The sequence below is a fragment of the Dyadobacter soli genome, from assembly GCF_900101885.1.
Classification (GTDB): Bacteria; Bacteroidota; Bacteroidia; order Cytophagales; family Spirosomataceae; genus Dyadobacter; species Dyadobacter soli.
Map to the genome: position 1 here is coordinate 345417 of NZ_FNAN01000008.1, position 49487 is coordinate 394903.

At 48.9% G+C, this 49487-nt stretch carries 42 protein-coding genes and 1 pseudogene (1 of these 43 only partly in view); 24 read left to right on the forward strand and 19 right to left on the reverse strand.

Features of this window, described 5'->3' with window-relative positions; genetic code table 11:
• Together BLQ88_RS15090 and BLQ88_RS15095 are read left to right on the forward strand one after the other, a co-directional pair.
• Positions 1-767: the 3' portion of a LamG-like jellyroll fold domain-containing protein gene (locus BLQ88_RS15090; protein WP_176884997.1), read on the forward strand. It extends 517 nt beyond the left edge of the window; only the last 767 of its 1284 coding nucleotides appear in the window; its start codon lies beyond the left edge, outside the window; its stop codon occupies positions 765-767.
• Between the two features lie 111 nt (positions 768-878).
• The gene (locus BLQ88_RS15095; protein WP_090151437.1) at positions 879-1763 is read left to right on the forward strand and encodes an FkbM family methyltransferase; all 885 of its coding nucleotides are present in this window, start codon (positions 879-881) and stop codon (positions 1761-1763) included.
• An 18-nt stretch (positions 1764-1781) separates the two neighbouring features.
• On the opposite strand, the gene BLQ88_RS15100 is transcribed toward BLQ88_RS15095, so the two are convergent.
• The gene (locus BLQ88_RS15100; RefSeq protein ID WP_090151439.1) at positions 1782-3215 is read right to left on the reverse strand and encodes an MATE family efflux transporter; all 1434 of its coding nucleotides are present in this window, start codon (positions 3213-3215) and stop codon (positions 1782-1784) included.
• A gap of 84 nt (positions 3216-3299) precedes the next feature.
• Complete coding sequence (gene wecB, locus BLQ88_RS15105) at positions 3300-4400, reverse strand: non-hydrolyzing UDP-N-acetylglucosamine 2-epimerase (protein ID WP_090151442.1); 1101 nt, start codon at positions 4398-4400, stop codon at positions 3300-3302.
• Between the two features lie 141 nt (positions 4401-4541).
• On the opposite strand from wecB, the gene BLQ88_RS15110 reads away from it, so the two are divergent.
• Both BLQ88_RS15110 and BLQ88_RS15115 read left to right on the forward strand, forming a co-directional pair.
• A complete protein-coding gene (locus BLQ88_RS15110; protein WP_090151445.1) occupies positions 4542-5435 on the forward strand; it encodes a glycosyltransferase in 894 nt (297 codons plus the stop codon).
• Positions 5436-5447: 12 nt separating this feature from the next.
• A complete protein-coding gene (locus BLQ88_RS15115; protein WP_090151447.1) occupies positions 5448-6254 on the forward strand; it encodes an FkbM family methyltransferase in 807 nt (268 codons plus the stop codon).
• A gap of 3 nt (positions 6255-6257) precedes the next feature.
• Here BLQ88_RS15115 and BLQ88_RS15120 read toward each other — a convergent pair whose 3' ends face one another.
• Positions 6258-7523, reverse strand: a complete 1266-nt coding sequence (locus tag BLQ88_RS15120) for a nucleotide sugar dehydrogenase (RefSeq protein ID WP_090151449.1) — start codon at positions 7521-7523, stop codon at positions 6258-6260.
• A 217-nt stretch (positions 7524-7740) separates the two neighbouring features.
• Complete coding sequence (locus tag BLQ88_RS15125) at positions 7741-8649, reverse strand: class I SAM-dependent methyltransferase (protein ID WP_090151452.1); 909 nt, start codon at positions 8647-8649, stop codon at positions 7741-7743.
• A gap of 129 nt (positions 8650-8778) precedes the next feature.
• On the opposite strand from BLQ88_RS15125, the gene BLQ88_RS15130 reads away from it, so the two are divergent.
• Both BLQ88_RS15130 and BLQ88_RS15135 read left to right on the forward strand, forming a co-directional pair.
• A complete protein-coding gene (locus tag BLQ88_RS15130) occupies positions 8779-10023 on the forward strand; it encodes a glycosyltransferase family 4 protein (RefSeq protein ID WP_090151455.1) in 1245 nt (414 codons plus the stop codon).
• Positions 10016-10792, forward strand: coding sequence for a glycosyltransferase family 2 protein (locus BLQ88_RS15135; protein WP_090151459.1), 777 nt, complete (start codon positions 10016-10018; stop codon positions 10790-10792). Before BLQ88_RS15130 ends, BLQ88_RS15135 begins: the two co-directional genes overlap by 8 nt.
• Positions 10793-10807: 15 nt before the next feature.
• On the opposite strand, the gene BLQ88_RS15140 is transcribed toward BLQ88_RS15135, so the two are convergent.
• The 5 genes from BLQ88_RS15140 to BLQ88_RS15160 all read right to left on the reverse strand — a co-directional run bounded on the left by BLQ88_RS15140 (position 10808) and on the right by BLQ88_RS15160 (position 18797).
• Positions 10808-12115, reverse strand: coding sequence for a DUF4302 domain-containing protein (locus BLQ88_RS15140; protein WP_090151462.1), 1308 nt, complete (start codon positions 12113-12115; stop codon positions 10808-10810).
• Positions 12116-12121: 6 nt separating this feature from the next.
• Complete coding sequence (locus BLQ88_RS15145) at positions 12122-13051, reverse strand: zinc-binding metallopeptidase (protein ID WP_090151464.1); 930 nt, start codon at positions 13049-13051, stop codon at positions 12122-12124.
• Positions 13052-13066: 15 nt separating this feature from the next.
• Positions 13067-14539, reverse strand: a complete 1473-nt coding sequence (locus BLQ88_RS15150) for a RagB/SusD family nutrient uptake outer membrane protein (protein WP_090151594.1) — start codon at positions 14537-14539, stop codon at positions 13067-13069.
• 28 nt (positions 14540-14567) lie between these two features.
• Positions 14568-17927 carry a SusC/RagA family TonB-linked outer membrane protein gene (locus BLQ88_RS15155; protein ID WP_090151467.1) on the reverse strand — a complete coding sequence of 1120 codons (3360 nt, stop codon included), beginning with the start codon at positions 17925-17927 and terminating at the stop codon, positions 14568-14570.
• A 282-nt stretch (positions 17928-18209) separates the two neighbouring features.
• Positions 18210-18797: a precorrin-2 dehydrogenase/sirohydrochlorin ferrochelatase family protein gene (locus tag BLQ88_RS15160; protein ID WP_090151470.1), complete on the reverse strand. Its 588-nt coding sequence runs from the start codon at positions 18795-18797 to the stop codon at positions 18210-18212.
• Between the two features lie 108 nt (positions 18798-18905).
• On the opposite strand from BLQ88_RS15160, the gene BLQ88_RS15165 reads away from it, so the two are divergent.
• Positions 18906-20852, forward strand: coding sequence for an ABC-F family ATP-binding cassette domain-containing protein (locus tag BLQ88_RS15165; RefSeq protein WP_090151472.1), 1947 nt, complete (start codon positions 18906-18908; stop codon positions 20850-20852).
• Positions 20853-20889: 37 nt separating this feature from the next.
• Here BLQ88_RS15165 and BLQ88_RS15170 read toward each other — a convergent pair whose 3' ends face one another.
• On the reverse strand, positions 20890-21468 hold the full coding sequence (locus tag BLQ88_RS15170) for a Uma2 family endonuclease (RefSeq protein WP_090151476.1): 579 nt from the start codon (positions 21466-21468) through the stop codon (positions 20890-20892).
• A 97-nt stretch (positions 21469-21565) separates the two neighbouring features.
• Between BLQ88_RS15170 and BLQ88_RS15175 the strand changes: the two genes are divergently transcribed.
• On the forward strand, positions 21566-22846 hold the full coding sequence (locus BLQ88_RS15175) for a type IX secretion system plug protein (RefSeq protein ID WP_090151478.1): 1281 nt from the start codon (positions 21566-21568) through the stop codon (positions 22844-22846).
• A gap of 13 nt (positions 22847-22859) precedes the next feature.
• Positions 22860-23255 (forward strand): hypothetical protein, encoded by a 396-nt coding sequence (locus BLQ88_RS15180; RefSeq protein ID WP_090151480.1) that lies wholly within the window; start codon positions 22860-22862, stop codon positions 23253-23255.
• Positions 23256-23316: 61 nt separating this feature from the next.
• On the opposite strand, the gene ychF is transcribed toward BLQ88_RS15180, so the two are convergent.
• A complete protein-coding gene (ychF, locus tag BLQ88_RS15185; protein ID WP_090151596.1) occupies positions 23317-24417 on the reverse strand; it encodes a redox-regulated ATPase YchF in 1101 nt (366 codons plus the stop codon).
• A 161-nt stretch (positions 24418-24578) separates the two neighbouring features.
• The gene (locus BLQ88_RS15190) at positions 24579-24926 is read right to left on the reverse strand and encodes a DUF3276 family protein (RefSeq protein WP_019942161.1); all 348 of its coding nucleotides are present in this window, start codon (positions 24924-24926) and stop codon (positions 24579-24581) included.
• A gap of 240 nt (positions 24927-25166) precedes the next feature.
• Between BLQ88_RS15190 and BLQ88_RS15195 the strand changes: the two genes are divergently transcribed.
• Positions 25167-25616 (forward strand): septal ring lytic transglycosylase RlpA family protein, encoded by a 450-nt coding sequence (locus BLQ88_RS15195; protein WP_090151482.1) that lies wholly within the window; start codon positions 25167-25169, stop codon positions 25614-25616.
• 14 nt (positions 25617-25630) lie between these two features.
• Positions 25631-26545, forward strand: coding sequence for a DUF58 domain-containing protein (locus BLQ88_RS15200; protein ID WP_090151485.1), 915 nt, complete (start codon positions 25631-25633; stop codon positions 26543-26545).
• 16 nt (positions 26546-26561) lie between these two features.
• On the opposite strand, the gene radA is transcribed toward BLQ88_RS15200, so the two are convergent.
• Positions 26562-27935, reverse strand: a complete 1374-nt coding sequence (radA, locus tag BLQ88_RS15205) for a DNA repair protein RadA (RefSeq protein WP_090151488.1) — start codon at positions 27933-27935, stop codon at positions 26562-26564.
• Between the two features lie 165 nt (positions 27936-28100).
• Between radA and BLQ88_RS15210 the strand changes: the two genes are divergently transcribed.
• A complete protein-coding gene (locus BLQ88_RS15210) occupies positions 28101-28817 on the forward strand; it encodes a porin family protein (RefSeq protein ID WP_090151491.1) in 717 nt (238 codons plus the stop codon).
• A gap of 204 nt (positions 28818-29021) precedes the next feature.
• On the opposite strand, the gene BLQ88_RS15215 is transcribed toward BLQ88_RS15210, so the two are convergent.
• The gene (locus tag BLQ88_RS15215) at positions 29022-29339 is read right to left on the reverse strand and encodes a LytR/AlgR family response regulator transcription factor (RefSeq protein ID WP_090151494.1); all 318 of its coding nucleotides are present in this window, start codon (positions 29337-29339) and stop codon (positions 29022-29024) included.
• A gap of 430 nt (positions 29340-29769) precedes the next feature.
• On the opposite strand from BLQ88_RS15215, the gene pheS reads away from it, so the two are divergent.
• Positions 29770-30810 carry a phenylalanine--tRNA ligase subunit alpha gene (pheS, locus tag BLQ88_RS15220; protein ID WP_090151496.1) on the forward strand — a complete coding sequence of 347 codons (1041 nt, stop codon included), beginning with the start codon at positions 29770-29772 and terminating at the stop codon, positions 30808-30810.
• A 70-nt stretch (positions 30811-30880) separates the two neighbouring features.
• On the opposite strand, the gene BLQ88_RS15225 is transcribed toward pheS, so the two are convergent.
• Positions 30881-31612: an esterase family protein gene (locus tag BLQ88_RS15225; protein WP_090151499.1), complete on the reverse strand. Its 732-nt coding sequence runs from the start codon at positions 31610-31612 to the stop codon at positions 30881-30883.
• 115 nt (positions 31613-31727) lie between these two features.
• Positions 31728-33158, reverse strand: coding sequence for a circularly permuted type 2 ATP-grasp protein (locus BLQ88_RS15230; RefSeq protein WP_090151503.1), 1431 nt, complete (start codon positions 33156-33158; stop codon positions 31728-31730).
• A gap of 331 nt (positions 33159-33489) precedes the next feature.
• On the opposite strand from BLQ88_RS15230, the gene BLQ88_RS15235 reads away from it, so the two are divergent.
• From BLQ88_RS15235 to BLQ88_RS15245, 3 genes are all read left to right on the forward strand, one after another.
• Positions 33490-35037: a DUF5723 family protein gene (locus BLQ88_RS15235; RefSeq protein WP_090151506.1), complete on the forward strand. Its 1548-nt coding sequence runs from the start codon at positions 33490-33492 to the stop codon at positions 35035-35037.
• 65 nt (positions 35038-35102) lie between these two features.
• Positions 35103-35498 carry a peptide-methionine (R)-S-oxide reductase MsrB gene (gene msrB / locus BLQ88_RS15240; RefSeq protein ID WP_090151509.1) on the forward strand — a complete coding sequence of 132 codons (396 nt, stop codon included), beginning with the start codon at positions 35103-35105 and terminating at the stop codon, positions 35496-35498.
• Positions 35499-35579: 81 nt separating this feature from the next.
• Positions 35580-38132: a penicillin-binding protein 1A gene (locus tag BLQ88_RS15245; RefSeq protein WP_090151513.1), complete on the forward strand. Its 2553-nt coding sequence runs from the start codon at positions 35580-35582 to the stop codon at positions 38130-38132.
• 133 nt (positions 38133-38265) lie between these two features.
• On the opposite strand, the gene BLQ88_RS15250 is transcribed toward BLQ88_RS15245, so the two are convergent.
• A complete protein-coding gene (locus tag BLQ88_RS15250) occupies positions 38266-40041 on the reverse strand; it encodes an ABC transporter ATP-binding protein (RefSeq protein ID WP_090151516.1) in 1776 nt (591 codons plus the stop codon).
• Between the two features lie 147 nt (positions 40042-40188).
• Between BLQ88_RS15250 and BLQ88_RS15255 the strand changes: the two genes are divergently transcribed.
• The 8 genes from BLQ88_RS15255 to BLQ88_RS15295 all read left to right on the forward strand — a co-directional run bounded on the left by BLQ88_RS15255 (position 40189) and on the right by BLQ88_RS15295 (position 48156).
• Positions 40189-40743 (forward strand): DUF4126 domain-containing protein, encoded by a 555-nt coding sequence (locus BLQ88_RS15255; RefSeq protein WP_090151519.1) that lies wholly within the window; start codon positions 40189-40191, stop codon positions 40741-40743.
• Between the two features lie 3 nt (positions 40744-40746).
• Positions 40747-41685, forward strand: a complete 939-nt coding sequence (locus BLQ88_RS15260; protein ID WP_090151521.1) for a helix-turn-helix domain-containing protein — start codon at positions 40747-40749, stop codon at positions 41683-41685.
• A 92-nt stretch (positions 41686-41777) separates the two neighbouring features.
• Positions 41778-43160, forward strand: coding sequence for a glycosyl hydrolase (locus tag BLQ88_RS15265; RefSeq protein WP_090151526.1), 1383 nt, complete (start codon positions 41778-41780; stop codon positions 43158-43160).
• Positions 43161-43232: 72 nt separating this feature from the next.
• Positions 43233-44057: a sugar phosphate isomerase/epimerase family protein gene (locus BLQ88_RS15270; RefSeq protein WP_090151527.1), complete on the forward strand. Its 825-nt coding sequence runs from the start codon at positions 43233-43235 to the stop codon at positions 44055-44057.
• 149 nt (positions 44058-44206) lie between these two features.
• On the forward strand, positions 44207-45352 hold the full coding sequence (locus tag BLQ88_RS15275; protein ID WP_090151530.1) for a Gfo/Idh/MocA family protein: 1146 nt from the start codon (positions 44207-44209) through the stop codon (positions 45350-45352).
• Positions 45349-46119, forward strand: coding sequence for a 3-ketoacyl-ACP reductase (locus BLQ88_RS15280; protein ID WP_090151532.1), 771 nt, complete (start codon positions 45349-45351; stop codon positions 46117-46119). Before BLQ88_RS15275 ends, BLQ88_RS15280 begins: the two co-directional genes overlap by 4 nt.
• A gap of 121 nt (positions 46120-46240) precedes the next feature.
• Positions 46241-47488 (forward strand): MFS transporter, encoded by a 1248-nt coding sequence (locus BLQ88_RS15285; protein WP_090151534.1) that lies wholly within the window; start codon positions 46241-46243, stop codon positions 47486-47488.
• Positions 47489-47775: 287 nt separating this feature from the next.
• A complete protein-coding gene (locus BLQ88_RS15295) occupies positions 47776-48156 on the forward strand; it encodes a T9SS type A sorting domain-containing protein (protein WP_090151539.1) in 381 nt (126 codons plus the stop codon).
• Positions 48157-48307: 151 nt separating this feature from the next.
• On the opposite strand, the gene BLQ88_RS15300 is transcribed toward BLQ88_RS15295, so the two are convergent.
• Together BLQ88_RS15300 and BLQ88_RS37185 are read right to left on the reverse strand one after the other, a co-directional pair.
• A complete protein-coding gene (locus BLQ88_RS15300) occupies positions 48308-49129 on the reverse strand; it encodes a transposase (RefSeq protein WP_229212704.1) in 822 nt (273 codons plus the stop codon).
• A pseudogene (locus BLQ88_RS37185) lies at positions 49071-49487 on the reverse strand (IS5/IS1182 family transposase); the annotation flags it as partial. The gene BLQ88_RS15300 and the pseudogene BLQ88_RS37185, both read right to left, overlap by 59 nt.

Sequence of the window (49487 nt, forward strand, 5' to 3'; positions counted from 1 at the left end):
TTTATGTCAATGGACAAATGGTTTGCTCCAACAGCGCAAATGGCAAGAAGCCGTTCTACGGAACCAGCACGATTCGCGCCATGATCGGTGCGCGCAACAACTACGGGCAGGCATCCAGTGGTCGCATCGACGATATCCACCTCTACGACCGGCCTTTGACCAAAGATGAGATTGATGCACTGTACAAGGGTCCGAATATGCCGTCGGTTCCTGTGACGGGAGAGCTTACGGTAAGTAAAACCCAAATATGCGCCGGCGAAAGTGTGTCACTGAAAGTTGTATCCAGCAAGCCCGGCTCGGTTTTTAATTGGGAAGTGGATAACGTTGCGCAATCCGAATCTTCGTCGGCATTGTCGCTCAAAACGGAAGCAAGAACCTCCGACTATCAAATAAAAATCCGTGTAAACGTCAGTTTCGACCCAACCTGCTTCACCCAACCTCCTCCGTTTGAAGTGGACAAAACGTTAGAGATCAAAAGTTGTGCAAATCCTCCGGAAGAAACCTCCGGCCTGTGGGTACCAGACATTTTTACACCTAACCGGGACGGCAAAAACGACACGTGGAAAATCTACAACGCCGCGGGAACGGAAGGACTGCGCATTTTTATTTTTAACCGGTGGGGCGAGGTGATCTACTACTCGCAAGGCTACACCAAAGAGTGGGACGGCAGGTACAGAGATGAACTCGTGCCTTCCGGCAGCTACCCGTTCCGGATTCTGTCGGGCGAAAAACTAATCAAACAGGGCAGCCTGATGGTGGTTTACTAGCAACTCCCGATTAAATCCCGGGCATTTCCCGTACATTAGCGGCCAAATTTTTCCCGTCCGGGACTTCCCGCTGGGAGCTTCCAGTCTGGAATAAAAACCTCGAACAGCGTAATGAAGTTAAAGACGATCAAGACCATTCTGAGTCATCCTTTAAATCAGCAGAACAAACTCTCGGCCTTGATGACCTTCTTCAAAAGAGGGGTGGTCATTCGTTTGCATCATCATCCGATGGTGTATCCATTTCTTGAAAACACCTCGCTCGTGGTGGAAAAAGGCATGTCCAGTGCTGAACTTCAAATTTACACCGGGCTGTACGACCTGCATGAAATGCTGTTCCTCACGCATTACCTGCGCCCGGACGACACGTTTGTAGACGTGGGCGCGAATGTGGGCGTGTACACGATCCTGGCCGCGGGTGTGGCGGGTTCGAATGCGATTTCGTTTGAACCGATCCCTTCAACTTTCTCGAAACTGAAAAGGAATGTGACTTATAATCTGCTGGAAGGCCGCGTAGATCTTCGCAACCTGGGTGTGGGCGATAAGGAGGAAAAACTGGTTTTCACCAACAGCCTCGACGCGACCAACCACGTGATCAGCAGCGACGAGAAGCCCGCCGGTGCGACAATCGAGGTGCCCGTGGATACGCTGGATCATTTACTGGCAAACCGGACCCCAAATTTCATCAAGATCGATGTCGAAGGGTTTGAAGCGAATGTCATTAACGGAGCACCGGACACCCTGGCAAATCCCGAGCTGAAAGTAATAATTATGGAAACCAACGGGCTTTCCGACCAATATGAGTTTGGGCAAAATTACCTGCACAACAAACTGTTATCACTCGGCTTTACCCCGCATAGCTACGATCCATTTAAAAGAAATCTACAAAAGTTGGAAACAACGGGCGCGTCGAATACCATTTACCTTCGTGATCTGGAATTCGTTCAGCAGCGCATTAAAACAGCGAGGAGAATCCGCTTCCGCAACATGAATATTTAGTTTGCATTAATTTGCAACTTACTCGCCATTGATAAAAGGCACCCTCTTTTTCACGTTTTCAAATATTACCCTTATCTCCTGGGAAACATCCAGTTTGAGGACCAGGATTGCGAAAGCGATGCACAGGAATGCCGACCGGAGCACGATTGCGACCATGGCGGATAGCTTGGACACTGTAAATTCGGGTTCCAAAAGCGTTACGAGGTACAATGCAGCCAATGCCATTATTACTTTCACTGTGCCGAGTGAGAAAGGTTGAATGCCGAATTTGCGCCAGACGAGAAATAACCTTGAAAGTGAATAAAAGAATGTCGTGATCATGGTCGCTAATGCTGCTCCAATGAACCCGTACATAGGAATGAATAGGAGGTTCAATAAAAATCCGCAAACGGCCGACCCGATAATCAGGTAAGTAGCATATTTGAAATACCTGGAATAAAGAATGATCTCCGTATTGAGGCCGGTTCCGGTGTCGAATACTTTCACCAACGCCAGAAAGAGAACAACCAGTTTTCCTTCCCTGTAAGTTTCGCCTTTGGGAATGAGGTAAAAAATCTCGTCGATACTGCTCCAAATCAACAGGAAAATCAGCCCGCCGACAATCAATTGATTCAATGCCGATTTCGTATTGATCTGCCGGACATACTCGTAATCTTCCTTGCCGAGGGATGTCGATAGCAATGGAATGGATATTTGCGAAATGGCTTTTTTGGGTATTTCAATGACACCGGCAATGTAGGCGGCGATGATAAAAATCCCTGTCTGGATAAGTCCGCGCTCCCCCGCCAGCATGGAACGATCTATAAAAAGCATCAGGTTAACGCCGATTCCACCGAAAATCGTGAAACTGCCGTAGGCCATCATGCTACGGAACAATGGCCAGGTAAGTATTTGCGCATTGGGTTTGAACCAATACCATTTTCCCAGTTTACGGATATAAATGATCAATGTCACGAGCGCCAGCCCATATGAAGAGATCAACAGCCAAAGCATGATTTGGAAGCTGATCCATCCGAATCCGAACATCAGAATGACCATTACATTGGCAAGCCGCAAAAACACTTCCCGTATAAAATTGGGCACGGCAATCCGCGAATTATTCCGGCAGTAGGCTTCCAAAACCGCCATATAAAGCCAGAACAATGTAAAGGGAATGACGAGAATATGGTACTTGATCAGTAGCGGAGAATTTTCAGAATAATAATCCTGAATCCATCCGGAACATGAAAGGTATAGAATTGTGAACAGAATGCTCCCCACAAACGGAAGCCCCAGAAGGAAGGGCAGTATCCCATTATGTCCGGCCTGATCGTCCCGGAATTTGGCAAAGAATTTGTCTGCAATAAGCGGCGTACCCAAATGTGCAAAAGCCGCAAAAAGTAAACTGTTTTCAAAAAGCAGGCGGGTCAATGCCAGTTCTTCTACCGAAAGGAATTTGGTAGAAACATACATTTGATTAATAATCCCAATTCCAACTCCGATATAAGAGCCTACCCCGGCCTTTAAACTTTGTCGTAAAACAATTCCCACGTTAATCTATTTTAGATACTTCTTTTTAATGATTTGCACAATGCGGTCCGAAGCAAAGCCATCCCACAGAGCAGGTAAAGAAGTCGGTTTCTTCTCCCCGTTAATAACTTCACTTATAATATGCATTGCATTGGCGACATTCAAACCGCCCACCAGCCGATTGGTTCCTTCGCCGACCGTCGACGGGCGTTCCGTCGAGTTTCTGAATGTGATACAAGGCACGCCAAAAAAAGTAGTTTCCTCCTGCACGCCCCCGGAATCCGTAATCACCAGCTCCGCATTGGAAGTCAGATTAATAAATTCCAGATAACCCTGCGGCGGCAGCAAATGCAGCCCCTCGATAGTTTCCAGCCGGTGCCAGATGCCTTTGTCGATCAGATTCGATTTGGTCCTGGGATGAATAGGGAAAACCACTGGCCTGAGCTTGCAAACGGCCTCTATCAGCGCTACCAGCAGCATCAGATCTTCGGATGAATCCACATTCGACGGACGGTGCATTGTCATCACGATGTACGCGTTTTTTCTCAAACCCAGCTGTGTTGTCACAGAAAGCTCCGACGCTTTCTCCCGGCAATAAACCAGCGAATCGATCATGACATTACCGACGAAATGAATGTTATCCGGCCCGATACCCTCGCTTCGTAGATTACTAACCCCCAATTCCTCCGAAACAAAAAGCTCGCCGGACATTTGGTCGATCAGTATCCGGTTGATCTCCTCGGGCATACTTTTGTCGCCGCTGCGCAACCCGGCTTCCACGTGAACCAACGGCACACCTTCCTTCGCTGCCACCAATGCGCACGCCAGACTCGAATTCACATCGCCGACGACGATTACCATATCGGGAGATTCGCTTGCAAGTACGTTTTCGAAGGCGAGCATGATCCGGGCCGTCTGCGCGGTATGCGAGCCGCCATGTATGCTCAAAGAATAATCCGGATCGGGCAGCCCCAGTTGCGTCAGAAATACCCTGTACATGGCATCGTCGTGATGCTGCCCGGTGTGAACCAGCTTTACAGAAAACTCCGGACATTTTGCGAAGGCTCTGTACAGGGCCGCTACCTTCACAAAATTGGGCCGCGCGCCCATCACACATAGTATCTTCAACGGCTTCGCTGACGGTTTTTCTGCAAAGGTAGCAGTTTAAGTACCAATACTAACCGCGCCTGCTTTTACTACTTGGGTATTTATTGTGATTTGGAAACGTTTCGACCTACTTTTGCAACCATAAAACCGACTTATGAGCTGATGCCCGCGAGTGCCCCCATCGTCCTTTTTTGCTATAACCGTCCCGAACATTTGCAGCAGACCGTCAGGAGTCTGCAAATGAATACGCTTGCTGCTGAAAGCGAGCTGTATATCTATTCCGATGGGCCTAAACATGCGCAGGAGGCCGGGATTATCAATGAGGTACGGGCTTACATTTCGGGAATTAATGGTTTTAAAAACGTTACAATTTTCGAATCGCCGCAAAATAAAGGGCTGGCGGCATCGGTCATCGAGGGCGTAAGCCATGTCCTTTCCATGCATCCCAATGTGATCGTGCTGGAAGACGATATGCTCAGCACGACGGATTTTCTGTCGTTCATGAACCAGGCGCTGGATGTGTACGCCAACCGGGCCGATATTTTTTCCGTAACCGGTTACACGCCGCCTATCGACGTTCCCAAAGACTATGCGCACGACCTGTACCTCGTGCCGCGGGCGAGTTCCTGGGGCTGGGGCACGTGGGCGCACAAATGGGCGCAGGCCGATTGGCAGGTGAAGGATTTTCAGGCAATAAAAAGCAATGCGGCGCGCCGTCTGGAATTCAATGCGGGCGGCGACGATCTGTGGCCAATGCTCGCCAAGCAGCAGCAGGGTGTGATCGATTCGTGGGCCATTCGCTGGACGTATTCGCAGTTCCTGAACAATGCATGCGGGCTCTACCCTGTTCATTCCAAAATCAAAAACATCGGAACAGACGGCAGCGGTACTAATTTTACATTCAAATCCGGGGAGTATGGTCAGGAAATGGCCGAGGGTGGTGTGCAAATGCCCGCCGACCTGGTGCCCGATGAGCAAATGACCCGGGCATTCCGGAAATATTACCGGTTACCATTCCTTTTAAAAGTTAAAAACAGGGTCAAATACGGCATTTGACCTTCCAATTATATGTACTGGCTACGCTACCTGCTTAAAGAACCTTTTCATGCGCTGGGAACCGCGCGAAACCGGGAGTTTGTGAAATTGCTGCTCAAATACGGCAACCACACCCGCTACAAGCTGACGGACGTAGTATTCGGCGGGTTCAAACTGAAAGCACCGGACACCATGTCCTTTCTCTGGCAGCACAAGGAGATCTTCGCAGACGAGTTCTATTATTTTGAAAGTACCCAACCTCAACCCGTGATTTTCGATTGCGGGGCCAATATTGGAATGAGCGTTCTGTATTTCAAAAAATTGTATCCCAATGCCCGGTTACTAGCTTTTGAAGCCGAGCCGGCAATCGCTTCGCTGCTCCGCCAAAACCTGGAAAGTAATGGTGTTAAGGAAGTTGAAATTATCGATAAAGCCGTGTGGATCAATGACGACGGCATCTGGTTCGGCAGTGAATCGGCGGATTCCTCTTCGATTTACTCCACTGCACAGAAGCGTAAGATCGATTCCATTCGGCTGAAAGACTACCTGGAAAAGGAGAGCCGCATTGATTTTCTCAAAATCGATATTGAAGGCGCTGAAATTGAAGTGCTTCATGATTGCCGCAGCTCGCTTGCGCATGTGCAAAACCTGTTTGTGGAATTTCACTCCTACATTGGCAATGCGCAGGGTCTGGCCGATGTGGTGAAAGTTTTCGAAGAAAACGGTTTCCGCTATTATGTGGATACCAACCAGCACCGGCTGCGGCCATTTACGAACCATCGCTACCGGGGTAACGATGTGATGGACCTACAATTGAATATTTTTGGCTGGCGCGAATAGGCGTCAAAGCCGCGAATCCACCATTTCCTGCGGTAATACTGATTTCAAATCGAATATCACGGAATCAGCGCCGGTAAATTCCCTGAACTCCATGGCGCGAAACTCCTGGTGGGCCACAGCCAGCACCACTGCCTCGTAGCTACCTGCGGGTCGGTCGAGCAATGCAATGCCATATTCTCCCAGTACCTGCTCCCCCGACGCCCAGGGGTCGTGGACTTCCACCTGCATTCCGAAATCGGTCAGTTCGCGGTACACGTCGATCACACGTGTGTTACGGATATCGGGGCAATTTTCCTTAAAAGTAATGCCCAAAATCAGCACCCGGCTGCCCTCGATCTTATGTCCCTTGCGGATCATGAGCTTTACCAGCTTGTTGGCCACAAACACGCCCATCATATCATTTACCCTACGGCCGGACAGAATTACCTGCGGGTAGTAACCCAGCGATTCGGCCTTGTAAGCCAGGTAGTACGGATCGACCCCAATGCAATGGCCTCCCACTAATCCCGGTTTGTATTTTAGAAAATTCCATTTCGTAGCGGCCGCTTCGAGTACTTCCGTGGTATCGATATTCATCCGGTCGAAGATGAGCGCCAGTTCGTTCACGAAGGAGATATTCACATCCCGCTGCGCATTTTCGATCGCTTTCGAAGCCTCCGCCACCTTGATACTGGAAGCCAGATGCGTGCCCGCATCGATAACCGACGCGTACAAATCGTCCACAAATCGGGCCATTTCGGGCGTAGAGCCCGAGGTCACTTTTTTGATCTTTGTAAAAGTATTGACTTTATCACCGGGGTTAATGCGCTCGGGAGAATAGCCGCAGAAGAACCCCTCATTGAATTTCAAACCGCTTTCCCGTTCCAGTACCGGCACGCAATCGTCCTCGGTACAACCAGGATATACCGTGGATTCATAAATCACGACGTCGCCCTTTCTCAATATTTGCCCGATCATCGCGCTGGCTTTCAGCAAATAGGTAAGATCGGGCTTTTTGTAATGATCCACGGGCGTCGGTACAGTGACGATATAGACGTTGCATTCCTGCAATGCGCCTTCATCCCACGAAAATGTAAGGTTAACTGCCTCGCGTAAATCCCGCCGTGAAATTTCCTTAGTGGTATCGTAAGCGTCTTTCAACTCCTGAATGCGCCTTTTATTGATATCGAAACCAGTTACCGGATACTTTTTGCTGAACGCCACAGCCAGCGGCAAACCGACATAACCTAACCCGATAACGGCAATTCTGACATCTGATGTGGGTAACATGGAAGGTACGCTATTAAATGTTCGGGCATAAAACTAGGCATATTTCAGCCTTTCAAAAAATCCCGGTGATGGCGTTACCAAAGTGGATTTGCGTCTTTTAAGATCACAAATTGTGATCTTAAAGAAAGGCCAAGGTATTATACCATTAGGTGTACAAGTTTCTAAGGTCACAAATTGTGACCTTAGAAACTTGTCTTGCCAGCATGTGTACCAGCATTCAATGCGCATAAGGATTTGGCGGAAAAATATGTACCTGAAACCCGTCCTGCTGCATGGCCTTCATAACCTGTTCGGAAGGCAGTTTCTTGAATATCACTGCGCAAAGTACCTGTGAAGGCATTAGCGAAGCTTTTACCAGAAAATCATGAAATGCGAGCTTCCGCTTGATCTTGCGGAATGCCGGCGATGAATCGTCCGCCTTCTCGCGTCCGTACGACGGATGATAGTAGTTATTATTAATACCTTTGAATGCGACCGCCGGTAAACCGATCCCGTTCGCCAGCTTGTCCATTTCGCGCTCGGATAGCTTGAAAACGTAGTTCCCCACGGTTTCAAATGAATACCTGTTTTTCCAGTATTTCTGTAAAGCCTTCGTATCGAAGCGGTCGAATATATTCCTTAATGCAAGCAGGAAAGGCATTTTGGAGATCGGGTCGTGCGGCTCTACCAGGATTACAGCCTCGCGTGCCACGCGCAGCATCTCATATACGCCCAGATACGGACGCGGGAAGTGGTGATAGGCCTCCTTGCAGAATACATAATCGTAGCTATTATCGGCAAATGTCAGACGCTCGACGTTTTCAATGGCATACTTATCAATGAATCCCCTTTCCTTCGACAGCGGCAAAAAAGTACCTGCTATATCGCTGGCGGTGGCATCGAGCCCTTTTTTGAAAAAATGATTGGCATCAAACCCGTACCCATCCCCCACCGTCAGCCACGTTTTCTGCTCCCGCACGAATGGCTCAGTAAGGTCCAGCATGCGCTTGTGGATCCAGTGGTTAATCGTCTGGTGCGCATTATCATACTCCCAAAGTTCGATCGCTTTATTTTTAGCCTCCTGTGTAGCATATTGCAGCTCGTACCATTCCGAATGCGCCTCGTGGCTTTTCTTTTCGCTTGACATTTTCGCGGGGACACCTATTTTGCGATAAAGATACTTTCAACGAATAAGATTTATTTAACGGAGCAAATATTAATTTTATCGGTCTAAAATGGTTATCCGGCCAAAACACGAATTATCTATTGCGATCAAATGGTGCTTCAACTAAGTACTTTTCATTGGGAAGGAGGCGCCGGGGTCGCTGCGGCAAGGTTGCATCAGGCATTACGCAATGCCGGGACCGATTCGCAACTCATGGTTTCGGAAATTTCCAGCCCCGCCCCGCACACGACCGCATGGGCGGATGCTTCCTGGAAATCCAGAAAAGCCTGGGGCAATTTTGTGCTGGAAAGACTTAGTTTTTTGCCTTATGAAAAAGACAAGTCCGTCCGTTTTGCCTTCTCTCCTGCTGTTGCCGGCGCCGACATTGCCGATCATCCGCTGGTGAAACAAGCCAGCATTATTCATTTGCATTGGATCAATTTCGGATTCCTTTCGATGAAATCACTGGAAAAGCTCTTCGCTCTCGGCAAACCGATCGTATGGACGTTGCACGACATGTGGACTTTCACTGGCGGCTGCCATTACAACCGCGGTTGTGAGCGCTATCTTTCGCATTGCTGCTATTGTCCGTATCTCAAAAAGCCGGGCGAATATGATATCGCTTTTACCCAATTCGAAAAAAAGCAACGTCTTTACCAAAATACCAACCTTACGCTGGTTTCTCCCAGCCGATGGCTGGATAATCTCGTACAAAAAGCTGCATTAACGAATGGGAAACCTTCACGGGCCATTCCAAATTGCATTGATACGAACTTCTTCAAACCCGGTGACCGCATAGGTGCACGCAATGCATTAGGCCTGCCGGCAGACAAGCGATTGCTCCTGTTCGCAGGCGCCAACACACAGGACCCGCGCAAGGGCTTTACCTACTTCCGGGAAGCCATGCAGGACCCCGATCTTGCCGGCACGGAAGTAATGATTCTTGGCAAAGGGAAGCCGGAAAACTTCAAGGATATGCCTGTCAAAGTGCATTTCCTCGGTAAAATCTCGGATTCGGCGCAAATGGTACAGGCTTACAATGCGGCCGACATGCTCATTGTTCCGTCACTCGAAGACAACCTCCCGAACACCATTATGGAAGCCATGGCTTGCGGAACACCGGCGGTAGGCTTCGACACCGGAGGCATTCCGGAGATGATAGGGCATTTGGAAAGCGGTTTCATATCGAAATCCAAGTCGCCTTCCTCACTTTCAGAAGGCATTCAATGGGTGCTGAGCCATAATTCGAATGGCGCCATCTCGGAGCAGGCGCGTGCGAAGGTTTTGCAACACTATTCGGAAGAGGTGATAGCGAGGCAGTATTCCCAACTTTATGACTCCCTGCTTCATGGATAGCCCATTGTTAACCATCATTACCGTGACTTTCCAGGCCGAAAAATTCCTTGGCCGGACATTAAATAGTGTAGAAAGGGCTTTGTCTCAGGTAGAAGATCGCAAGCTACTGGAATACCTGATCATCGACGGCGGCTCAAAAGATCAGACACTCAGCATCGCCGGCCAGTATAATCAACTGATTTCCAAAGTCATTTCCGAAAAAGACAAAGGCCTTTACGACGCCATGAACAAAGGCTTACGGCTTGCGACGGGGAAATATGTATGGTTTTTGAATGCGGGTGATGAGGCTTACGACGATCAGACGCTGCAAAAGCTTCTGGCATCGCTCGAAAGCGGCGGCGCGGTGTATTATAGTGATGCCATGATGGTTCGCGAAGACGGCACCGAAGTGGGTTTGCGCAGCCGGTTTACTCCGCATACATTACCGACAAACCTTCGTTGGCAGGACTTCGCGCTCGGCATGAAAGTATGCCACCAGGCCTTTATCGTGCGGAAAGACATTGCGCCGGTGTATGAATACCAGAATCTCAGCGCCGACATCGATTGGGAAATCGAGTGCCTGAAACGGGCCGACAACGTGCATTACCTGCCGTTCGTCCTCTGCCGTTATCTGTTAGGAGGCCTTTCCGTCAAAAATCACCGCCGTTCGCTCACCGACCGGTACAAGGTCCTGAAAAAGCATTTCGGACTTGTACCGACGTTGTTCAACCACCTCCGCATATTCTGGCGCGGGTATTGGTTTGCTAAAAAGAACGGGAAATACTGGTAGCGGCTACATTAATTGCTATTCCCACGTAATCCAGGATTTGGCATCCTTGGCGCTTACCATATCGTATGTTTCATCCGACGTCTGAATCAGGTAAAATCCGGCGGGATCGAATAAAAGATCACCCGATTTGTCTACGGCGCCGCCCGCTGGTATTACGCCAAATGTCCCGAGCTGGGTAAATACCGCACGGCCATCCGCTGTAAAAGTAGGCTTTGCCGGAGCATGTCCGTTATCCAGATAAATGCCGTCCTCATCATTAAAAATAGGTGCGAATGCATCATACTGGGGATTGAAAGCCGGCGAGTACATATAGAACCAGTATGGACGGCCCTGATCATCTTTCAAGTCATTTACCTTGAATGCGTCGTCAACACCATTTACGTGAAAGCCCATAGAGGACCGCCAGTCGCCACCGGATTCAACCGGTGCCTGCCACCATCTTCGCGCAGCTGCCAGATCGACGGATAACGGTTTGATCGCGCTTACCACTACCCCGCTTGCACCGCCGCCGCTGAAACCGACCTGCGTCGAATTAGCATTCCAGGTAATGTTGGTGAAACCTGTGATGGTTTGCGAGCCGTTTACCAGTGGGGATACGAACGCTACACCCGTCGGATTAAAGTAATAGCTGGTAGTAAAAGTTTTCGGCACGTTTCCGTTCAACCAGGTCATTTTAATGGTCCTTGTATTCTGATTAACCGTAATTTCATAGGTGTTTGCACCGAGCGTAACACGCTTGAAATAGGGAATGTATTTGCTGATATTATTAAATAGAACAGCCTTCGCCAGATCCCCGTTCGTATAGGCGGTCGCCTGCGCCTGCGTGGCTTTGGTAAGTACCAGACGGCTCTGGTTTTTGCGACCGACAAACGCCATGCGATCCTCGCTCAGGGAATCACCGTAGATGCTGAATTCGAAATCAGATTTGAGGCCCTCGCCAAGTGTTCCGCCGTTGACTTCGTTATCAGGGTCCGCCAACACGTGGAGGTATGAATAGGTGTCGAATATCAAAGAAGGTGTTTGCATGGCCTTCAACCGGTAACTGCTTTCTTTCGACTTGGCAGCAGCAGCGTCGGAGAAATCGGAATACATTGTAACACGGTTTTTGTCATCGAATTTGAAATAAAACCCGTAACTCCCGCCACCGCCAGGATAAATGACCGCATTCCAGCCATAAGGCGCTTCTACGAGTTGCTTTTCGTATGAGGCCAGTGCCGCGTTCAAACGCACATCCGCCGATTCTTCAAAAACCGTGTCATCCTTGTTTTCACAGGAGAAGAATACAGTGGTGAGAAACAACAGGTATAAAAATGATCTCTTCATCTGGCGTTAAAACAGTTTGTTCATCGAAGTCCGCACTTTGGTTTGCAGACTGTAAAAATCAATCTTCCACGTATTCTTGTAATAGGCTACAATAATAGCCTCTTTTTGCCGCAATGCGGCCTGTGCCTGCGCCTTTGTTACGCCGCTGGGGCTTGTGCCTTCCGGTATCGAGTTCACGATCTTATCGAAACCTGCCCGTCCTTCGGTGAGCATCATGGCGATCATCTCCACAAAATCCTCGTCGAATGAAGAGGAGCTATAAGCGGTAATAAAACCGTCGCGGCGGGCGGCGGCATCACTCCAGTTGATCCAGTTCCCACCCTGATAATACGCTTTTGAAATATTCTTGTATTCGACGGGATAGAATACTGTCTGATGCAGAATATGGCCAAACTCATGGTGAATCGTGTGCAGGAACCAGTCTTTTACAAACGAAGAGTCTCTTCCCGGGTCATATCCCTGCATTCCTTTGATCTTGAAGAGGTTTACCCCGAACAGGATCACTTTCCGACCGCCCTCCGCCGTTCCGAGCGTAATAGATCCCGATTCGACATTGTACTCATTGCTCCCCGAGAGAATGAAGAATTTGGGTGAATATTTATTGTAAAAAACTTTTCCCGCTTCCTCTACGTACGGGGTTGTCCATGCTTTTTTAATCGTGCTCAACAACGGAATTACCTGTGATTCATCCGGTGGCACCAGGTTTTTGGTCATGTTTCCGAACTCGAACTGGTCCCACTTATATTTCGCGGAAATATTGTAGGGAGCAACAAGGCTATCCTGGATCCATTTGTCAATCGGTCCCTCAGCCCAAACGTCGCCACCCAAGCCGGGAATGTCGTCTACATTGCCCAGGCCCTCCTCTTTGCAGGACGTCATGCCAGCCAGCAATGCGGCAATAATGCAATGGGTAAAATGTCTGAATATCGTTTTCATGGTTGAATGGCTTTCTTACCTGGGATTCTGTGTTATACCTGAAAGTGCCGCTGTCTGTGGAAGCTGTAATACCCTGCGGTTATCTCCCGCGGGAACCGTAATGACCGATCCCGTGCGGGTTTGATGCGTTACGGTTCTGTTGTATCGTTGAAGATCGAACCACCGCATGCCTTCCTGCACAAACTCCACACGTTTGAATGCAAGCACGGTTTCAATGATGTTATTTCTGAGGTTGCTGGTACCGAAATAGTCTCGCATGCTAGCGGCAGTCACCTTGTGTGCCGATGGATTATAGTTATCCACCCGTTTGCTTACGTAGGTATTGAGGTCTGTCAGGCAGGCGGCTGTATTGTTGAGATAGGCATTGGCTTCGATCCTGTTGAAGAGCACTTCTTCGACGGTAAAAATCGGCAGCATTACATAAGGAAACCCTATTTCGGCATTCACTGATTCGCGCACAAAGTATTCGGTAAGTTTTGGAATGAAGTAGTTATTTTCGCCGCGGTAATATAATGGAAATGCCCAGCCCGCATTGCCCGCAATGATCCGCTCGCTCACAGAAATCTCCTGCCATTTGCCATACGTCATTCCATAACGATAGGTAGGCGCAAACCGCCCGAAATTCGATGCGGTTTCGACAAGCAGCAAATTGGCATTTTCAGTAGCACGGGAATAGATATTGAAAAGTTCAGCCGGCGACATGCTCGAATAAGTCGTATTCCAAGGGCGCATGTTTTCCGCGAAGTTATTACTTGGAAAAACCGCATTGGCATATTGCAGTACTTTCTGATAGTCTTTCTTCACGAGGTAAAACCGGCTCGCAAATGCATTAGCGGCAGCAAGGTTGAAATGGTATTTAGGTATTGTGTATGTTCCATCGCTGATCAACGGAAGCCCTTCCTGCAAATCCTTTTCGATCATCTGGTACACGCCGGCCACGGTGCCACGTTCGTACTGCTTGATAACCACACTTTCAGGCACAGTTACATAAGGTATACCAGGACTTTCGTTGCCTTGTTGCGGATCGAAAAATCTGCAGTAGTAATTCACGAGCATAAAATGTGCATAGGCACGAGCCAGCAATGCCTCGCCTTTTTGCGCATTGTAATTTTCAGGGTCTGAAACCTTGCTTATAATGTCCAATGCCTCATTGGCTACCGAAACTGCTCGATAGCATTCAGCCCAATAAGAGTCAGGTGAATCCTGATCATCGACAGTTGCTTCTACTACTTCGAAAAGGAACGAGCCTCGGTTGGTTTTGTCATCCTCGCCCACTCCTTTATCAGCCACATTATCACTCATACTTTCCGAAAACACAACATAACCTGCCTGCGGATAGGCGGTTGTGAGCAGTTGAGATACCTTTTTGGGCGTGTTGATGATCGCCCGTGTGCTGTCCGGCTCCTTCGAAAGGAAGTCTTCGCAACCTGCCAGGGCCAGTAGTGGCAGGAACAGCATTATTTTTCTGAACTTTCTGATGGTAATCATATCTTCAAAATGAATCATCCTCAAAACTTTACAATGTCAGTTTCAATGCAACTGTAAACTGCTTCTGGATCGGTTGGGCAACACCGCCGGAATTGAAGAACTCGGGGTCTTGTCCTTTCAGCTTCTTGTCCGAATAAATCAGCCACGGATTGATCGACGAAACCTGAATACTTGCCGCTTTGAATCCATACTTCGAGATAACCTGTAACGGCAGTTTGTAAGCCAGCGATACCGATTTCAACCGCACAAAATCGCCTTTCGCCACGCGATCGGTCGAGTAGTTATAAATGTTGTAGGGATAGGTGCCTTGAAGGTATAGCATTTCCAACCGATCCGAAATCGACGGGTTGGCACCATATCTCTCGTCACCCGACATCACCCAGCGGTCGTAAAATTCTTTTGGCATTGCATCCAGATCACTGAATGCCCCCCGGAACAAGGGATTAAGTCTGATTTTATTACCCGCCTGGTAAGTGAAAAATACATTCAGCGTAAGTCCCTTATAAACCAATGTGTTGTTAAAACCACCTGTAAATGGCGGGTCAACCGGCCCTTCATATTTGAGATACTGAATATTCTGGTCCTGCAAATACACATCCGAGCTCACTTCCCCTTTCTCATTCAGGAATATCGGAACACCGGTTTTAGGATTCAATGCACGGTAGTCGATCGAAAAAAGGCTCCTTACCGGCTTACCCTGCACATTGGCCCCTTCCGCTTTTACGAGGTCGAAAATGCCCGGGCTATTGTCAACATTTGTGATGAGTGTGTGCGAATAGCCGAACGTAATGCGCGAGCGAAAATCCCAGTCACGGTTTTTAAACAACACCCCGTCCACGGAGAAATCGGCACCGTACGATTCCATATCGGCATAGTTAGCGACCTTGTAAATCTGCCCGCCAATACCTGACGTCTTGATCTGATCAATCAAATCGAAACTGTTTCGAACATACCCGTCTAGTGTAAAATTGATCCGGTTGCCGAACAACCCTACATCGAGCCCCAGGTTTCCGCTATACAACTTTTCCCAGGTCAGCTCCGTGTTTTGCAGCGCAGCAAGTTGTATCGCCGACTCTTTTTCGTCTACATAAGGCCGACGGGTTATAATGCTTTGCAGCAATACAGCCGCATTGGTAGCTGGGCCGGTGTCTGCGGAGAGACCATAACTCAATCGCAAGCGCCCCATACTCAACCAGGTCGAATTTTTGAAGAAATTCTCACGATCGAAGTTCCAGGAACCGGCAAGCGTGTATGTAGGCAGCCAACGCGCAATGGCCGACTTCCCAAACCGGTTGGAGCCGTCGTAACGAACATAACCTGTTACGTTATATTTTCCGTCCAACGTATAGCCAAGGCTTCCATAGAATGCGGCGAACCGTTCGTAGTCCATTTGCATTCCATAGTATTGGAAATTGGTCTCGATCGTCTGCTTCAAAATACGGTAATCCACAAACGGGGTTCCACCCTGGTCGTATTGGAAGCCGTAGCCGGTATTATTGGAGTTCTGGCGGTTGGTAAACTTTACCTCCTGCCCGATCAGCGCATTCACTTCATGACGCTCACCAAGTTTCTTGTTATAACGCAGGTTATTCCTCACGTTGTAGAACAGCATCTGATCTTCGTTGCGGTTGTAAAACCCACCTGATGGCAGCACTATCACTGGCTCAGCGTTAGGTACGTCGGGGTCGGTGTACAGGTATTTATTGGCCAGTGCGATAGTCGAATTGTCGGCTGCGCGATATGCATTGGCCATGTTGCTATGTTCCGTAATAATATGTTCCCGACCGGTCTGAATGTATCGCAACGCACCTAGGAAATCGTAGCTCAGGTCATCAGTGATTTTGTAAGAAAGATTTCCTTGCAACTTGATATCGGCCAACGTCAGGTTGATCCTGTTGTTTGCCAATTCCGAAACTATGTTAAAAGGGGCGAAATTTCTGCGAAAGAATTCAAGATTACCGGTCTGATCGTAAGCAGTGAGCGTTCGGCTGGTGTTCAATGCGTAGCTGAACGGGTTGATATCAAAATCGCGGTCATACTTTCCTTCCACCGGGTTGCTTCTTCTGCTCAAAGAACCTGGCGCCTGTTGCCTCCTTACAGAAGCCAGTGTGGTCAAACCGATACTCAGACGATCGGAAAGCTGATAGTTGTTATTGAAGTTCAGTGTGTAACGCTTGACCTTATCGGCAATCGTCCAACCATTGTCATCCAGGTAACTTACCGAAGCATAGGAGTTGGATTTATCTGTTCCGAAAGAAACACTGAGAGAATGCTCGTGTATGAAGTTTTGCTTGAAAAGGACATCGAACCAGTCGGTATTGGCTTTTGCGTAGCCTAACAAAAACTCCCGCCGCTTTGCCGGGTTATTCACCAGGCCAAAATCCCCTTGGTCGTCGCCAACCTGGATCAGATTGTACAACTTTCCATACACCCCATAATCCGGTTTGGAAAGAACATCCGTACCCAGATAGCCTTTGCGTTCCAGTTCTCCCAGCACCGACATCTGCTGCGCCGAGTTCATAATGTTGAAATTGCGATAGGAAGGCACGAGCTGCGTGCTGAAATTGCCCGAATAGGTGATCACCGGCTTGCCGCTCTTTCCTTTTTTAGTAGTAATCACAATTACCCCGTTCATGGCGCGCGCACCGTACAATGCGGCTGCGGCGGCGTCTTTGAGGATATCAAATGTCTCGATGTCGTTCGGGTTGAGACCTGCAACGGCCGAGCCTAGCAATGTGGTAGGGTCGCCGCTGGAAAGCTGGTCGTTTGAAATATTGACGATATCCTCCTGCACAACGCCGTCGATTACCCAAAGCGGCTTGTTGGCGCCATTCAATGAAGTAGCGCCGCGGATACGGATTTTGGGAGCGGCACCGAATGTGCCTGAGACGTTCTGGATCGATACACCCGCCGCACGGCCTTCGAGCATCCGGCTCACATCGGGCAAACCGTCGATCTTGACATCGTCGGTTTTGAGCGTTACGGCTGAACCTGTGAATTTATCTTTATTAATCTGCTGAAAACCAGTGACAACCACATCTTGTAAACCCACGGCATCTTCCGCGAGTTCGATCGACAGGCTGCGGGCAGCTTTTACCTCTTTGGACAAAAATCCGATCATGCTAACGACCAGCGTCGCATTCTCGTTTACGCCCTGCAACAGGAACTCCCCCTTCTCATTGGTGACCGTACCTTTCTGCAAGCCTTTCACCCGGACAGTCGACCCGATGAGCGGTTCGCCGGTGCTGCTTTTCACGACACCTTTGACGTCGATATCGGCGGTGAATGCAAACAAAGAAGATGGAAATGCGAAAACGGACAGAAAGAAGACACCCAGGAGCAACACAATAAGCCGACTCAGGCCACTGATCCGATAGAAAAGATTCATATAAATAAGTATAAGTCTAACCCCAAATAACAGTCCGTCCGCCCAAAGCGGGTTTAATTAATAAATTCAATAATACATATTATCGCACGAAAAGCGAAAACATTCTACCACAGGCGGTGACAAAAATTAAACTAATGCCAACTACCCCGAAACCAAAAGAATATACTCAATACGCACAAGATGGCAAAACCGTGGAGGCGTGCGGTGTGATTTTAGCAAATTATCTTTCTAAAAACACTGTTAAATCGCTTTTTATTGTTCAAAAACACGACTTAAGATGCATTACCGGGCATCTTTTTTCTCTTCTGTCAAAACCGAAGTAATGCGGTTCAATTCGTCGACTTTCGAAGCAAAATCTCCTTTCAGCATATCACGGACGGCTTTGAGTTGTTCCATGGCTGCTTCAAGGTTGTCGGGAAGCGCTTCGCCGAGGACTTCTTTGAGCCGTTTGGCCAGTGTAGGAGACATTCCGTTGGTAGAAATAGCCACTTTGAGATTGCCTTTCCGGACAACCGAGGAGAGGTAAAAGTCGCAGATATCGGGCGTATCGGCCACATTGGCGATGATATGCCGAGCGCGGGCGGTTTCCCAGATCCGTTTATTTTCCGGCTTATCGTTCGTAGCGACGATCACCAGGTCTTTTTCGAGCAGGTCATCGTCTGCAAACTTCCGCGTAATTAGATTTATTCGGGAATTAGTCGCCGCAATGCTTTTGATTTCCTCCCGGATTTCGGGCGCAACTAGCGTTACGCGTGCGAGCGGGGAGTTGTCGAGAACGGCCGTGATTTTTTCCAAACCTACGTAGCCGCCGCCCACAATGAGCGTGTGCAGGTTTTCGAGTTTCAGGAATATCGGGAAGAGATTGTTCATTGATCAAATTTACACAAATAACCCGTTCATACCGAAACCGAGAAACCCTTTATAACTATTCCAACATCACACTTTTTCTATCTGCTTCTTTCCCCGTACCTTTGCACCATGATCGCGATTACGAACCTCAGCTATTTCCTGGGCGACCGTGCCTTATACGACGGCGCCTCTCTACATATCAAGCCAAAACAAAAGATCGGGCTCATCGGACTGAACGGTACCGGTAAGTCGACCCTGCTGCGGATGATCAACGGAGAATTCCAACCCGACGGCGGCTCGATCTCCAAGGCAGGCGACTGTACCATCGGCTTTCTCAACCAGGATTTGCTTTCATACCAATCCGAAGATTCGATCCTTTCGGTAGCGATGCAGGCATTTGAAAGGCAGAATGTGCTGCAAGTGCAAATGGACAAAATCCTGCACGATATGGAGCATAATTACTCCGACGACCTCGTGGACAAGCTCGCCCGCGTGCAGGACGAATTCGAAGCATTGGACGGTTACTCGGTACAATCGAAGGCCGAAGCGATCCTCGAAGGTCTGGGCTTCTCGACCGCCGATCTGAACCTGCCATTGCGCCAGTTCTCGGGAGGGTGGCGCATGCGCGTAATGCTCGCGAAGCTGCTTTTGCAAAAGCCGGCGCTCCTAATGCTCGATGAGCCTACCAACCACTTGGACTTGCCGTCTATTCAATGGGTAGAAAAGTATACGCAAAACTATGAAGGTGCGGTGATCGTCGTTTCCCACGACCGCCAGTTCCTCGACAATACGATTGATACTACCGTGGAGGTTTCCGGCGGGAAACTCAATTACTACGCAGGAAATTATTCCTATTACCTGGAAGAAAAAGCGCTCCGCAACGATATTCAGCGCGGTGCTTACGAAAACCAGCAAGCCAAAATCCGTCAGACGGAACGCTTCATCGAGCGTTTCAAAGCCAAAGCCACCAAATCACGCCAGGTACAAAGCCGCGTGAAGGCACTGGACAGAATGGATGTTGTGGATGAAGTACTGGATGAAAATGCAAAAGTGCACTTCCGCTTCCAGTTTACAACCCAGCCGGGTCGCCATGTTTTCCAATTGGAAGATGCATCCAAGGCTTATGGTGACAAGGTAATCCTCGATGCTACCAATATCAGTATGGAACGCGGTGATAAAATCGCGTTGATCGGGGCTAACGGTCGTGGTAAATCCACCGTGCTCCGCATTGTGGCGGGTACCGAACCTATCGACGGGAAACGAAGACTGGGACACAATGTATCGTTCACATTCTACGCCCAGCACCAGCTCGAATCCCTCAACGTGGCGCATAACCTCATCGAGGAATTGAAATACGCCAACCCGACCAAGACCGAAACCGAGTTACGGACGGTTTTGGGTTGCTTCCTGTTTACCGGAGATGATGTTTTCAAGAAAATCAAGGTTCTTTCCGGGGGGGAGAAATCGCGGGTTGCATTGGCTAAGGTGCTGCTTTCGCAAGCTAACTTCCTGTTACTCGATGAGCCAACTAACCACCTGGATATGCAATCTGTGAATATCCTGATCCAGGCATTGCAGCAGTATGAAGGCAGTTACATCGTCGTTTCCCACGACCGGTATTTCGTGGAAAACATTGCGAACAAAATCTGGTACATTGAAGACCATGAGATCAAAGAATATCCTGGCACGTATGAGGAGTATGAGATTTGGGTCGAAGAACGCGGCTTACAATCGGCTGTAAGCGAAAAAGTGCAGGTAAGCAGCGCCCCGCCGCAGAAAAATCAGCCGGCACCTGCCAGTCAGAACAAAAACAATGGTAAGCCTCAATCAAACGAAGATGCGCAGAAGCTAAAAAAAGCGAGAAAGCAGATCGAGGAGCTGGAAGATACCATCAATAACCTCGAAATAAGGAAAGCAGAAACCGAAGGCAAACTGGCTGAGCCTGCGATCTACAACGATTCCGTAGCACTGGCTGAACTGAACCGGTTTTATGCGGATATCAAGCAGAAGCTGGAACAGAGCACGGAGGATTGGGAAAATCTGATGCTGGAAGTGGAAGAGCTTTCGGGGAAATAGGAAAAATGAGAAGGGAGCTGGATGGCTCCCTTTTTTGTTATCTCAGGTCTTCGACTTGCGCATATACGTCTGCCATTTTTAGTGTAAGTCCAATGTGGCCGATTTCAATGCTGCCTTCCAAATCAGCCGCTTCCGAGGCCAGGATCCACATCCCATTACTTCCCTTCCGGTACACCGCAGCCCTGATCTCCTGAGAGTCGATAACCACATACTCCACGAGTGTCCGAAGACTTCGGTACAGGTGAAATTTCTTTCCTTGGTCATAACCTTCTGTGCTCGATGAAAGCACCTCGAGAATCACCGAAGGATTGAGCAATGTGTCAAATTCCTGGTCTCGAAACTCCGGTTTACCGCAAACTATCAATAGGTCTGGATAGGTGTACAGTGTATTTTCCGGAATATGGACACGCATATCGCGGGAAAAGCTCTGGCAGGACTTTCCTTTCAATGCCAGGTAAATTTCGCCCGACAAATTCTCCGTGATCCGGTTGTGATACCGGCTTGCTCCCGACATCGCAAAAATCTCCCCGCGGTAATACTCGCTCTTGTACTCCGCGGCGCGTTCCAGTTCAAGATATTCCTGTTCCGTGTACATTTTGATCGCTACTGCTGTCATGGTTCTAATCAAAAATAGTTAATAATGTTCAAATCACCTTTTCCAAACTCTATGTACCTTACAGTAAAAAGTTACGTTTCCATTTAAAAATCCCGAGATGCGTTTAGTACTGTTAATAGCACTTTTTCTCTTTTGCACACACGCTTACGCGCAGCCGCAAGGGCTTCGCCTGGAAGATTTTATTTATCAGGACAAAATCAAAACCGTACTGCTGTACCCTGCCCTGGATGATCCTGAAACACCCACCCGGCTGCTCACACCGCCCATTACCCCGCTGAACAACCCTGCGCCGCTGGTACTGGAATTCGACGATATGACTGGCCAACCCGAGGGTTACCGTGCCAAAATCATCCATTGCAATGCCGACTGGACCAAATCCAACCTGAATGACATCGAGTTCACATTCGAATTCAACGAGTACCCGGTTAATACCTATGACCAGTCGTTCAGCACCAAGGTACCTTACACGCATTACCGTTTTGAATTACCCAAATTGAAGCTCCCGGGGAATTATGTAATCTATGTGTTTTCGGACCGGGACAGAAAACTAATGTGCAGCCGGCGGTTTATGCATTATCAACCGCGCGTAAACGTTACCGCGAAGGCCCGCTTTTCGCAAGGCATCGAGCAACAGTTTTCGGATCAGCAGATCGATTTTTCGGTGGATTACAAAGGGTACCAGCTCGTAGCGCCGCAAACAGACCTGAAAGTGGTGATCCGCAAGAATTTCCGCTGGGACCAGGCGAAAACCAATTACAAGCCGACCAATGTGCGTCCCTTTGATCAGCTATTGGAATACACATTCTTTGATCTTGAAAATACTTTCCAGGGCGGAAACGAATTCCGGTATTTCGATAGCCGCTCGCTAACCGGTCGGGGCTATGGGGTAAATGAGATTGAACGAACGGATGACTTTACGAAGCTTTTCCTTTTCCCTGATAAACCTCGCGCGCACGTACCTTATGTGCAAATGGACGATTTCAACGGACAATACATTGTAGATCAGCGCGAATCCGGACGAGGAAGTGTAGAGGCGGATTACACGCCGGTGGTGTTTACATTAAAAACAGCGGAAGAACCCGGCGCAACATATTATGTAAATGGCGCTTTCAACCTCTGGCAGCTTACCGACAGCAATAAAATGACGTACGACGCTACTGCGCAGGCGTACCAGGTGGAAATGATGGTGAAGCAGGGTGTCATCAATTATGACTATACCGTTGTGAAAGGAAACCAGAAGCCAGATGAAGCTTACATTGAAGGAAATTTTGCAGCGACTGAAAACGATTACGACATATTGATCTACCACCGTCCGCCGGCCAGCCGCGCCGACCTGCTTGTCGGCTACCGTACCGTAGAATGGAACCGGCGGCGCTAAACTGCTTAACGTTATGAAATCATCAGCAAACACCGTGTATTTAACTTCAAACCTCTCGATTACCAACGACGAGAATTACATTGTCGATTGCCTGGTGGACCATGACGAAATGCCGGCGAATTTCGAAGCCAGCCACGTGATCAGCTTTTACGTCCAGACCGACCTTTACCTGGTGCTTTACTTCCCGCAAGAGGACGACCGCGGCTTTCAAATGTACGTGATTGAGGATTTTTCGCAGAATATCGATGATCTGGTGTTTCTACGGGACATGTTCATGCAACTGATCAACGAGGGGCACAATCCCGAAGTGATGAAAAAAGCGCATTACAAAGTGGACAGCATACTGCATATGGCCAAAACGCTGCGCGCGGTGATCCACAAGGATGCTCCCGATTATTACGAGGATTGATATAAAAAACAAAGAGCGGCCCGATGAGTCGCTCTTTGCATATCTGACAGATATTTAGATACTATACATTAAAACGGAAGTGCATAATATCGCCGTCGGCTACGATGTATTCTTTGCCTTCTACGGCCATTTTGCCCGCTTCTTTCACAGCAGGTTCCGTTTTATACTGCTCGTAGTCAGCAATTTTGATCACCTCCGCACGGATGAATCCCTTTTCAAAATCGCTGTGGATCACGCCCGCTGCCTGCGGAGCTTTCCAGCCTTTCACGATCGTCCAGGCACGCACTTCTTTTACCCCGGCAGTGAAATAGGTAATGAGGTTCAAAAGCGCATAGGAAGCCTTGATCAGCTTGCTCAAACCTGATTCCGACAACCCATATTCACTGAGGAACATTTCGTGCTCTTCCGGATCTTCGATTTCCGAGATTTGTGATTCGATCGCTGCACAAAGCACGATTACATCCGCGCCTTCGTGCTTAACAGCTTCCCGCAATTTTTCGGAATACTCGTTGCCGGTGAGCATGGAACCTTCGTCCACATTCGCCACGTAAAGTACCGGTTTGGCAGTCAGTAATTGCAGGTCACCGATAACAGATTCTTTCGTTTCCGCATCGATTTCAACAGCTCTCGCATTCTTGCCTTCTTCCAGTGTCGATTTATATTTTTTCAGCCATTCCAATTCAGCTTTCGCCTTGGCATCACCTGCGCGCGCACCTTTTTCCGTTTTCTGAATTTTCTTCTCGACCGATTCCAGGTCTTTCAGTTGCAGCTCTGCGTCGATGATCTCTTTATCAAAAACCGGATCTACGCGACCTTCCACGTGCACGACATTGTCGTCCGCGAAACAACGTACCACGTGTACAATCGCATCCACCTCACGGATATTGGCCAGAAACTTGTTACCCAAACCCGCTCCCTGGCTCGCACCCTTCACAAGGCCGGCGATATCCACGAATTCGATGATGGTAGGGATTACTTTTTGGGGACTAACCAGCTTGGTCAGCGTATCCAGACGTTCGTCGGGAACGGTCACAACGCCCACATTGGGCTCTATGGTGCAAAAAGGATAGTTGGCAGCTTCGGCTTTGCCGGTAGAGATGGCATTAAAAAGGGTGGATTTCCCAACGTTCGGCAATCCGACAATCCCACATTGAAGACTCATATATGAATGGTAAGCAGTGAACGGCGGCCTCATACCTGCCTTAAAAGCAATGCATGCCCGCCTGCTGAATAATAATTTTCGCAAAATTACTATTTAGCAGGTACAAAAACCAAAAGCCTTCGTAATCAATTGCGAAGGCTTCTATTCAATATCTTAATTTCTTAATCCCACTTAAGGTCCGACTCTCCTACTACGTCTACCTCGTCTCCTTTGGATTCGAATTGCGAAAAGTCAACCTCTGGCATCAATTCTGTCTTCACGTGATCAACTGCTTCTTTCAATGCCTCCACGAACTTGTCAAAGTCCTCCTTGTACAAAAACATCTTGTGTTTTTCGTAGGTAAATCCGTCTCCCTGAGGGTGGCGACGGCTTTCAGTGATGGTAAGATAGTAATCGTTAGATCGCGTAGAGCGAACATCGAAGAAGTAAGTCCTTTTTCCCGCCCTGACCCTTTTGGAGTAGATTTGCTCTCTGTCTTCCACTATGTTTAGTTTTAAATAGGTTTCCAAACGCTAAAATATAAAGTTTATTGCTGGTTCCAAAGAAACCGGAACATATTAGCAATTTGTTGGTTACGGGTTACAATATGGGCAGTCGGCAGCACTCAAATTATGTGGGACTTTTGCTGGTGCTTTAAAATCTTTTCACTAGTTTTGAAATTCGTGGGTTTTAAAATTGACCTGAAACACCAAAGGAAGATATGAGATAAGGGACTTTTACCTTATTATGTTTCACCTAAATCCAGAAAAATGACTTATCGTCGGATTCTGATTCTCACCATGTTAGCGTTTACCGCGCTGTTACCGGAAGCCATTGCGCAGGTAAAACTCGGCAAAACCGAAACCGGAAACGCCTCCTACTACTCGGCGCGATTCCACGGCAGGAAGACCTCATTCGGGGAAGTACATAAAAGCAGTGAACTGCTGTGCGCCCACCGGAGTTACCCGCTGAACACGATGCTCGAAGTGACGAATCTGGATAACGACGAAAAAGTAATTGTGAGGGTCAACGACCGCGGCCCGTTCTCAAAGCATCGCGTAATTGACCTCAGCAAAGAAGCGGCCCGCCTGATCGGCATTCTCGCAAAAGGCGTCGCTAATGTTTCTGTAAGAGTGGTGGGAATGGAAGGAATGGTGCTCTTATCACCCAGCGAAGAAATCGACCCGAAATCGGGCAAAGTCATTTCCATGAGAAAGTAAGCCTTGATGCTAGCATGAGTGTCCGCCAACTGGATCTGGCCAAAGTCAGAGAATTCGGAAACCTGGAATTTCTTGCAAAACAGTTGGTAGAAGGTTTCATCACCGGTCTTCATAAATCCCCTTTTCACGGCTTTTCAGTCGAATTTGCCGAACATCAGCTTTACAATACAGGCGAATCCACACGGAATATCGACTGGAAGGTTTTTGCCAAAACCGACCGTTTGTACGTCAAACGCTACGAGGAAGAAACCAACCTGCGCTGCCATATTCTGCTCGATACCTCGTCTTCCATGTATTACCCGGAGGACAATTACGGCAAAATGACGTTCAGCGTCATGGCCGCTGCAAGCCTTACCTATCTATTGCAACGACAGAAAGACGCGGTAAGCCTCTGCACATTCTCGGAACAAATCGAAGTACAAACGGCTGTCAAATCCACTCCCTCGCATGTGCACAAGATCATGCTCGAACTGGAACAGCAGCTGCAAACCAACCGCCCGCTGCTAAAAACTTCGGTAGCCGACGTCCTGCACCAGATCGCCGAAAAAATTCATAAGCGGTCGCTGGTGGTAATTTTCAGTGATATGTTCGATAATATCGAGGATGCCGACAAGATTTTCTCCGCATTGCAGCATTTGCGGCATAACTTGCACGAAGTACTGCTTTTCCACGTCACCGACCGTAAAACGGAGGAAAACTTCGCATTCGAAAACCGTCCCTATGAATTTATCGATCTCGAAACGGGCGAAAAAATCAAAGTCCAGCCCGAGCAGGTGCGCGAGTCGTACCAGCAGTTTGTAGGTGATTTTTATCAAAAACTGAAACTGAAATGCGGGCAATACAAGATCGACTTCATCGAAGCGGATATTGCCAAAGGTTTCGACCCTGTACTGCTCGCCTATTTAGTTAAGCACTCCAAAATGCGCTAGTGCATTTGAAATCAGATTATTGATTCAAGAAGAGCGACATGAACAGCTCGTCCAGATGCGCCACGGGAATGACTTCTATCTTCCCTCTCTTTAAATCCAGCCCCTTACTATTATATTTCGAGATGTAAATCTTCTTGAAGCCCAGCTTTTCGGATTCCGAAATGCGGCTATCGATCCGGTTAACCGCTCTTACCTCCCCACCCAATCCAACTTCCGCGGCAAAACACACCGACGGTGGAATAAATTTATCCTCATAAGACGAGACAAGCGAAGCTACCACCGCCAAATCGATCGCCGGATCTTCGACCTTCAAGCCGCCGGCCACATTCAGGAACACATCCTGCACACCCAACCGAAAACCTCCCCGCTTTTCTAAAACTGCGAGCAGCATTTGCAAACGTTTTGCATCGAAACCGGTACTGCTCCGCTGTGGCGTTCCATAAGTAGCAACACTCACAAGTGATTGTATTTCAACCAACAATGGCCGGTTACCTTCCATCATCGAGCCGATCGCAATGCCGCTTACCGGCTCATCGCGCTGCGAAATGAGGATTTCCGAAGGATTGCTAACCTGACGAAGGCCTGTTCCCTGCATTTCATAAATACCGAGCTCGGAGGTACTTCCGAAGCGGTTCTTCATCGTCCGCAAAATCCGGTAGGTATTGTGCCGGTCGCCTTCGAACTGCAAAACCGTGTCCACCATGTGTTCCAGTACCTTCGGGCCGGCGAGCGAGCCGTCTTTGGTAATATGCCCGATCAAAAACACGGGAACGCCCATTTCCTTCGCATACTTCATAAACTCCGCCGTGCATTCACGCACCTGCGACACGCTGCCCGCGCCCGACTCAATGTAGGTCGATTGCATGGTCTGAATAGAGTCTACAATCAATACTTCCGGTTGAAAATCTTCGATTTGCCTGAAAATGTTCTGCGTCTGAGTGTCGGTGAGAATGAAACAGTTATCACTTTTCGCAGCCATACGCTCCGCCCGCATCTTGATCTGAGCCTCCGATTCTTCACCTGAAACGTAGAGCACCTTCTTATTGGAAAGGGTCAACGCGATTTGGAGCATTAATGTGGATTTCCCAATGCCCGGTTCGCCGCCGATCAATACCAACGAGCCTGGGACGATTCCTCCGCCCAACACGCGATTCAGTTCCTCGTCGAATGTGCGGATTCGCGGTTCATTTTCGTAGACAATTTCAGCAATCGCGCGTGGCCTACTGGCCAGGTTTACCGATTTCCAGGAAACGGCTGTCTTTTTATCTTCCTTTTCAATAACTTCCTGTACGAAAGTATTCCATTCACCGCACGAGGGACATCTGCCGACCCATTTTGGCGAATTATACCCACATTCCTGACAAAAATATGCCGTCTTGGCTTTGGCCATAATAGAATAGTCTAATTTATATTCTCTTGGTGACTAACGTAATTCAGACGATATTAATCCAATTTTTGCATGTTCCAGCCACAAAATCAAAAAAAATCTGGGATGGGTATAGTTTTTTGCAAATTGGCGTTATTAACCTGTTTTACTTAAAAAATCATATTATCCATGAACATCCTGACAAAAGTGGCCTGTGCCTGTTTGCTCTGCATTTTCGCATTCTCAAATGTGCAGGCCCAGAAAAAAGGTTTTGCGTTTGGTATCAAGGGAGGGGTGAACCTGTCGCGGCTTACAATGGGCGACGTTTTCACGACACGTTACGATGATAATGGAAATCCGTATCTCGGATACGACGGCAAAGAGGTTCGCGATAACCTGAAAGAAAGTTTCAATACGAGAACCGGCGCTGTGGGCGGTATCTGGATGCGCTTCGGCAGAACCTTATTTATCCAGCCGGAAGTTTTGGTTTCGACCAAAGGCGGCTCGTTCAAAATAATCCAGAATGACCGGGAAATACCGGTAGAAAAAACAATCAATGTCAAATACAGCAATATCGACGTTCCCCTACTGATCGGACTCAAAGGCGGCCCGTTCCGCATTCTCGCAGGACCGGTCACTTCCTTCCGCATCGGCGACAACCAGCGTTTACGCGACGCATTCAAATATTACACATCCGATTTGAACAATGCCATGTCGCAAGCGACATTCGGTTACCAGCTCGGCGCCGGTCTGGATCTGGGCAATTTCAGTCTTGACGTAAGAAAAGAAGGTTCATTCACCAACCTGGCATCATTCCAGGTAAGCGGCCAGCAAGTCAATGGCGGTGCGTCGTTGAAACAGAAAGTGAGTTCCTGGCAGGTGACGCTGGGGTTGAAGTTGTTTTAATGAGTCAATGAGTCAATGACTCAATGACTCAATGACTCAATGACTCAATGACTCAATGACTCAATGAACATAAATTTCGGATCTTAAATATTTACTCATGAACTCTTAAACTTTGAACTCTCTATAAACAAAACGAGCAGCCTTCGATCGAGCGATGGCTGCTGTTTTTATGAATAACCCACTAATTTAATTCACCAAAATATCTTATGCGCTAATGCGGATGAGGTTAGTGTGATCTAAAAGACCAGATACCTCTTTGATTTTTCTGCGCGATACGACTACTTCTTTGCCGCAGGAAAGTTTCAGCATGCGATCGTCTTCCATACGCTCTACCACGTAGTCGGCATTTACGAGGTATGACTTGTGAACGCGGAGGAATTTATCGCTCAACTGCTCTGCAAGCGATTTCAATGTTTTTGACACCAGGTATTTCTTACCGTTGTTCGTGTATATGAATGTGTAGTTTCCTTCACCTTCGAGGAAGGTGATTACGTCGGGTGTCAGGAAAATCGTTCTTCCCATCGATTGTACCGAAATGTAAGAACGACTGTCGTTGTAAGATCTCTCTGACAGGTTGGGGCGAGTAAAGCTTGGAAAATTTTTCATGGTAACTACGCTAATATTGTTGTGATTTCTTGTTTCAAAATTAGCACATTGCGTAGTGTCCAGAAAATACGTAAAAGTACGTATCTGGATTTAACCAATTGATAATCAATTATTTAACAAATAGGTAATATATCAAATGACGTAACGAAACTTAGTAAAATGCGTAATTTTACGTAGTCCCAAAAACATGGACTTTTCTAATAAAGCTTCTCAATAGACGTAACAGGGCCATTTCACTTCCACCAGCGAGCTAACTTTCGTTATCTTTGCAGGAATTTCGAGGCCCCGAATAAGAGCCTCCCGTCGCACCGGACGCGGCGTAAGTCACCAATAACAACAAGCTTTTATGATTACCGAGCGGGTAAAAGAGTTAGTTTCTGAAATCGAACAGGCAACAGTTGGCAATAAGGAGCAGCTGGAAGCTTTCAGGTTGAAATATATTAGTAAAAAAGGCGCAGTAACCGAGCTTTTTGATAACCTCAAAAACATCCCGCAGGAAGACCGCCGGGCTGTTGGACAGGAATTGAATACCCTCAAAAATCTGGCGCAGACACGTTTTCAGGATTTTCAGACGGCGATCGAAAATTCAGCAGACAGCAATCCTGAAATGCTGATCGACCTCACTTTGCCGGTAGCGCCCAACTTGCAGGGAAGCCTCCATCCGCTAACCATTGTTCGCCGGAGGATCATCGAGATTTTCGAACGCATGGGCTTCAATGTCTCGTACGGGCCGGAAATCGAAAAGGACTGGTACAATTTCAGCGCATTGAACTTCGCCGACAATCACCCGGCGCGTGAAATGCAGGATACTTTCTTTATATCCAAAAGTGAAGGCGAGGTAAAGGACGACGTCCTCCTGCGTACGCACACGTCCAACGTGCAGGTGCGTCTGATGGAACGCCAAAAGCCGCCTATCCGCTCCATTATGCCGGGCCGCGTGTTCCGTAATGAAGCTATTTCAGCACGCGCGCATTGTGTTTTCCACCAGGTAGAAGGCCTTTATGTGGATAAAAATGTGAGTTTCAAAGATCTGAAAGATACATTATACCATTTCGCGAAGGAGATGTTTGGTAAGGACTCTAAAATCCGTCTCCGCCCGTCGTATTTCCCGTTCACGGAGCCTAGCGCGGAGATTGATGTTTCCTGCTTCATCTGCGGCGGCGTAGGCTGCAACGTTTGCAAGCATACCGGTTGGGTAGAAATCGCGGGCTCAGGCATGGTAGATCCGAACGTTTTGGAAAATTGCGGTATCGACAGCGAAGAATATACCGGTTTTGCATTCGGGATGGGTATCGAGCGGATCACAATGCTTCGTTATGGCATCAATGACCTTCGTTTATTTACAGAAAACGATGTTAGGTTCCTCCGGCAATTCGAAGGCGCCTGATTTGAGATACATTAAAAAGTAAATGCCCTGAGATGATTACATTTCAGGGCATTTACTTTTTAGTACAATATCAAAACCTGGTTTCCAGATAATAGGGAAGCATTTTTTTCCATGCCCACCACTCGTGCGGAATGTCGCTTCCCCAGATATCCAGCTCGTGCGGCACATTTTTGGAAGCCAGGATCGACGAAATGTGCCTCGAATAATCCGGCACCTCGTACGCGCCCGAGCCGGTGATGAAATGGATATGACGACTATCCCGGTACATTTGCAAATGCCATTCCGCCTTCAAATTCGGCAGGTAATGCACGGGCGAGTTGAAATACACATTGTCATCGTAATAGCCATCTGTGTAAACGCTCAGGTCGTAACAGCCACTCATCGCGATCACCCCATGAATGTAATCCGGGTGCTTGAAAAACAGGTTAGCGGCATGCAATGCACCGAATGAAGCACCTGCGGCAACGATTTCATTGGTAGGGCTGGAATCTTCCTTGATAAACGGCACCACCTCCTTGATCACATAATCGTTAAATGCCTGATGTCGCACCGCCTTGTCGTAGCCATGCATGTGCGGGTTCAGCCAGCTTTCTGCATTGATGCTATTGATACAATAAACTTTGACTTTACCGGAATAAATGTAGGGCTCAATGGCGTCGATGAGGCCATTCCGTTCGTATTCCAGGTAGTCCGATGCCGCCGTCGGAATAAGCAGAAGCGCAGTTCCGTAGTGACCGTAAACGGCAATTTCCATTTCCTTGTTAAGCGCCGGACTGAACCATCCGGTTATATGGCGTTGCATTGTTCAATCATTTTAAGTTACTGACAATTGATAATCAGGCAGTTCAAACAAGGTTTATCAAAAAAACAAATAAACCGTTATCATGAACAGACTGCCAGTAACTGTTAATGATAACTTAATACAATACCCAGGTGTCTTTTCCGCCACCACCCTGCGACGAGTTCACCACCAGAGACCCCTTACGCAGTGCCACGCGGGTAAGTCCGCCCGGAATTACGCTGATGTCGTCGCCATATAATATGTAAGGCCGGAGGTCGACGTGCCGCCCTTCGGCATGCCCCTCGACCATGCAGGGCACTCTTGATAGTGAAATCGTTGGTTGCGCAATATAATTCCTCGGATTGTCCTTTATTTTTTGACGAAAAAGCTCATGTTCTTCTTCCGTAGCTTTTGGCCCAATGAGCATTCCGTAACCACCCGCTTCATTGGCTTCTTTTACAACCAGTTCTGAAATATTCTCAAGAACGTAGTTCATGTCATCCTCCTCGCCGCAGATGTAGGTTTTTACATTCGGAATAATGGCTTCCTCTCCCAGGTAATACTTGATAATGCGGGGCACGTAGGCGTATACCACCTTATCATCTGCCACGCCCGTCCCAGGCGCATTCGCCAATGCTACGCGTCCTTTTTTGTATACTTCAAAAATTCCGGGAATGCCGATCAGCGAATCCTCACGGAATGACTCCGGGTCCATAAACGTATCGTCTATCCGGCGGTAGATCACATCCACGATCTGTAAACCATTAGTAGTCCGCATTTTGACATAACCATCCGAGACCACGAGATCGCGCGCATCCACAAGTTCCACACCCATTTGCTGCGCGAGGTAGGAATGCTCAAAATAGGCGGAATTGTAAATGCCGGGCGTCAATACCGCCACAGTCGGGTTGGGACGGTCGGCAAGGTGTTGCAGCATTTGCAGCAGGCGAGTCGGGTAATCGGATACGGGCCGCACGCCTGTACGCGCAAGCACGTCCGGGAAGATCTGCTTCGATAATTCCCTGTTTTCCAGCATATAAGAAACCCCGGACGGACAGCGCAGGTTATCCTCCAATACCATAAATGTGCCGTCGTCGCCTTTAATGAGGTCGGTACCGGTAATGTGGCACCAGATTCCCTTCGGCGGTTTCAATCCGATGCAGGGTTTGAGAAAGCATTTGCTCGACTCGATCAGCTCGCGCGGGACTACGCCGTCGTTCAGTATATTTTGCTCATTGTAAACATCATCGATAAACATGTTCAATGCCTTAATCCGCTGTTTCAGGCCTTTTTCGAGCCACTCCCATTCCGCATTCGAGAGCACGCGTGGGATGATGTCGATCGGCATGATGCGCTCGGTACCTTCGCCTTCGGAATACACATTAAAAGTAATGCCCATCGACAGCAGCGCACGCTCGGTAGCAAGCTGGCGGTTGGTCAGGTCTTCGTGGGTAAGATTTTCAAATTTGTTCTTTAAATGTTCATAGCCCGGACGTATTTCGCCCCCCGGGGTAAACATCTCATCGAAGAAATTTTCTATTTGGTAATTAGAAAATGAAAAATTCATACAATTCAAAATTTGAATAAGTCAATACCGATAGTTCACAGAACAATATATGGTCAATGTATGAATTACCAAAACAAATACCAACAAGCATTACCACTCCGCCACTTCTCCCGATTCGCGGAAAAAGCCAATATCCGCTTAAAGCACTGAGCCTGACAAGCTACATAGCAAGCAACTATTTGCGCATTACCTCCGTATTAAAATCGTGCCGCCCAGCGTTATGGAATATTCTTTACCCAAACAGTAAACAATGTTGCAAGTCAATGCGGTTAGCATTTTCTTTGTAGCCTGATCTAACTGTCGGCCACCCCTACCGAATCTCACGTTCCCTATGCAAAGAAGCTGGTTATCCATATTAGGATTGGTCTGCGGATTAACCATCAACTCCCTCGCCCAGCATTTGCCCGGCACGGCCATGAGCAATTTCGCCGGAACGAATGCCTTATACCATAATCCGGCATTTGTAGCGGACAGCCGTTACAGCGTATATGTGAATCTCGTCGGCACGCAATTTTACACCGCCAACAACCACGTCAAATACGAAGCACCTTACTCGTTCCTGAGCCTGATTACCAACACGGTACCAGCCAAATACCACAATGAACGCGGCATGCTGCTGTTTCCCCGCTCCTATCTGGGCGAGAAACTGAACGGTAACAAAAAGTATATGAACGCGGGCGGCGATACACGTTTGCCTTCGATCATGTTCAATATGTTCAAAGGGCGCGTTGGTGTAGGCATTTCATCGCGGGCCCGCTACATCCTGAACATGACCCAGGTAACGGAGCCCATGGCGCGGTTGATCAGCAAAACGACTCAGTTCAAGGATATACAAGACCAGGTTTATGAAAACCAGTCGGGCCAGCTGCATGTGAATGGTATGGGTGAAATAGCGCTGACGCTTGGCGGTACCGTTTTCGACGATGAAACGGACTTCTTTAAAGTCGGTTTCACGGTCAAAAGGCTCATAGGCCTTTATAATGCACACGCCATTATCGAAAATTCATCCTACGACATCCAGCCCGACGCCAACTGGGAAAACAAGCGGCAGTATATTAATGTGAATGAAATCAACGTGCGCTATGCCCTCACGCGTGACGAAGGGTTTCAGAATATAAAACCCTCACCCGCGTGGCTGCTCGGCGGCGCGCCTCCGGGAAGCGGCTGGGGTTTCGACCTCGGAGCTGTTTACGAGTACCGGCCCGACGTCCACAAGGCCACTTACCGCGAAAGAGGCGAACGCAAACGCGACGCATCGAAGAACAAATACCTGTACCGCGTAGCCGTTTCCCTGACCGACATCGGCCGTGTGCATTTCAACAACCCGGCCTACATTCTGCAACAGGAAACCCACACGACGAACAAGGAATTCCGTTACGACACTTTCCAGAAGCTGAAAGGCTCGGAAGGCATATTCAATGCGATCAACTCCTCGCTGGACGGCGGGCAGCCTATCGCGCCGAATTTCAAATCGGTGTTGCCGATGGCCTTCCAGGCGAGTGTGGATTATAATGTAAAACCGAATGTGTACGTAAATGGGCTTTGGGTACAAAATCTGATTTCTCAGGGCGCATTCGGTATGAAAGCAGAGTCTTACATTGGCGTTACCCCGCGATACGAGCACAAATGGTACGAAATATCGGTACCGCTGTCGTTGATGAACCGTTACCGCACCCCTGCGATCGGTCTCGCGGGCCGCATTGGCCCGCTCTGGCTCGGCACCGACCACCTTACCGGGCTCCTGAATATCGGCAATCCACGGGCATTCAACTTATATTTCGGCATTTCCGGCGGACTGTTCCGCAAACCACCCGAATCTCAAAACCAATGCTGGCCGCCGCGCGATTCGTGGATTCGCCGCATCTTTTCCAAACGATAAATTCCGCTTCAACGTTATCAAAGGATATGGTACGATTTTTCTGACCATTCCTAAAAAACAAATCCATGAGAGAAGTACAAAAAACCAGGGAAGAATGGCAGCAGGAGCTTACCGGCCAGCAATGCTTTGTTCTGTTTGAAAAAGGCACCGAGCGGCCGTTTTCGCATCCTTATAATGACAATAAAGAAGAAGGCACCTACGTGTGCGCGGCATGCGGGACGCCCCTTTTCAGTTCCGAAACCAAATATGATTCCGGTTCGGGATGGCCGAGCTTTTTCATGCCGGTAGCCAAGGACAACGTGGAAGAAATTGTCGACAAAAGTCATGGCATGACCCGCACCGAAGTGGTTTGCAGAACCTGCGGCGGGCACCTCGGCCACGTGTTCAACGACGGGCCGAAACCCACGGGACTTCGTTACTGCATGAACGGAGCCGCATTGAAATTCCACAAAGCTGAATAGAATAAATCTTAGAAAAAGCCGGATTGAATCATATCTATCCGGCTTTTCTTATCTTTGACCCATTACGAACCAAAACGTTTGATGGAAGTTATCCGATCGTTTTTTACCAAAATCAGAACGCTGTTCCGGGCGATTCGTGCCTGGCTCGCCACACTCATCAACAGGATTGCTTACAAAATTACCGCACTTGTAACCGGCAAACCCAAGGCCGACAAGTTGTTCCACACCTATCGACAGAACAAGAAATCCGCGCGCAACTGGTGGGAGGACAATATCGATACCAGCTCGAAATACTACCGCCCGATCATGACGATCTGGAAAACAATCGCTTATGGGATCGTAGCATTCGGGCTCTATATTTTCTGTGTTGAAACCAACTTCCTCTGGCTCATGGGCAGCATGCCGAGCGTCGAAGACCTGCAAAATCCGAAAGTGGCGCAATCCTCGGAAATTTATACTGCCGACGGCATCATGATCGGGAAATTCTACACCGAAAACAGGACGCCGGTACCTTACAAACAGATTTCTCCTAACCTGGTAAAAGCATTGATCGCGACCGAGGATGCCCGCTTTTACCGGCACTCGGGTATCGACTACAAAGCGATGGCCAGCGTGGCCTGGGGCATTGCCACTGGTGCTACTGACCGCGGAGGTGGTAGTACCATTACACAGCAGCTTGCCAAAAAGCTTTTCAAAACGCGTAAATCCGGTGCGCGGGGGGTACTAGGCTACGTCCCAGGCCTCAGTACATTGATTTACAAAACCAAGGAATGGCTCACCGCCATTAAACTGGAAAGGAATTTTACCAAAGAAGAGATCCTGACCATGTATTTCAACACGGTCGACTACGGGAACAATACATATGGTATCAACACCGCTGCCAAATCATATTTCAGCAAATCGCCCGACAGCTTGAATGTGCAGGAATCGGCGGTGCTGGTGGGTCTGCAAAAAGCGACAACCACCTACAACCCGATCCGCAACATGAAGCGCTCGCTCGAACGCCGTAATGTGGTAATCGACCAGATGCGTAAATATGGCTACCTGAGCGCCAAGCAGGCCGATTCCATCAGCGCGTTGCCTATCGAGCTGAAAACCAAATTCGAGACGCCTTACGATGGTAATGCCAATTATTTCAAGAATGCGGTCGTTGATTTTGTTAAAAAATGGGGCGACGAGAATGGTTATGACCTTTATACCGATGGCTTGAAAATCTACACGACCATCGACTCGCGCATGCAGGAGGACGCCGAGGAGGCTATGACCCAGAAAATGAAGCAGCTGCAACGCGTTTTCGAAGATCACTGGCGTAACCAGAACCCCTGGCGCGACGAGCAGGGCAACGAAATCACCGATTTCCTCCCGAACGTCGTGAAGCGAACCAGCAAATACCGCACATTGGCCGCCAAATTCCCGAACAATCCCGACAGCGTGACCTATTACCTCAACAAAAAGGACACGATGACCGTCTACGACTGGAAAAACAGCGGGGAGATGACGAAATATTGGAGTTCGATGGACTCGCTCGATTACTATAAGCGCATTCTCCGCGCCGGTATGATGGCCATGAACCCGCAAACCGGGCAGATCAAGGCTTGGGTGGGCGGTTTGGACTACAATTATTTCAAATACGACGCCGTGAAGCAAGGCAAACGCCAGCCCGGCTCTACATTCAAGCCGTTCGTCTACACGACCGCAATCGACGACTCGTCATTTAATATGAACCCCTGCGACGAGATCGTGGACAAACCGTTTGAAAAAACTTACGAGGAAGACGGCGAGGAGAAAATCTGGAAACCGCGCAATGCAACGGGCACTTACACCTACGCGCCCATGACGCTCCGTCGCGCACTCGCGCAGTCGATCAACTCTGTGACAGCGGAACTTACCGACCAGGTAGGCGCAGCGAATGTAGTTCGGTATGCTAAAAAAATGGGCATTACCACGCCATTGAAGCCGGTTCCGTCAATCGGCTTGGGGCCATTCGATGTATCGCTTTATGATATGGTAGCTGCCTACGGTGTTTTCGCGAACAATGGTACTTACACCCAACCCATTCTCGTGACGAAAATCGAGGACAGCAATGGTAAGGTAATTGAAGAATTCCAACCGGAACACCGTCAGGCGATCAGCGAAGAATCCGCATTCCTGATGCTGCAAATGCTGCGTGCGGGTGTGGAAGAAGGCGGTGGCACATCTGGAAGTATCCGCTGGCGTTTCAACACGACACTGAACGGCAATGAGATGGGCGCCAAGACCGGGACTACATCCAATAACTCCGACGGCTGGTTCATGTGCGTCACGCGCGACCTCGTAGTGGGCGCCTGGGTAGGCGGCGACGACCGCAGCATCCACTTCCGGACGACAAATCTCGGTGAGGGTGCCAAAACCGCGTTACCGCTGGTAGGGGCATTCCTGGAAAAGGTTTATAAAGACAAATCCATCGAACCAGGGCCATTCCCGAAACCGAGTTTCAAAATATCCAAAACCTACAATTGCCCTACACAATGGGCACCGGCCGTAAGCGATTCACTGGGGATTGAAGGAGATAGTACTCCGGCAAAACGAAATGAAGAAGACGATTTCCTCATCGGGCCACCGCCAATTCCTTTGGATACTGGGAAGAGGAATTGAGTTTGGAGTTTATGAGTTCATGAGTTTATGAGTTCAGAGTTTAAAGTTCAAAGTTTAGGGTTCAGAGTCGAGAGTTCAAAGTTTAGGGTCCAGAGTTTCAACTTTTGACTCTAAACCTTTAACTCTAAACTCCCTACAAACTCCCAATCTTATGCACCTCCTTGTACTGTATCCGGTACAGGTTCGCATAAGCGCCATCTTTTTCGAGCAATTGTTCGTGGTTACCTTCCTCCACGATCCGTCCTTTATCTACTACGATAATCTTGTCCGCCTCCTGGATCGTCGACAGCCTGTGCGCGATCACAATCGCCGTGCGGCCATGCATTAAGTTCTCGATGGCGTGCTGAATGAGTTCTTCCGTTTCACTATCCACGGATGATGTAGCTTCGTCGAGGACGATGATCTTCGGATCATGCACCATTGCCCGTACGAACGAAATAAGCTGCCGCTGCCCTACCGAGAGCGTCGCGCCGCGTTCCATTACATTGTAGGTATAACCGCCCGGTAAGCGCTCGATGAAATCGTGCACACCTACCAGTTTAGCCGCTTCCACGATTTTTTCATGGGTAATGCTTTCGTTGCCAAGGCGGATATTGTTTTCAATCTTATCTGAAAAAAGGAAAACATCCTGCAACACCACACCGATGTTCTTGCGCAATGCATTCAATTCATAATCATGCACTTCCACCCCATCGACGTAGATATTCCCTTTATTAATGTCGTAAAAACGCGTGAGCAGGTTGATGATCGAGGACTTCCCGGCACCCGTGGCACCCACGAAGGCAATAGTTTCCCCTTCTTTTACTTTAAAATTAATATCCCTTAAAACGTACTCCTCGTCATTGTAAGCAAACCACACATTGTTGAATTCCACATTACCCTTGACCGATTCGGGTGCGAATGTGCCTTCATTGGCCGTGTACTCGTCGCTATCGAGCAGTTTCAGGATGCGGTCGGTGCTCACGATCCCCATTTGTAATGTGTTGAAGCGGTCGGCTAGCTGGCGTATCGGGCGAAAGAAAAGGTTGATAAACATCACAAATGCGGTAACCGTACCGAATGTGACCTCAGCGTCGAGAATCTGCTTCGAACCATACCATACCACCAGCCCGGTACCCGCCGCAGCGATGACATCCGCCACCGGATAATACACCGAATAATAGAGAATAGACCGGATGTTCGCATTGCGGTGTACTTTGTTGATCTCCCTGAACTTCTTGAATTCGATGTCCTCGCTACTGAAAATCTGCACGATACCCATGCCGGTAATGTGCTCCTGCACGAATGCATTGAGGTTCGAAACCGCCGCCCGCACTTCATTGAACGAGTCCTTGATCTTCTCCTTAAAAACGTAAGTACAGAAAAGCATCAGCGGGATCATCGAAAGGCTGATCATTGAGAGCTTCCAGTCGGTGTAGAACATCACGGCGATGATCAGCACCAGTTGCAGAATATCGCCTGCAATAGCCGCCATACCGTCGCTGAACACGTTAGAAAGCGTTTCCACATCCGAAATCGTGCGTGTTACGAGGCGGCCGATGGGTGTATTATCAAAGAATTTGAGCCTCAATCCGATGATCTTCTGGTACAATTGCACGCGGATATCGCGGATGATGTACTGCCCGAGCCAGCCCGACATATAAGTGTTCCAAAACTGTGCGATGCCCTGGAATAAGGTTACTACCACCATAACGATCAGCATCAACGTCAACTGCGAATAGTTGCCGTTGGCGATCGGCGTATCGATCGTGTATTTGATCAGCAGGGGCGTAAGCGGCGCGAGGACCGCATTGAGCAAAATAATGGCAATGAGCAGGTAAAACTGCTTCTGGTAAGGTCGAACGAATGTGTATAGACGCCTTAGGGTGGGAAGATCGAATATCTGGCCGCTTTTGGTTTCCTGGTTCACCGGGTAGCTATTAGGTAATACAGTGGTTGTTCTGAATCAACAATGCAAAGTTAGAAAATGTCACAGAGGGGATAAAAAATCTGGCAATCGGTGCATATCTTTTTCAAATACACTACATTAACGTTTCAAAGCCTCAATATAGTCAAAATGGAGCTGTTTCTGAGTTTATGTCTGGGAATCGGCCTGAGCGCAAGCTGCGGTTTCAGGATATTCCTGCCCATGCTTGTCGCGAATGTCGCGGCGATGAACGGCTGGATTTCGCCCGGAGAGCAATTCGGGTGGCTGAGTACCTGGACGGCCTTTTTCGCATTGGGAACAGCCACGTTGCTGGAAATTGCCGCCTATTACATTCCTTTTATTGATAACCTGCTCGATACCGTGGCTACGCCTGCGGCCGTGGTGGCGGGAACCTTACTGACCACTTCGTTCATCGAGATCGATAACCCGATGCTGCATTGGGGGCTCGGACTGATCCTCGGCGGCGGCACGGCCGGATTGATGCAGGCCGGTACGGGTATCCTGCGGCTCCTTTCGTCCAAAACAACGGCGGGTATCGGTAATCCGGTGGTTTCTACGGCCGAGAATGTCGCGTCCTTCGGGCTGTCGGGCCTGGCGGTATTTCTGCCGGTAATTGCCCTGGTGCTGGTAGTTTTGCTGGCCTTGTGGCTTTTGAAACGATTACTGAATTTGAAAAAGTCTTAATGCATGGTTTTCGTGTCTGATGCAATTCCGGTCCATTCGCTTCCCAAAACACCCAGCCAGGTTCCTGCATTAAAGATTTTCAGATTTAAGAACAGCACTGAAATCCAGCACGATGGGCCTTTTCAGGCCGGGCCGGTATCCCTACCCATTACGCCGCTCCCGACCGACGCTCCGCACCGTCATACCTATTACGAAATCCTTTTTATCGAAGAAGGGCAAGGCTTTCACGAAATCGACTTTCATTCCTACAATATCCAGGGAGCCGGACTGCATTTCCTGACGCCGGGACAAGTGCATTTGCTGACCTTTTCGAGCTCTTTCCAGGGTTATATCGTGGCATTTTCGGAGGATTTTTACACGTTTTATAATCCAATGAACCCGTCGCTTTCGCAGCTTCCGTTCTTTCAGCCCGCACGCCGGCAGCCGATCATCACATTATCGGAAAGCGACAAGCATTATTTCCACAACATCCTTGAAAACATGGTTACCGACCATTTGAGCGCCGAAACCGACCAGACGCTAATCGGAAGATATTTGGGATTGTTACTACAAAAATGCGCTTTCCTGACCCAGCATCATGCGCAGCCGGTTGAATCGCCTGCATCAAGCGTACCCGAACTCGCGGGACGTTTTCAGGAACTGGTGGAGAAAAATTTCCGGCAAATGCATGAAGTACAGCAATATGCCAGCCAGCTATCGGTTACGCCCGATTATCTGAGTAAAATCATCAAAAAACACCTCGGCATTTCCTGCCAGGAATACATTCTCGACAAACTGCTCCTCGAAGCCAAACGACTCCTGGTTTTCACCAATCTGAGCAGCAAGGAAATCGCCTACCATATCCATATGGACGACCCGTCCTATTTCAGCCGCATCTTCAAAAAGAAAACCGGACTCACGCCCAACGAGTACCGCGAACATGTTCGGAAAAGTACCATTTAATAGCAGATTTGTACCTTGCTATCCCTTTTTGCCGCAAATATCTTTGTATTATCCAAAATTAAAATGGCTAAATAATACTATTGATATAAGTTATGCAGATAAAAAACGAACTGACGGCAGCTTCCCTCCAACCGAAACTCGACCGGTTCTGGGAGGTTTCCGGCGAGAAAATCAAGCTCATTAACAAAGAGTACGACAACTCGAAAGGCACCCCGGTTTTCACCGTGAACGGCAAATACACCCTCCGCGGCTGGACGGAATGGACGCAAGGCTTCCAGTACGGTGCGGAAGTGTTGCAATTCGACGCAACCCGCGATGAAAGCTACCTTGCCAGTGCGCGCAGGAACACCGTGGATTTCATGGCCTCGCACGTAGGACATTTCGGTGTGCACGATCATGGTTTCAACAACGTGAGCACGTACGGCAACCTGTTGCGGCTGATGAACGAAGGGGTGATCCCGGAAAACGAATGGGAACGCAACTTCTATGAGATCGCATTGAAAGTGTCGGGAGCGGTACAGGCACGTCGCTGGACACCGATCAAGAATGGACAGGGCTTTATCCATTCATTCAACGGGCCGCACTCGTTGTTTGTGGATACGATCCGTTCGGTAAGGGCGCTGATGGTTTCCCATTTGCTCGGCCATAGTTTTATGGGTGAAAATGATTTAAAAACCAGCCTGCTCGAACGCGGAACGCTGCATTCCATTGCTACTGCCAACTATTCCGTTTACTACGGCGAAGGCCGCGACAGCTACGATCTTTGGGGACGTACGGCGCATGAAAGCGTGTTCAATACCAACGACGGCAACTACCGCTGTCCAAATTCCCAGCAAGGCTTTTCGGGCTTCACTACCTGGACGCGTGGCCTCGCGTGGGCGATGCTGGGCTTCGCAGAGCAGCTCGAATCACTCGCCAGCTTCTCCGATGAAGAACTGGCACCCGTAGGCGGTCGTGCTGAAATCGAGCGCATTTACCTCAAAGCGGCGCAAGCGACCTGCGATTTTTACATTGAAAACACAGCATCCGACGGCATTCCTTACTGGGATACCGGCGCCCCACAAATTCATAAACTCGGCGATTATACTTCCCGCACCTCCGATCCTTACAACGAATTCGAGCCGATCGACAGCTCGGCGGCGGGTATTGGCTCGCAAGGCCTGCTTCGTTTAGGTAAGTATCTGAATGACAAAGGCCAAACCGAAGCGGGCAACCGCTATTGGCAAGCTGGCCTCACGGCTATCGACGCTCTTTTCGCCGAGCCTTACCTCTCAACCGATCCCACGCACCAGGGTTTGATCCTGCATTCGATTTACCACCGTCCGAATGGCTGGGATAATGTACCTGCCGGACAAAAAATCCCGAATGGTGAATCAAGCATGTGGGGCGATTACCACGCGCGGGAAGTAGCGCTTTACCTCCACCGGATCAATAAGGGGTTGCCTTATTATTCGTATCTGGGCGCAGTGAAGTAACGTAACTGTCAGGCTGACAGTGCCGACTTCACATTTAATTAAAGTCATACCAACAATAACCACATCTCCGAATTGGAAAACATAACACTCGACCGGTGCTGTATTCACACCATTACGACCAAACCCTGGGGTCTTTCGGAGGCGGTGGAAAATTACGCGGCCGCTGGCGTGAAAGGCATTAGCGTATGGCAGAATGCTACGGAAGGTATCGGGCCGCACCGGGCGGGCGAAATCATCCGGGCTGCCGGGCTGGAAATCGTTTCTTACGTACGCGGCGGCTTTTTCCCGCATACAAGCAGCGCCGGGCGCGCACAGGCGATCGACCATAACCGCAAGCTCCTCGAAGAAGCCGCGGCCTTGGGAGCCCCGATGATCGTGCTGGTATGCGGCGCCTCGCCGGATCAGTCACTGGAAACTTCCCGCGACCAGATCCGTGAGGGCATTGCCGCCATTCTGCCGCTGGCTGAAAAACTGGGAGTGAAGCTGGCCATCGAGCCGTTGCACCCGATGTACGCCGCCGATCGCTCGGCCATTAACACCATGGCGCAGGCTAACGATATGGCGGAGCATTTCAAATCTCCTTTCGTGGGCGTGGCTGTGGATGTGTACCACTTGTGGTGGGATGGTGATTTGGAAAAAGAGATCGCGCGCTGCGGCGCGAATGGGAACCTGCTCGCGTACCACGTGTGCGACTGGAAAGTGAATACCATTGATCTTTTGAATGACCGGGGCTTAATGGGTGAAGGGTGTATTGATTTGAAAAAAATCAGGGGCTGGGTAGAGGCTACGGGTTTCAATGGCTTTTGCGAGGTGGAGATTTTCTCGAATATCCATTGGGCGAAGGACCAGCATTTGTTCCTTAGTGAGGTAACCGAATCGTTTGTCAGAACAGTGTAAAAGATAATGGCGCGAAGCTCTTGCTTCGTGCAAAACTATTCGCAGGCCTCTGGCCGGCATTAATAAGCGTAACGTAAATCAAGTCGGCCGGAGGCCTCCAACATAGCGGGCACGAAGCAGGAGCTTCGCGCCATTAAACAAAAACAACAATGACAACACATACCATAGGCATTATCATGAACGGCGTAACCGGCCGTATGGGTACCAACCAGCATTTGCTGCGTTCTATCAAAGCCATTATCGAGCAGGGCGGAGTGAAAGTTTCGGCCGACGAGGTGATTATGCCCGACCCGATCCTGGTAGGCCGTAACGAAGCCAAGCTGCAAGCGCTTTGCAAGCAATCGGGTGTGCAGAAATATACTACCGACCTGGATTCGGTCATGTCCGACCCGCATTACCAGATCTATTTCGATGCGCAGGTAACCGGCCGTCGTGCTGCGGCTGTGAAGAAGGCTATCGAAGCTGGAAAGCATATTTATTGCGAAAAACCAACCGGTACCACTACCGAGGAAGCATTGGAGCTGTTTGAACTTGCGACGAAAGCCGGTTTGAAAAACGGCGTCGTGCAGGACAAACTGTGGTTGCCGGGTTTGGTAAAATTGAAAAGACTGATGGAAGCCGGTTTCTTCGGCAAGATCCTTTCCGTACGCGGCGAGTTTGGTTACTGGGTTTTCGAAGGAACCAGCATTCCGGCTCAGCGCCCTTCGTGGAACTACCGCAAGGAAGATGATGGCGGCATTATCGTGGATATGCTCTGCCACTGGCGTTATGTGCTGGATAACCTGTTCGGCAATGTAAAAGCCGTTTCCTGCCTCGGCGCGACGCACATTCCTGAGCGCGTAGATGAGAATGGCAATACCTATAAATGTACCGCCGACGACGCCTGCTACGCCACATTCGAGCTGGAAGGTGACGTGATCGCACATTTCAACTCATCCTGGACGGTGCGCGTACGGCGCGACGACCTGCTCACGCTGCAAGTGGACGGAACACATGGCTCGGCCGTTGCCGGTCTGCGCGATTGCTACGTTCAGCATTACGGCAATACGCCGAAACCAGTTTGGAACCCGGATATCGCTCAGCCGATTCCCTTCTTCGATGGCTGGTCGAAAGTGCCCGAGCAAGAGATTTATGACAATGCATTCAAAGCACAATGGGAGCTTTTTCTCAAACATATCGTAAAAGACGAGCCATTCCCATGGGATCTGAAAGCGGGTGCGCGTGGTGTGAAACTCGCCGAAAAAGGGCTTGAAAGCTGGGAAAAACGCCAATGGGTTGACGTGCAGGATCTATGAAAAAGACCGCACTCATTACCGGCGGAAGTCGCGGTATCGGTTTCGGCATTGCCAAAGCCCTTGCCAAAGAAGGATATAACCTGGCCATCAACGGCGTCCGCGATGAAGCGGGCGCTGCCGATGCCCTCAACGAATTGCGCGAACTCGGTGCGGAAGTGGCGTATTGCCAGGGTAGCATTGCCAGCGCAACAGATCGTGAGGCCATTATCGAAAAGGCCTATTCCGTTTTCGGGCAGATCAATTTGCTCGTCAACAATGCCGGCATTGCACCGCGTGTCCGTCTGGACATTCTCGAAACCACTGTCGAGAATTACCAGGAAGTGATGACGACCAACCTCGAAGGCCCGTTCTTTTTTACACAAGCCATTGGCAAGAGAATGGCGCATGCCAAAGAGAATAACCATGCATTCGAGGCAGCTATCATTTTCGTAACCTCCATTTCGGCCACGGTGGCGTCCATTAACCGTGGAGAATATTGTATTTCAAAAGCCGGGCTTGCGATGACCAACCTGCTTTTTGCTGTGAGAATGGCTGAGTACAACATTCCGGTATACGAGATCCGTCCGGGTATTATTTCCACCGACATGACTTCCAAAGTACAGGAGAAATACGATAACCTGTTCCAAAGCGGCATTGCATTGCAACCACGCTGGGGCACGCCCGAGGATGTAGGCAAAGCCGTAGCCTCGTTAACGAGAGGCGATTTCCCCTACTCCACCGGCCAGGTAATCGGTGTAGACGGCGGAATGCTGATTGACCGGCTTTAAGCGCACGACGCCGAAAACAACAAATCGGCGGTCAGCCGTCGGCCGTCAAAAGAATTGATTGACATTTAACCAACCCCAAGCGGACGGCCAATGGCCAAACGCCGAAGTAAAACCTAACCCTATGTCAACAACAACAACCAACAATCCCCAACCATCGCTGCTCTCGCAGTTATTGCAAATACCTGTGATAGTGGCTGCATTGGGCTATCTGGTCGACATGTACGACCTATTTCTGTTCAGTGTGGTGCGGGTGCCGAGTCTCAAAGCATTGAATGTTGCCGACGATCAACTGCTCAACGAAGGCATCAACTTATTGAATTACCAAATGGCGGGAATGCTGATTGGCGGCGTGTTGTGGGGGGTGATCGCGGATAAGAGAGGTCGGCTTTCGGTACTTTTCGGGTCGATTATCATGTATTCGCTGGCCAATATCGGTAACGGGTTTGTCACTTCGCTTGATCAGTACGCGATTCTTCGCTTTATTGCGGGCGTTGGGCTGGCGGGTGAGCTTGGGGCGGGAATTACGCTCGTAACCGAAGTATTACCGAAAGAAATCCGCGGCTATGGTACCACATTGGTGGCTACACTCGGGGTTTTGGGTGCCATTCTGGCCTACTTCGTAGCCGATTTGTTTGCATGGCGCATATCCTATTTTGTAGGAGGCGGCATGGGTTTGCTGCTTTTGGTATTGCGTTTCAATGTTTTTGAATCCGGAATGTTCAAGCATGCGAAAGAACGTTCGGTGGTTCGCGGCAATATATTCATGATCCTCACCAACGGAAAGCGCCTCGGTAAATACCTGATGGCGATCCTGGTAGGCTTGCCGATCTGGTTCGTGGTGGGAATTCTCATTACATTCTCCCCTGAATTCGGGGCCGCGAAAGGCATTGAAGGGATTAATGCGGGAAAAGCAGTAATGCTGGCTTTTTCAGGGCAGGTTGGCGGAGATATCGTCAGTGGGTTACTAAGTCAGTATATGCGGAGCAGGAAGAAAGTGATCAGGCTGTTTATCGTCTTGTCGCTTGCAATGGTGATCGGTTATTTGCTAATTCCAATGCAGGATTTGTTCTCCTTCTACTTGCTTTGTACCTTGCTCGGATTCTGCAATGGTTACTGGACATTGTTCATTACTATTGCGGCGGAATTGTTCGGTACAAATCTGCGGGCAACCGTAGCGACGACGGTACCCAATTTCGTGCGCGGCGCGACCATCCCGTTGGCTGCATTGTTTGTGAGTTTCAAACCCGACCTGGGTGTGATCCAGAGCGGGCTGGTAATAGGTATAGCGACGGCCGTAGTGGCATTGCTGGCCTTATATTTCCTGGAAGAGACATTTACAAAGGATATGGACTTTGTAGAAAAAGAATAGTTTCGGTTTTAGTTTTAGTTAAAAGCGGCCCCCACAGATGGAGGGCCGTTTTTTTTAACAGTTATTAACACTATTCCAAGCAACGTTCCCCCACCGATCTCCGACTCTTGGTTACAAATTAGATATAGCCATGAGATACCGCTTAATTGCTTATGCTGGGAATCAACCACTTGTCCCACCCGAAAATCCGCTCGTGTACTTTGAACGCCAGGGTACACGGGCACCATCTTACCTTTGTCCCGTTCTTAAAATAGAACAAAACTTATAGCCATAAAAATAAAATAGTCATGAAAACAACAGTCAAAACCTTCATCTGCGCATTTGCGCTTGCAGCCGCTTCTTTCACTGCCCAGGCGGGCGACAAAGAAGCCAAAAAAGCTTCCACTTTCGGAACCGGCATTTACGCCACCAAAACCGGTAAAATTAACGTCCTCGTCGACAAAGGCAGTACAGATTCCAAAACCACATTGCTACTCAGAGACGCCGAAGGAACCGTAGTATACCGTGAGACAGTTGCGAGAGACAACAAAAAATTCGGCCGTACCCTGAACCTCGACGCGATGGAGCCAGGTAAATACAAACTGGACATCATCAGTGGCAACGAAGTTCAAACCAAAACTTTCGAAGTGGCCGATCAAAAAATCGAACGTATTCTGACAGTTAAATAAGGTTCAAATACATAGTACCCGGGAGGCCGTCTCAAATCAATTTGGGGCGGTCTGTTGTTTTAGCCCGTTATAGAAAATTCGTTTTCCGAATTTTGTGAAGTTATGGGCAAAGTTGATCGGAATGGGCTGCTGGTAGGGCAAGCAAGCCTATCTAGGCCGCTTTTTTCCTAATATTCTGTGCTATTGCAATCAATCCCCATTCGATCTCAACCTTTTGCTTGCCACGGAGCATGAACCGGCGGAAGTTGTGGTTATTTTTAATGTTACCAAAAACAGGTTCAACATCAAAGCATCGCTTCTTTCGCTTGATGATTCCTTCTTCACTTTTCAGTAGCCGGTCTGCTTGCTGTTTTTGCCTTTCCAGATTGACATTGACTTGAATAATCCGGTTGCCTTTGGATTTATGGCAGGCACCGTTCAAAGGGCAGTTGTCACAGTTATTAGCCTTATACATCCGGGCGCTTTGTACGAAGCCCGTTGCGGTTCTGTTAATCTTGTTGCCAATGTATTGCATCTTCTGTCCCATGGGACAGATGTAATGATCGCCCTGGGGATTATAGTGGAGCTTATCAGCGCTGAACGGGTGCTTTTTATTGAAGCTTTTGTGCTGCCGCTTGTCAAAGAGGCCATACTTCACGTAAGCGGCGATTTGCTTTTCTTCTAGCAACGTGTAGTTCTCTTCTGATCCGTACCCGGCATCAGCAGTCAATGATTTTAACGAACTGCCAAAGCTTTCTTCATATTGGTCAAGATGCGCAGCCAGTGTATTGGTGTCGGTCGGGTTAGAGTGGATGCTGTAATTAACAACAAATTGGTTGGAGGTTGATATCTGCACATTGTAGGCCGGCTTCAACTGACCATTACGCATGTGATCCTCTTTTAACCTCATAAAGGTAGCATCCGTATCGGTCTTGCTATAACTGCGGTCCGCCGCTGCGGTTTCGCTCGCCCAAAATCGCCTCCTGCTGCTCATAGCGGGCGATATTGGACGGGTAGTGCTTGGTCACATAACCCAGTTTAGCCTTCATCTTCTTGTCAATATTCTCCTTTTTGCCCAACACCTGATTAAGCTTATCAACTGTGTCCTGGACCTTTTCCTTGCTGATCGTAGTGAAGTCGGGCGGGTCGGGAAGGCTATCTTCGGCCGTGGCCACGCTCTGGGCATATTCCCAGATATGGGCTAACTGTTTCTTGATCTTTTCCTTATTAGTAGCAATCGCCTTCCGCCAGACAAAAGTATATTTATTGGCATTCGCTTCGATTTTAGTCCCATCGGTATAGACCTCTTCAATGCTCAACAGACCTTCCTGGGCAAGTAATAGCACCACTTC

What these genes read in the sequence shown, in the direction of transcription:
- BLQ88_RS15095 (WP_090151437.1), top strand. Translation starts at nt 879, where the DNA reads ATGAAGTTAAAGACGATCAAGACCATTCTGAGTCATCCTTTAAATCAG.
- BLQ88_RS15100 (WP_090151439.1), bottom strand. Translation starts at nt 3,215, where the DNA reads ATGTATGTTTCTACCAAATTCCTTTCGGTAGAAGAACTGGCATTGACC.
- BLQ88_RS15110 (WP_090151445.1), top strand. Translation starts at nt 4,542, where the DNA reads ATGCCCGCGAGTGCCCCCATCGTCCTTTTTTGCTATAACCGTCCCGAA.
- BLQ88_RS15115 (WP_090151447.1), top strand. Translation starts at nt 5,448, where the DNA reads ATGTACTGGCTACGCTACCTGCTTAAAGAACCTTTTCATGCGCTGGGA.
- BLQ88_RS15120 (WP_090151449.1), bottom strand. Translation starts at nt 7,523, where the DNA reads ATGTTACCCACATCAGATGTCAGAATTGCCGTTATCGGGTTAGGTTAT.
- BLQ88_RS15125 (WP_090151452.1), bottom strand. Translation starts at nt 8,649, where the DNA reads ATGTCAAGCGAAAAGAAAAGCCACGAGGCGCATTCGGAATGGTACGAG.
- BLQ88_RS15130 (WP_090151455.1), top strand. Translation starts at nt 8,779, where the DNA reads ATGGTGCTTCAACTAAGTACTTTTCATTGGGAAGGAGGCGCCGGGGTC.
- BLQ88_RS15135 (WP_090151459.1), top strand. Translation starts at nt 10,016, where the DNA reads ATGGATAGCCCATTGTTAACCATCATTACCGTGACTTTCCAGGCCGAA.
- BLQ88_RS15140 (WP_090151462.1), bottom strand. Translation starts at nt 12,115, where the DNA reads ATGAAGAGATCATTTTTATACCTGTTGTTTCTCACCACTGTATTCTTC.
- BLQ88_RS15145 (WP_090151464.1), bottom strand. Translation starts at nt 13,051, where the DNA reads ATGAAAACGATATTCAGACATTTTACCCATTGCATTATTGCCGCATTG.
- BLQ88_RS15150 (WP_090151594.1), bottom strand. Translation starts at nt 14,539, where the DNA reads ATGATTACCATCAGAAAGTTCAGAAAAATAATGCTGTTCCTGCCACTA.
- BLQ88_RS15155 (WP_090151467.1), bottom strand. Translation starts at nt 17,927, where the DNA reads ATGAATCTTTTCTATCGGATCAGTGGCCTGAGTCGGCTTATTGTGTTG.
- BLQ88_RS15160 (WP_090151470.1), bottom strand. Translation starts at nt 18,797, where the DNA reads ATGAACAATCTCTTCCCGATATTCCTGAAACTCGAAAACCTGCACACG.
- BLQ88_RS15165 (WP_090151472.1), top strand. Translation starts at nt 18,906, where the DNA reads ATGATCGCGATTACGAACCTCAGCTATTTCCTGGGCGACCGTGCCTTA.
- BLQ88_RS15170 (WP_090151476.1), bottom strand. Translation starts at nt 21,468, where the DNA reads ATGACAGCAGTAGCGATCAAAATGTACACGGAACAGGAATATCTTGAA.
- BLQ88_RS15175 (WP_090151478.1), top strand. Translation starts at nt 21,566, where the DNA reads ATGCGTTTAGTACTGTTAATAGCACTTTTTCTCTTTTGCACACACGCT.
- BLQ88_RS15180 (WP_090151480.1), top strand. Translation starts at nt 22,860, where the DNA reads ATGAAATCATCAGCAAACACCGTGTATTTAACTTCAAACCTCTCGATT.
- ychF (WP_090151596.1), bottom strand. Translation starts at nt 24,417, where the DNA reads ATGAGTCTTCAATGTGGGATTGTCGGATTGCCGAACGTTGGGAAATCC.
- BLQ88_RS15195 (WP_090151482.1), top strand. Translation starts at nt 25,167, where the DNA reads ATGACTTATCGTCGGATTCTGATTCTCACCATGTTAGCGTTTACCGCG.
- BLQ88_RS15200 (WP_090151485.1), top strand. Translation starts at nt 25,631, where the DNA reads ATGAGTGTCCGCCAACTGGATCTGGCCAAAGTCAGAGAATTCGGAAAC.
- radA (WP_090151488.1), bottom strand. Translation starts at nt 27,935, where the DNA reads ATGGCCAAAGCCAAGACGGCATATTTTTGTCAGGAATGTGGGTATAAT.
- BLQ88_RS15210 (WP_090151491.1), top strand. Translation starts at nt 28,101, where the DNA reads ATGAACATCCTGACAAAAGTGGCCTGTGCCTGTTTGCTCTGCATTTTC.
- BLQ88_RS15215 (WP_090151494.1), bottom strand. Translation starts at nt 29,339, where the DNA reads ATGGGAAGAACGATTTTCCTGACACCCGACGTAATCACCTTCCTCGAA.
- pheS (WP_090151496.1), top strand. Translation starts at nt 29,770, where the DNA reads ATGATTACCGAGCGGGTAAAAGAGTTAGTTTCTGAAATCGAACAGGCA.
- BLQ88_RS15225 (WP_090151499.1), bottom strand. Translation starts at nt 31,612, where the DNA reads ATGCAACGCCATATAACCGGATGGTTCAGTCCGGCGCTTAACAAGGAA.
- BLQ88_RS15230 (WP_090151503.1), bottom strand. Translation starts at nt 33,158, where the DNA reads ATGAATTTTTCATTTTCTAATTACCAAATAGAAAATTTCTTCGATGAG.
- BLQ88_RS15235 (WP_090151506.1), top strand. Translation starts at nt 33,490, where the DNA reads ATGCAAAGAAGCTGGTTATCCATATTAGGATTGGTCTGCGGATTAACC.
- msrB (WP_090151509.1), top strand. Translation starts at nt 35,103, where the DNA reads ATGAGAGAAGTACAAAAAACCAGGGAAGAATGGCAGCAGGAGCTTACC.
- BLQ88_RS15245 (WP_090151513.1), top strand. Translation starts at nt 35,580, where the DNA reads ATGGAAGTTATCCGATCGTTTTTTACCAAAATCAGAACGCTGTTCCGG.
- BLQ88_RS15255 (WP_090151519.1), top strand. Translation starts at nt 40,189, where the DNA reads ATGGAGCTGTTTCTGAGTTTATGTCTGGGAATCGGCCTGAGCGCAAGC.
- BLQ88_RS15260 (WP_090151521.1), top strand. Translation starts at nt 40,747, where the DNA reads ATGGTTTTCGTGTCTGATGCAATTCCGGTCCATTCGCTTCCCAAAACA.
- BLQ88_RS15265 (WP_090151526.1), top strand. Translation starts at nt 41,778, where the DNA reads ATGCAGATAAAAAACGAACTGACGGCAGCTTCCCTCCAACCGAAACTC.
- BLQ88_RS15275 (WP_090151530.1), top strand. Translation starts at nt 44,207, where the DNA reads ATGACAACACATACCATAGGCATTATCATGAACGGCGTAACCGGCCGT.
- BLQ88_RS15280 (WP_090151532.1), top strand. Translation starts at nt 45,349, where the DNA reads ATGAAAAAGACCGCACTCATTACCGGCGGAAGTCGCGGTATCGGTTTC.
- BLQ88_RS15285 (WP_090151534.1), top strand. Translation starts at nt 46,241, where the DNA reads ATGTCAACAACAACAACCAACAATCCCCAACCATCGCTGCTCTCGCAG.
- BLQ88_RS15295 (WP_090151539.1), top strand. Translation starts at nt 47,776, where the DNA reads ATGAAAACAACAGTCAAAACCTTCATCTGCGCATTTGCGCTTGCAGCC.
- BLQ88_RS15300 (WP_229212704.1), bottom strand. Translation starts at nt 49,129, where the DNA reads ATGAGCAGCAGGAGGCGATTTTGGGCGAGCGAAACCGCAGCGGCGGAC.